The following is a 57,671-nucleotide window of genomic DNA, read 5'->3' on the forward strand; positions in this document are numbered from 1 at the left end:
ATTTTAAAAGCTTTTGGCATCAGCGCGCAGCAGAGCGGCGTCAGCACCGGCAAACACTGGCTGGAAGCCGGCGGAGCAGATATTGTGTCCGTATCGCCGGTAGACAACAAGACGATTGCCACCGTTAAAAGTGCAGACCGCAGCAACTATGACGCGGTGATCGCCGTAGCACAGGAAGCCTTCAAAGAGTGGCGCCAGTGGCCCGCCCCGAGAAGAGGGGAAATTGTGCGCCAGATCGGCGAAGCGCTGCGTGCACATAAAGAACAGCTGGGCCGCCTCGTTTCCTATGAAATGGGTAAAAGCCTACAGGAAGGTTATGGAGAAGTACAGGAGATGATCGATATCTGCGATTTCGCAGTAGGCCTCTCCCGCCAGCTCTACGGCCTGAGCATGCACTCCGAACGTCCCGGCCACCGCATGTATGAGCAATGGCATCCGCTGGGCATCACCGCTATTATCTCCGCCTTTAACTTCCCGGTGGCGGTATGGAGCTGGAACTCCATGCTGGCATGGGTTTGTGGTAACGTATGTGTTTGGAAGCCTTCCGAAAAAACCCCCGTGACCGCACTGGCCTGTCAACGTATAGTCGAAACCGTATTCGCCGCCAATAATGTACCGGAAGGCGTTTGCTGTCTGGTGACCGGCGGCCGCGAAACCGGCGAATGGATGTCCAACGACCATCGTGTTCCGCTGGTATCAGCTACCGGTTCCACCCGCATGGGCAAGAGCGTAGGTGCCGCCGTAGGAGCACGCCTGGGCCGCTCCCTGCTGGAACTGGGCGGTAACAACGCGATCATCGTATCTAAAGACGCAGACCTCGACATGACCCTCATCGGTGCTGTATTCGGCGCGGTAGGCACTGCCGGTCAGCGTTGCACCTCCACCCGCCGCCTGATCATCCATGAAAGCGTGTACGACGCCTTTACCGCTAAACTGGTAAAAGCATACGCACAGCTCCGCATCGGCAATCCGCTGGATGAAAAGAACCACGTAGGCCCGCTGATCGACAAGGATGCGGTCAACGCCTACCTGAGCACCATCTCCCAGGTAAAAGAACAAGGCGGTACCTTCCTCGTGGAAGGCGGCGTCCTCGAAGGAGCAGGATATGAATCCGGCTGCTACGTGAAACCCTGCATCGCTGCCGTAGAAAACACCTACGCCATCGTACAGCACGAAACCTTCGCGCCTATTCTTTACGTGATGAAATACCAAACCCTCACCGAAGCCATCGCCATGCAGAACGACGTGCCTCAAGGCCTCTCCTCTGCCATCATGACGCTGAACCTCCGCGAAGCAGAACAGTTCCTCTCTGCCGCCGGTTCCGACTGTGGCATCGCCAATGTCAACATCGGTACTTCCGGTGCAGAAATAGGCGGCGCCTTCGGCGGTGAAAAAGAAACAGGCGGCGGCAGGGAAAGCGGCTCCGACGCATGGAAAGCATACATGCGCCGCCAAACCAATACCATCAACTACTCCGACAAACTGCCGCTGGCACAGGGCATTAAATTCGACCTGTAATCACCTGCAACAAATAACGAAAGGGCGTATCTGAAAGGATATGCCCTTTTTTATGTCCGGATGTCCCAGGGCTGAAGCCCTGGGCTACGTTCTGTGTCAAATCCTTTTCCGGCTAAACCTGTTATGGAAGGCAAACATCTGGCGTTGAGTGACACGACGGATACGATCAAATCTATCCATGAAAGAAATTGAATCAGAACGTAGCCCAGGGCTTCAGCCCTGGGACAAAATAAAAGGCCGCTCCTTCCGGACCGGCCTCTATATAATAGAAATTTTAAGAAACAATTTGTGGTTAAACCCTGGCTCTTTGCAGCTCCGAGGCAGTGCCCCGGAGCTTTTAACATTCATGTCAGGATGTGCTCCTCCCTGATCAGATTTAAAAGCGGTTGATAAAATTCTGCCTGCCATGCAGGACCTTCCTCTACATACATCGACTTACACAGTCTCCTCAGATTTTAAAAATAGTAGCGAGGTTAGAGAACCCCGCTTTTCGTTAAACGGAAACCATGCTTATGAGAAAAATATCCGATAGCGGGAAGCCATCAAATATTCTTCTGACTATAAATATTAGACTTTTTTTTGAATATTCATATTCAACTTTTGTGCTACGGCGGTATTATTTCCGAGCACCCTAACGATCAAAAAACGGCCGGATCCTTTATCATAGAGCGTTTTGACCGTTTTAGCCCTTACACCAAGGCTTCTCGCCATGGCCGGAATATTTTCCGGATTTCCACAAATCACGATTGTCTTGCCCTTGTTTTGCTTTACAATGCAGTCCAACACACAATCCCGGGTCTCCTGGTCTTTCGTTACCCAGTAATAAACAGGCTGCAATTGCCGCAGTTCCGATAGCGGCTCTACGGTCTGCAGAGCCTTGTTCACGTAAATGGTGTAGATAGCGGCCACGTCAATATGCCGGCAGGCTTCGGTAAACAAACGGGTCTGGTCCCGCCCTTCGTCGCTAAGGCCGGCAGATGGTGAAGACTCTTCTTCTGCTGCGTTCACAAAAATAACGGTGGTCACTTTTTCGGGGCCGGTGGCAACAGCCGCATTACCGGCAGCCAGCAGGGTGGCTAAAATAGCAGTTTTCAGCATGACGGTAGTTTTTAATGATGAGGTAATACAAATCAAAAAAGCATAAGGGAGTAATCCCACGAAATGGGTGCCTGTTGGGGAAGAGAACGTTACAGAGGAAAAGAAAGGAACCGGCGTAAAGGTAGGTTTTCCCCGCGAAATTATCGCAGTATTGTGATGGATGGCCGACAAGGCTGTTCAGCTCCCGGAGCCTGATAAGAATGGCCGTTTATATAATTTTCTCCCTTTAACCAACAAATAGCACGCTTATCATTAAAATTCGCCTGTTCTAAGGCTTTTTCTATACCTTTATTCGCATCATGATATTTTAATTATTAATTATAGAACATGAAATTGTTTAGTCGAGAGGTTGCAGTCTTGGCATGTGTTGCATTGACGGCTGCTTTTACAACGAAATCCAGTGCCCAGAGTAAAACCCAGGTGCCTAAGAACTGGCAGTTGCTGAACTACGAGACCGACAGTGTTTACGGCACCAATACCGAAAAAGCCTACAAAGAGATACTGAAAGGGAAAAAGAGCACCCCGGTGGTCGTGGCTGTGATTGATTCCGGTATCGATACCCTTCATGAAGACCTGAAAGGCATCCTTTGGACCAACCCGGGCGAAATACCCGGCAACGGCAAAGACGACGATGGAAATGGTTACATAGACGATATTCATGGCTGGAACTTCCTCGGTGCCAAAGACGGCAGCAGCCTGAAAGAAGATTCCGATGAGGCCACCCGCGAGTATTACCGCTACAAAAACAAATATGGTAACCCAGACTCCACCCTGGATAAAAATGCCAAAGAATACGCCACCTGGCAGGCCTTAAAACAGAAAATAGAAAAGCCCGGCTCCCAGACCAAGCTGCAGTATAAATCGATGGCCAAACTTCAGGAAAACGTCAATAAATGCGAAAATATCCTGAAGACATACCTTAACAAGGAAGACTTTACCGTTGGCCAGCTGGACAGTATCCAGACAACTAACCAGGATGTGCTCCTGGCACGTAACTTCATGACCCGCCTGCTGAAAAGCACTGGTGATGAGCCAGCTTCTTTCAGTGAGTTTAAAATGGAATTCGACGCCTATATGGGCGATCTGAAAAGAAAAGCAGAGGCCACTGAAATACCGCCCAACCAAAACCGCGAAAAAATCGTGGGCGATAAATATGAAGACATCACCGACACCAAATATGGCAACAATGATGTGATGGGCAAATTCGGTTTCCATGGCACCCACGTTAGTGGTATCATTGCTGCTGCCCGTAACAACGGCGTAGGTATTGACGGCGTGGCCGACAATGTTCGCATCATGGCGGTGAAAGCAGTGCCTGATGGTGATGAAAGAGACAAAGACGTAGCGCTCGCTATCCGTTATGCGGTAGACAATGGCGCACAGATCATCAACATGAGCTTCGGTAAGCCCTACTCCCCTCACAAGGAATGGGTGGACGAAGCAGTGAAATATGCGCAAAAGAAGGGCGTATTGCTGGTACATGCAGCAGGCAACGACGGCGCCAACAATGATTCGGTGCCCAACTATCCTAATCCGGATTTCGCGGACGGCAGTCCCCGCGCTGACAACTTTATTACAGTAGGCGCCAGCGGCAACGGACAAGGCCCCGATAAAGTAGCTGGTTTCTCCAACTATGGCAAAAAGAACGTAGACCTCTTCGCCCCCGGCGTGCAGATCTACTCTACCATTCCCGGCGGCAATAAATACGGCAGCGCCAGCGGCACCAGCATGGCTGCTCCGGTAGTTGCCGGCGTAGCAGCGCTCGTGCTCTCCTACTACCCGGACCTGAGCGCCCGCCAGCTGAAATATATTCTCGAAAAAAGCGCTACACCACTTCCTGATGGTACCAAAGAGGTTAACAAACCAGGTACACAGGACGAGAAAATTAACTTCGCAGATCTTTCCGTCAGCGGTGGTGTCGTGAATACCTATGAAGCCTTAAAACTGGCTGCCACCATCAAAGGTGAGAACGTAAAGAAGAAACAACACAAAGCGAAAATGAAGCCGGTAAAGAAAAACTAACCGGTGTTCCAAATACTTTCAACGAAAAAGGCGCGGATGTCCGCGCCTTTTTCGTTGAAAGTATGTTGCTGTGCCAAAGACTATTTTACCAGTCTCAGCGAAAAAGGATACTTATAGGAAGTTCCTTCATTCGCTTTCACCGCAGCGATAATGCTGAAGATAAGGTTCACCACCCATAACAGGCCATGCAGCCCGCCCCAGCTCCAGCTCCAGCCATTGGAGAAAAAGAAACCACCGGTCATCCAGCTGCCTAATGACCACAAGCCATTGAAAATGCCGGCCAGCAGGGAGATCAGCACGCTGACCAGGCTGATGGTGATTTGAAAATTGATGGCTTCTTTGCCCTGGTCGTCCACAAAACGGGATTCATTGCGTTTGATAAGCCATAATACCAGCACAAGGATGACATTGCCGGCAGGCCTGAAAATCGCAGAGCCCACGATACCACCGAGGTGAATAAAAGTGCCCCAATTACGTTCGTCTCTTAACGTCATAAAAAACAGGATTAATAAGGGTGAGAAGATAGGAGGTTTTATCGTAATATCAAAGCAGGAGAAAAGAAAAAGAAAAAAACTACAAACCTGTAAGCCGGATTCTGTCCCCTGGCAAGCCAGGGTTGCTATCATTTATCTGCGGTGACGCTCGCGCGCCCCCTGTATCTGCCTACCCTCGGACATCGGACGAGCAGCCCTCAGGCGTCCGTATACATGGCATTTCAGCACACAAGGTTTACCCGCACAAACAGTTACCTGCCTGCACCGTGGGCCCTTACCCCACATTTTCACCCTTACCCCGCCGAAACAGGGCGGTAATTTTCTGTGGCACTCTCTGTCTCCGGCAAGCCGGAGCCCACCCGTTAGGTGGTGTGTTGCTCTACGCTGTCCGGACTTTCCTTCCCTTCAGACAAGCCAAAGGAACGATAGCACGGTTTGTAGTTGGAGCGCAAAGGTACCGCATTTGAGCATTCAGGTGCAAAATATTTTAAACTTAAAACTCTTTAGCACCAAAATATTCAGGTGCTAAAGAGTTTTGTAAGCAACTATTACAGTTCATTTATTTAAACGTGATCTCTGTAGCCCCGTAACCATACTTAGCATGGTACTGGTTTACAAAGTTCGCTACTTCCGGCGTCTGACGGAGGATCTGATGGATCTCGTCTTTCAGCTTGCCTTTGCCTACGCCGTGGATCACAATCAGGTTGTGCTGATGGTGGCTGATCGCTAAGTCCAGATACCGCTGAAAGGCATTGAGCTGCACCGCCAGTATAGCAATATTGCTCATCCCCTTCCAGTTTTTCTCCAGGGCTTCGATATGCAGGTCTACCTCATGTTTGGGCTCCAGCGTCGTTTCCGGCTGCAGTTGTATCTTGCTCAGCAGGCTGGCGAAATTACCAGAGCCTATCGTGGTGGCCGGTTTGGCCTTTTTTGCATTGGGTTGCTCTGCCGGCGCCGGCGGCTCTGGTTCCTTGTCCGGGAATTTCTCAAACAGGGTGTAAGTCAGCGTGGCTTCTGCTTTGGTACGCAGCTCTTCCAACTGGGTAAACATCTGTTTGGGCTTGATTTTCCAGGTCTTTTTCACGGAGGTGGCCAGCTTAGGCTGCGGCTCCTTCAGGAAAAACGTGAACTCAAACCGCGGATTATCATTCAGAGATTCAAAGATCAGGTCTGCCAGGTAAAAATGATTATACGGCTGTATCTCATTCTTTATTTCCAGGTCCATCTGGTTGTTGAGCCATATCTGAAAATAAAAGCGCATGGCATGCGGCGTATCGTTAAACAAGTGAAACTTCATCAGCTTCACAGTTTCATCGTATCCGTCAAATTGATATACCGGCAAAACAGACAGGAACATGCCCTTATCTGTTTTAAACACTTCGTATTTTTTCCGGTCTACTTTGATCTCGTCTCCGGGAATCTGCCGGGGCTTTTCTTTCACCAGCTTTTGCTGGGTAAAACGATGGAAATAGGGAAAGTCTATCTGATCAAGGTATACCGGGAAAGTAGTGCCTTTCACTTCTATCATCACCATATTGTCATTGACAATGTCTACTACTGTGCCTTCTTCTTTTGAGCTTAACAGCAATATCTTGTCTCCAGTTTGATATTTCATATTTGCATTCTTCTGGGCACAAAAATAGAATTTTGATGGGGAAAAAGTGAGGAAGAGACAGGAAGATTTGATTTTGGGCGTGGCCGTACTTCTCCTGCGCCATAAAAAATGGTGGTACTCACAGGTACGCCTATATTAAACAACGGCTCAGAAATCGATGTAGGTATGCTTACGCTTCCTTTCAGGATGCCTGCGCATAAACTCGTCGACCGAGATGCGCCCGCTGCCGGTCACCGCAAAAACGATCAGCAGCACCAGCACCACTGCAGACAGGCCCAACACAGGGTACACCTGGAACAGCCCTGTCCGTGAGTGTACGAACAACAAAGCTCCCAGCAATACCGGGATGTTCAACAGTGCGGCCAACCTGGTTTCCAGGCCCATGGCAATGAACAAGCCGCCTACGATATGCACAAAAACAATGTAGTGTGCAATAAAGAAGGCGAACGTAACCAGCGCAGGACTTTGGTTGATCATGGTGTCCAGTGCGTCCCTGTTCATGATAAACAGGACCCCTGCCCACATCAGAAAAAGTCCCAGCGCCATACGTACAACGCTCAACCATACCGGGTGATGTGTATCACCCCATCGTGCAACTCTTTGTAGCGTGTTCATAAAACAGAATTTTAAAGAACTTGCTATTAAGTTACGAAAAATAACCCGGATTTAGGCCTGGCGAAGCTTACTGTGGCGGTAGCTGTAAAGGAAATAGATGCTGAGGCCAATGACCAGCCAGATGCTGAACACGATCCAGTTTTTCAGCGCGATCTCGGTCATCAGGTAAAAACAGCTGAGCAGTCCCAATACGGGGATGAGCGACAGCTTGCGTACCGCCGAGAACCAGGTGATAAGCACGGTTACAATGGCAAAGAAAAAGAAGGGAATATTGTGTTTCCATACCTCCCAGCCTCCGTCGAAAGACAGCCTTCTCAAGATTTCTCCACGGAAAAGCACCAGCAGGCCTATCACCAGCACAGGCACAATGATCTGGCCGTTGATATAAGGCAAACGGAACCGTTTTTCTGCGGTTTTCTCCTGTGGAGGCAACATCAGCACACCGCCGCACACGAGGATGAAGGCGAACAATGTTCCGATACTGGTAAGGTCTGTTACGATGGTGAGGTTCAGGAAAAGCGCCGGCACCCCTACAATGATACCGGTGATAATGGTAGCAAAGGAAGGTGTTTTAAACCTGGGATGGATTTTAGCGAATTTTTTCGGCAGCAGGCCGTCACGGCTCATGCTCATCCAGATGCGGGGCTGGCCGATCTGGAATACCAGCAGTACGCTGGTAGTGGCCACCACGGCGCTTACAGAGATGATATAGCTGATACCCGGCAGGTTCACTTCATTAAATACAAACGCCAGCGGGTCATCTACTTTCAGTTTGTAATAAGGCACCATGCCCGTCAGCACAAATGAAATCAACACATACAGTACGGTACAGATAATGAGGGAGTATATCATGCCACGGGGCAGGTCACGCTGCGGATTGGCACATTCCTCCGCGGTGGTGCTCACGGCATCAAAACCGATATAGGCAAAAAACACGGCGGACACGCCCTTTAAAACACCGGAGAAACCATTCGGCATAAAAGGGCTCCAGTTGCCCGGGTTCACATAAAAGAAGCCCAGAGCGATCACAAACAGGATCACCAGGATCTTCAGTCCCACCATAAAATTGGCGCTGCGCTTACTTTCCCGGATACCCACATAAGCCAGGTAGGTGATCAGTATCACGATCAGAAAAGCCGGCAGGTTGACGATAAAAGGAATCCCGAATATATGCGGCGCAGCTTCTATGGTAGCCTGTGAAGCACTGTCGTAATTGCTCGACAGCCAGTCAGGCAAAGCTATTCCCAGTCCGCGTAACAGGTTGTTGCAATAGCCGCTCCAGGATATGGCCACTGCAATATTACCAATGGCGTACTCCAGGATCAGCGCCCAGCCGATGACCCAGGCTGCCAGTTCGCCAAAGGTCACATAGGAATAAGTATATGCACTGCCGGACACCGGCACGCGGGAAGCAAATTCTGCATAACAAAGGGCGGAGAACCCGCAGGTAATGGCGGTGATCACAAACAGCAGGGACACGCCCGGACCGCCATGAAAAGACGCTTCACCAATAGTAGAGAAGATACCGGCGCCAATTACCGCTGCAATCCCCATCGCTGTCAGGTCTTTCACCTTCAGCACTTTATGCATGCCTACTCCTGTTTCAAGGCTGTCAGTCATTCCTTCATTGGCATCTTTGATAATAGTGGTCAGGGACTTCTTTCTAAACAGCGAGTTAGACATTGGCGACGGAATTACGTTTTAGTGTAGTCTTTTAATAAAAAAATCTTGCCCAGGACCGGTGGCCGGGAAATTGAATATATGAAAAATAATCATTTGACAATTTAATTATTTAATCATTTTTCCCCCTCCGGTCCTGAGAAAGACGCGAATATAATGCGATTTTGGATATAAAAATTACTGCTGGCGGTTTAACAGGAAGTCTGCCAGTTCCATCAGAGGCTTTTTACGGGCCGACAGCACGGCGATATCTTCGAGACGGGCGAAGGCCTGCTGTTGAAAACGTTCTTTTTCTTTTTCCGCCCAGATGTCCACCTTGCAGCTGCGGAAAAGGTCCAGCACCCTGGCCACCTTATCATCCGGGTTGGTTTCCATCAGTTTTTTCAGCTCTGCTTTTTGCGCCGCATTGCACAGCTCCAGCGCTTTCAGCAACAGGAAGGTCTTTTTATTGACGAGGATGTCTCCACCCTGCTGTTTTCCGAATTTATCGGGGTCACCGAAAGCATCAAGGAAATCGTCCTGTATCTGGAAGGCGATGCCGATATTTTTCCCAAAAGCATATATGTGTTCCTGGTTACCTTCGCTGCCGCCGCCGATGATAGCGCCCAGCTGCAGGCTGGCAGCCAGCAGCACGGAGGTTTTCAGGCCAATCATGCGCACATAGTCATCATACTGTACCTGTTCAGGTTCCATCTGTTCAAAGTCCATGTCTATCTGCTGGCCTTCACATACTTCTTTCGCCGCCTTGTTGAACACAGTGATAATTTTCTGTTTGTACCTGGACTGTACCTTGTTGAGCATATCATACACATTGATCAGCATAACGTCGCCGGCGAGGATGGCGGCGGGTTCACCATAGATCATGTGTACGGTCTGATGTCCCCGGCGGATGGGTGCTTTGTCCATGATATCGTCATGGATCAGCGTAAAGTTATGGAACAGTTCCACCGCGTTGCCTACCTGAAAGGCATCCTGGTGCAGATCATCAAACAGTTCGTTGCCCATCAGGCACAGTACCGGACGGATACGTTTCCCACCGATCTGCAGGATATGGGACGCTGCATCGTACAAACGTGTAGGTTCTTTCGGAAAATGCCATTGATCAAACTGCTGGCTGAACTGCGCTATTAACTCTTTAAATGAATGCATGTCAAATAGACGGTGATTTTATTGTTTATTTCTTTGTTTTCTTTTTAGCGGCAGCTTTTTTCGGCGTCGCCTTTTTTGCAGATGCTTTAGCAGCCGCCTTTTTAGCAGGGGCCTTGGTCACCGTTGTTTTCACAGCGGCTTTTTTAGCGGGTGCCTTGGTGGCGGCTTTTTTGGCCGGTGCTTTAACAGCGGCTTTCTTTGCAGGAGCTTTAGCGACAGCTTTCTTTGCAGGAGCTTTAGCGACAGCTTTCTTTGCAGGAGCGGCGACCGCTTTTTTCGCAGCAGCTTTTTTAGCCGGTACAGCAGCTTTTTTGGCGGCTGCTTTTTTAGCAACCGGCGCTTTGGCCGCAGGTGCTTTTTTTGTAGCGGCTTTAGCTATTGTTGTTTTGGCAGCCGGTGCTTTTACGGCCGCTTTAGCGGTGGCTTTCCTGGCAGCAGCTTTTGGCGCAGCGGTTTTGACTGTTTTTTTCTTTTCAGCCGGAGCAGCTTTGGCCACAGGTTTTTCGGTCGCTTTTTTAGCGCCGGCCTTAGCGGTGGTTTTCTTCTCTGTTTTTTTAACGGCAGGAGATTCCATTACCGGTTGTACAGGCGTTTCCGCCGCTTTTTTGCTGGTGTTTGTTTTTATTTTTCCGGGAGATGCCGGAGCCGCCGCTGGTGTTGCTTCTGCTGATACCGGCGCTGGCACTGCATCTGCCTGGGCCGCTTTGTCGGCTGTCTGTTTTTTCGCTGTTTTCTTTTTCTTCACAGGCGCCGTTTCAGTTGCCGGTGAAGGTGCAGGAGCTGCTGGTGGCGGCGTGGTGACGTCTACCACGTGCGTTTCCGCGATCACCTGGTCAACAACCGGTTCAGGCGGTATTTCCAGGGAAACGGCAGGTGCAACAGGCGCTTCAGGCGTAAAGGGCCGTTTTTCCCTTGGCTGCCATGGCTGCTGCTGGCCGTGTTTTTGTTTTTTCTTTTTGTGGTCCCGGCGGCCTTCGCGGCGCTCATCGCGCTGACCGGGTTTAAATTCACGGCCGGCAGTAGCCAGTTCGCTGTCCAGCTCATAATCCAGCTGGCGTTTGGCGAGGTTGGCGGCCACCACGCGGATGGACACTTTCTCCCCTATACGGAAACGGCGGCCGCTGGCCTGTCCTACCAGCGCATATTCTGCTTCGTTGAAGGCAAACTCCTCCTTGCGGTTGAGATTATGGATGCTCACCAGCCCTTCACATTTGGTATCTACGGTTTCCACCCAGAAACCAAAGTGCGCCACACCGCTGATCACGCCTTCAAAGGTGTGACCAATAAACTGCTGCATATACTCTACCTGCTTGTATTTGTTGGCCGCCCTTTCGGCTTCCATGGCTTTACGTTCCATTTCAGAATCGTGCTTGCATTTGGTCTCCATCTGCTTGTCAGGATGGATATCGTCGGCCAGGCATTCGGCCACTACGCGATGTACCAGTACATCGGGGTAACGGCGTATCGGAGAGGTAAAGTGACAATAGTCTTCAAAGCCGAGGCCATAGTGGCCCACGTTGTTGACCGTATAAATGGCCTTGGCCATGGTACGGATGCCCAGGGTTTCCAGCACGTGTTGTTCAGGCTTGCCCTGTACCAGCTGCAACATCCTGTTAAATGAACGGGCAATGCTTTCAGGGGAGCTCACATCGAACTTATAGCCAAACTTACTGGCGAAAGCGGCGAACACCTTGAGTTTGTCAGGGTCCGGCGTATCGTGCACCCTATAAGGGAAGGGCACCGGTTGTTTGTTGACTTTGATTTTGGACACATAAGTGGCCACGGTCCTGTTGGCCAGCAACATAAACTCTTCGATCAGCTGATGCGCTTCTTTGCTCTCTTTCACCACAATGCCAACTGGCTTGCCTTTTTCATCCAGCTTGAAGCGGACTTCCTGTGAGGAGAAGTTGATGGCGCCATGCGCAAAGCGCTCCTGGCGGAGTGTCTGGGCTATTTTATTGAGCAGCAGGATTTCCTTTTCGTAAGGTCCTTCTTTGGTCTCGATCACTTCCTGTGCTTCTTCATAGGTGAAGCGGTGGTCAGAGTGGATCAGTGTCCGTCCTATCCAGTAATGTTTCACCTCTCCTTTCTCGTTCATCTGGAAGATGGCGGAGAAAGTGAGTTTATCTTCATGCGGGCGCAGGGAGCACAGTTCATTGGAAATTTTTTCCGGGAGCATGGGCAGTACACGGTCCGGCAGGTACACGGAGGTGGCGCGCCTGTCGGCTTCCTTGTCCAGTTCTGTGCCAGGCACCACATAGTGGCTCACATCAGCGATATGCACCCCTATCTCGTACAGGCCGTTTTTCAGCGGCCGGATGGAGATGGCGTCGTCAAAGTCTTTGGCGTCGACGGGGTCTATCGTGAAGGTGAGGATGTTTCTGCAGTCCTTGCGTTTCCGTACTTCCGTGTCCGTTATTTCTTCTTTGATACCAGCCAGTTCGTTCATTACTTCAGTGGGGAAGTTGAGCGGGAAACCGGCTTCGATGAGGATTTCCTTCATGGCGAGGTCGTTGGTGTCGCTGGCATCGAGGATTTCGATGACTTCACCCACGGGCTTGCGGGTTTTCTCGCCCCAGGCCACCACTTTCACCACGGCTTTATCACCGGACTTCCCGTTATTGAGGGAGTTGGCGGGGATATAGATGTCCGGCATGAACAGGCCCTTTTCCGTGATCAGGAAGCCGAAGCTTTTGCTCACCTGCAGGGTGCCGGTAAATTCAGTCTTGTTACGTTTAAGGATGTCCGTTATAACGCCTTCCTGACGGCCATCGCCTCCGCCATGTTTGATCACGTCTACCAGGACTTCATCTTTATCGAGGGCGGTATTCAGGTTTTTCTGCTTTACCATGATGTCCCTGGCGAGGCCCGGTACAATCACGAAGGCCATTCCTGACCTTGTCAGTTCCACAACACCTCTGAAGGTTTTTTTCTGACCGGGCTGTTTCTGACCGGGGTGTTTCTGACCGGGGTGTTTCTTATCTTTCTTTTTCTTACTCATGTTTGGTTGTAGTCTTATTGACCGAAGGCCGGCAACTGCCGGGCCACATAGTCAAAAATAAAGTTATTAAATGATTCCGCTTCTCCGAAGAGGAACGAAATTTCCACTGGCATAACAGCTATTTGCAGGTTTTGTTCTGCCAGCTCTTTTTGCAGGAGATGCAGCCTTACTGCGTCTTTTTCTGTGGTGATGACCATCTTTTGTGTTCCGGGCAGGTCATCTCTTTCCTTTTTAATTTTTGCAATATCTTTTTCTGAATAGTAATAGTGATCGGGAAACGCCAGCAGGTACACTTTCTGATACTGTTGTTGCAGTTTTTCCAGGAGCGGTTCCGGCCGGGCGATGCCGCAGGCGAGTAACACCGAGGCCGAAGCAGGAACATTCACGGGCTGCCGGGTTGTCATATCAAATAATGCGCCGTACTGCAAGGTAGTAAAAAACAGCCGCTGACCGGGTAACGGATTGATTTCTTTTTCCAGCGCCGCTTTTTCAGCCAGGCTCATGTCCGGCGGACACTTGGAAACGATAATGCAATTAGCGCGCTGGTAACCGCTTCTTCCTTCCCGCAAACGGCCGAAAGGCACCACATGGTCGCGGGTGAACAGCCGGCTGTATTCGGTAATCATGATGTTCATGCCGGGTTTCACAGACCGGTGCTGGAAAGCATCGTCCAGCAACACAACCTGGGTGTCCGGCTCGTCGCCCAGTAGCTGTGGGATGGCCAGCATTCTTTCTTCGCCCACGCACACTTTGATGTCCGGGTATTTAGCATGGAACTGCATCGGTTCATCACCGATGTCGGCGGCGGTGCTGTGTTCATCGGCCAGCAGGTAACCGCTGGTACGGCGGTTATAGCCGCGGCTGAGCGTGGCCGTCCTGAAGTGGTCTTTGAGCAGGCGGATCAGGTATTCCACATGCGGCGTCTTGCCGGTACCGCCTACTGACAGGTTGCCACAGGCAATCACCGGCAGGTCGAATTCCACGGCCGTCAACAGGCCTTTATCGTAGAAGCGGTTGCGGGCCCACATCACAAGGCCATAAAGCAGGGAGAAGGGATATAACAGTATTTTCAGGTAACTCAGTAGTTTCAGCACTGCTAAGGTTGTTTAAAATGATAAATAAAGTCGGGCGTCACCACCGTCTGCAGCGGCACGTCCCAGGGGTCGGCATCACTGATGCCCTCAATAGGGCCAAACAGCGAAAGGCCTACTGTACGCACATCGGGGCGGCACTGCTTCAGGAAACGGTCGTACATGCCTTTGCCATACCCTACCCGCTGGCCCTGCTGATCGAAAGCCAATAAGGGCACCATCACCAGGTCGACGGTTTCCGGCAGCACCGGATCCCCGTTTTCCGGCTCAGGGATACCGAAACGGTTTTTTACCAGCACCGTGTTGACATGCCACGCATAATGCAGCATATCGCCGGTTTTCATGTCGGCCTTTGGAAGCACCAGCTGTAGGTCCGGATGCTGTTGCCGCAGCCATTGGGCCAATGGCCAGGTATCGACTTCTTTTTTTTCCGAGATGGGAAGGAAAAGATGCAGATAACGCACTCCCTGGTAATCCAGCTGGCGGGCGTGGGCCAGCAGCCGTTCGTTCAGGTCTGCCGCCGTGGCGTCTGGGAGGTTCAGGCGCTGCTCCAGGAAGTGTTTTCGTATATCCTTTTTGGTGATCATGCCAGTAACGCCTTTAAGGGAGCTGACAAAAGTTGTGCCTGTTGCTGCACAAATGCCATATTGACTTCCGCGGCCTGTGGGATACGCCCTATACGGGGATATCCGCTGAGCCGCACGATATCATCTTCATTTGTATGGTAATCGCCGCCAAAAATCCAGCCTATAACGGGAACGCCTGCATGTTGCAGTACCCGGGCCGTCAGCAGGCTGTGATTAATGCTGCCGAGATAATTCTGTGCCGCGATAATAACGCCGGCACCGAGATCGCGGACCAGGTCCAGCGTCAGCACATCGTCTGTCAGCGGCACCAGCAGCCCACCGGCGCCTTCTATCACGAGCGGCCGGCCGGCCGGTTGCAGCAGGCCCGCCTGTCTTACAATTTCAGCGGTATCGATGGTGACTTGTTCCATGCGCGCGGCCAGGTGCGGCGAGGCCGGCTCTTTTAATACATATGCTTCCGGATGGCAAACGGTGATGCCTTCCGGCACCAGGGCCCTGACAGTCTGCGTGTCGGTGCCTTCTTCAGACCCTGATTGTACAGGTTTCCAGTAGTCGGCCTCCAGGGCGGTGGTCACACAGGCGGATATGATGGTTTTCCCTACACCGGTGCCAATACCGGTTACAAATATTCGATTCATCTACGGCAAATATAACAGAGGAATTACGATTTACGAATTACGAATTACGAATGAAGGCTTGTTTTCAGGTTAATGACCACAGAGAACGTCAGATTTTAACATTTTTTAAATCTTGGATGTTTTCCATCAAATTACAGCTATTATTAAAAATAATTCATCTACCTAAATCATTATCAGAAAAACAAAAAGAAATCAGGGGATTCTGCCGATGGCCCGTTAAGGCCGGTTACAGCAATTTAATGGCAGCGGCCTGTTTGTTTGGGCTTAATTCGTAATTTACAACTGTACACAACCTCATTGATTTTATGAAATACGCAGCAAACATTCTCGAAACGATAGGACATACCCCGCTGGTAAAACTGAACCGCGTAACCGCTTCCCTCCCCTGTCCCGTATTCGCCAAGGTAGAATTTTTTAATCCGGGCAATTCCATTAAAGACCGTATGGCCATTAAGATGGTGGAAGTGGCGGAACAGAAAGGCCTGCTCAAACCCGGCGGCACCATCATTGAAGGCACTTCCGGCAATACCGGCATGGGCCTCGCCCTGGCAGCGGTGATCAAAGGCTACAAATGTATCTTCACCACTACCGATAAACAGTCCAAGGAAAAGGTAGACATCCTCAAAGCCGTAGGCGCAGAAGTGATCGTGTGCCCGACCAACGTGGAACCGGAAGATCCCCGCTCCTACTATTCCGTATCTAAAAGACTGGCTACCGAAATACCTAACTCATTTTACGTTAATCAATATGACAACCTTGCCAACCGCGACGCCCACTACGAGCAGACCGGCCCGGAAATATGGGAACAGACAGACGGCAACGTAACACACCTCATCGTGGCCACCGGCACCGGCGGCACCATTACCGGCACCGGCAAATTCCTCAAGGAAAAAAATCCGAATATCAAAGTATGGGCCATCGACAGCTACGGTTCCCTGCTCAAAAAATATTTCGAAACCGGTGAAATAGATATGGGCGAAGTGTATCCCTATATCACCGAAGGCATCGGCGAAGACTTTGTGCCGCAGAACTACGACATGAGCGTGATCGACGCCTTCACCAAAGTGACGGACAAAGACGGCGCCGTAATGGCCCGCCGTATCACCAAAGAAGAAGGGATTTTCGTTGGCTACTCCGCCGGATCGGCCGTAGCAGGACTGATGCAACTCAAAGACACCCTCAAGCCGGACGATGTGGTAGTAGTAATTTTCCATGACCATGGCAGCCGTTATGTAGGAAAAGTATATAACGACCAGTGGATGATGGAACGCGGCTTCCTCGACGTAAAAACCGTAAAAGACATTGTAGGCGCCCGTCGCAATATGCCGCTGGTCACCATCAACGCCGAAGAAAAGGTAAGCGAAGCCATTGCCAAAATGCGCAAATTCGATATCGAACATATCCCTGTCACCAATGGCAGCGACATCATCGGCGCTGTATCAGAGAGTGGGCTGTTCAACAAGCTGATTGATAACCCGCACCTGAAAGACGCGTCCGTACAGGAAGTCATGCACGCTCCGTTCCCCATGGTCAACCCGGACACGCCGATAGAGAAACTGTCCGTTTACATCAATCGTGAAAACGGCGCCGTTATGACCAAAGACGAAAGCGGCGACCATCATATTGTAACCAAATACGACATCATTCAGGCCCTGGGCCGTTAACAACTATGTTCCGGGACCAACTGAACCGTACCATTCATCTGCCGGAGGCGCCAAAGCGGATTATCTCGCTGGTGCCTTCGCAGACAGAACTTTTATATACCCTCGGACTGGAAGAGGAAGTGGTGGGCATCACCAAATTTTGCGTGCATCCCGAATCGTGGTTCCGCAGCAAAACACGCGTGGGCGGCACCAAAAACGTACGCATGGAAGTGATCAGGGAACTGTCTCCTGATCTGATCATCGCCAATAAAGAAGAAAATACCGCCGAAGACGTGATGGCGCTGATGGAGCATTATCCCGTATGGGTGAGCAATATACAGTCGCTCGAAGATGCCTGTGACATGATCACCGGGATCGGCGCCATTACCCGGAAGACCGATGCCGCCATCCGACTGGCAGACACCATCCGGCAACGTTTTGCGGCGTTACAACCGCTCCCCCGCCCTGTTCCCACCGCCTACTTTATCTGGCGCGATCCGTGGATGGCCGCTGGCGGAGATACTTTCATCCACCAGATGCTGCAACGCTGCGGTCTGCAAAACGTATTCGCAGACATACCACGTTACCCAGCCATCGACGAAGAACAGCTGGCAGCCAGCGGTTGCAGGCTGGTACTGTTATCGTCCGAACCGTATCCTTTTAAAGAAAAACACATGCATGAAATACAGGCCATCCTTCCAAATGCAAAGGTGATGCTGGTAGACGGTGAACTGTTCTCGTGGTATGGCAGCCGGCTGCTGGAAGCGCCGGCGTATTTTCAGGAGTTGTTTCAGCAAATAGCCCAGGGCTGAAGCCCGGGGTCACACTGAGTGTCTTCTGCCGCATAGCTGTTCAGTGCCCGGGGATTGTTTTGATGTACAGGCCTTTGGTTATTTCTTTGAGGCTGCCAATTGGCAGCTTTCTTTTTTTAAATTACCTTATTTTTTTTCATGAGCAACCGTTTTGTTATCTCTTCCGTAACAAGAGTATCTCCATTTTATTCACAAAACGCTTTTTATGGAAAGAAGGGATTTTGTATCCAACATCGGAATGACGCTGGCACTGGCTTGTGTTGGCGGATTAGCGGCCTGCAGCAAGGGCGGGGACGGTTACGGGTCCTCACCACAACCTACGCCGGGCGGAGCTAATGCTAAGCTGTCGCTCAACCTGAGCACGGACCTTCCTAACCCCGGCGACTTTAAAATCTCCAACGGGGTGATCATCATCCGTACCGGCACGGGCAATACGGCGGCGGATTTCACTGCATTATCCAGCACGTGCACACATCAGGGATGTACCGTTGCCACATTCAACAACACTACGAAACTGATAGAATGCAATGCGCCTTGCGGCCATGGCAGCAGGTATACGACCAGCGGCGCAGTGAATACCGGTCCGGCTACAACAGCGCTGACCGCCTATACCATTACCATTAGCGGTAACACCTTGACTGTTGCCTGATGCAATGAAAGAGGACATTTACGGCTGATAACGGAACAGGTAAACCGTATCAAAAAACGGGAAGTGACGGGCCTTAGCAATTCAATTGCTGTTCCGGCCTGCTTTCCATGGTTGTAATCGTGAAAAGCAGGCCGCAAAAACATCTCCGGATTACGAGCAGCCAATCATCAGAAGAACCTGGATCAGAACGTAGCCCAGGGCTTCAGCCCTGGGATTAATGTTTTATCAGAAAATCCACCACCCATGCGGCGAAGTGGTTTGAGCGCATCACGCTGTTGTGATCGCCGGCCACGGTGCCATGCATGCCGCGGGGCATCATGGCAGCGAGTGGGCCGCCGGTGTCATTATCTTCATCTTTATCGCCTCCTATCACCAGTACCGGCTGTTGCACCTTCGCCAATTCGAATGGTGCGGTGGCGGGCTGGCCCCATTGCATCAGCGCCAGCGCCCGCTGGTCTAACCCTTTCGCCTGTACGTTTTTGACCATGGCTGCCAGTTCCGGTACATCTTTTCCGGAGAGGGCCTCATAAAATTTCAGCCGGCGTGGCCATGCAGGGTCGGTGAAGCCGGTGCCGATGCCGCCGAGCACGGCGCAGGTCACCCTGGGGTCCAGCACCAGCAAACGTGCCGCGATGATAGATCCGCGGGAATAGCCCACTACTTTGTACGCCGGCAGTTGCAGATGCCGGGCAAGACCAATAATATCGCGGGCTTCCGCGTCCTGTGCGTAGGCGAGGCTGTCATGCGGATGGCCGGAGGCGCCGTTGCCTCGCAGGTCCGGCGTGATCACGCGGAACCCGTGTTGCAGCAGGGAGTCGTATAATGGCGTGGCAGGCCATGAATCGCCGCTGCCCATGAAGCCGTGTACCAGTATGACCGGTTCTCCGTTTCCTTTGACAGTATAATGAATGCGGGTACCGTCAAAAGAAGAAAAGTAATTGATGGAATCGTTTGCATTCCGATCAAACCGGCCAGCGAAGAGTGTTTTAAAGGAAAGCAGCAGTAATGTGGCGCAGCAGATTTTACGCATAGCAGTAAGGAATAAGAGGTTAAAATACATTTTTCCGCCTGTATTTTTCAGCGGAGATAAAAATACATTTCGCTATAAATCTTATTTTTTACTGTGTATATTTGCTTTCCTAAAAAAACAAATACATTTTAAAGTATGGGAAAATACAGAGCTGGCGTATTATTCGGCGAAGAGCTGGATGCGCTGTATAACGATGCCAAAGACAACGGATTTGCTATGCCTGCCGTGAACGTAGTGGGGACCAATTCAGTTAATGCGGTACTGGAAACGGCTGCCAAAGTAAATTCACCGGTTATTATACAGTTTTCCAATGGCGGCGCTCAGTTTTACGCCGGTAAAGGTATGCCGAACGATAAGCTGCAGGCTAACATCGCTGGCGGTATCTCTGGTGCGAAACATGTACACGAAGTAGCGAAATATTATGGTGTTCCGGTTGTGCTCCATACTGACCATGCCGCTAAAAAATGGCTGCCATGGATCGACGGTCTGCTGGATGCCGGTGAAACTTTCTTCAAACAAACCGGTCAACCGCTGTACAGCTCTCACATGCTGGACCTCTCCGAAGAGCCTATCCAGGAAAACATCGAGATCTCCCACAAATACTTTGAGCGGATGAACAAGCTGGGCATGTCCATCGAAATCGAGCTGGGCGTGACCGGCGGCGAGGAAGATGGTGTAGACAACTCCGGCGTGGACAACTCCAAGCTCTATACGCAGCCTGAAGACGTGGCTTATGCTTACGAAGTGCTGTCTAAAGTAGGCAGCCGCTTCACGGTAGCTGCTGCATTCGGTAACGTACACGGCGTATACAGCCCGGGCAACGTGGAACTGCGCCCTGTGATCCTGCAGAACAGCCAGGAATACATCCAACAGAAATTCGGCACCAAAGCTAAACCGGTTTACTATGTATTCCACGGTGGCAGCGGTTCTCCAAAACACCAGATCGCTGAAGCACTGGGCTACGGCGTTATCAAAATGAACATTGACACTGACATGCAGTGGGCATTCTGGGAAGGCGTGCACGACTACTACGAAGCGAAGAAAGAATACCTGCAGGGCCAACTGGGCAACCCCGAAGGTGCTGACAAGCCTAACAAAAAATACTACGATCCGCGCGTATGGCTGCGCAAAGGTGAAGATACCTTTGTAAAACGTCTGGAAGAGGCGTTCCGCGACCTGAACTGCATCAACAGAAACTAATACCGGTACCTCCGGAAGGATGCGCCTGAAAAGCGCCCGCCGGACTGATATTTCAGTATAACCGCCCGAAGCGGAAACAAAGCGAACTTATATTAAAATAATCGCTTTTGTTTCCGCTTCATTATTAATAGTTAAAATAAAACAATTTCCCTCATTTTCGGGACGAGATTCTGACAACTGTTTGGTTTTATGCATTAATTCGTATCTTGCACCACTATTTTCTAATCTAATAGTAAAATATGTCAAGCTGGTTTAAGCGAATTAAACAAGGCATCTCCACTTCCACCAGTGAGAAGAAGGAAGCACCGGACGGGTTGTGGCACAAGTGTCCTAACTGTAAGAAAACCACCACTGTTAAGGATCTGAAGGAGCATTACTACGTGTGTGATAAATGTAACTATCACAACCGTATCAACTCCAAAGAGTATTTTGAGATTATTTTCGACGACAATCAGTTCGAGGAACTGTTTTCCAATATTTACCCGACCGATTTCCTAGGCTTTAAAGACCTGAAACCTTACGCTGACAGGCTGAAGGACGCACAAAAGAAATCCGGCCTGAAAGATGCCATGACAGTTGGCACCGGTAAGGTAAACGGATTGGACCTGGTAGTGGCCTGTATGGACTTCAACTTCATCGGCGGCTCTATGGGCTCCGTGGTAGGTGAAAAAATCGCCCGTTCCATTGACTACTGCATCGTGCACAAAATGCCATTGATGATCATCTCCAAATCCGGCGGTGCGCGTATGATGGAAAGTGCCTTCTCCCTGATGCAGATGGCCAAAACTTCCGCGAAACTGACGCAGCTCGCCACCGCCAGACTGCCCTTTATCTCTCTGATGACCGATCCTACTACCGGTGGTGTGACCGCCTCCTTCGCGATGCTGGGAGACGTGAACATTGCGGAACCAGGCGCCCTGATTGGCTTTGCCGGCCCCAGGATCATCAAAGAGACGATCAAAAAAGACCTCCCTGCTGGTTTCCAAAGCGCTGAGTTCCTGCTGGAACACGGCTTCCTGGACTTCATCATGGACCGGAAAGAATTAAAAACAAGACTGGCCAACCTGCTCAGTCTCTTCAAAAACTAGATAATCATTTTGGGATTTCCGAATTTTTTGATTTTGGAATTTTGGGAGACCATCAGGTCGATTAAATCACGAAATCAAAAAATCGAAAATCCCAAAATTTTCACCCCATGGCCGAATTAAGAAACAGATCAGCATATTTTGAGTACGCAATAGAAGAAAAATTTATTGCGGGAATGGTATTGACAGGAACAGAGATTAAGTCTATCCGCGCCAGCAGGGTCAGTTTTAATGATTCCTTTTGTTATTTTTCAAAAGGAGAATTGTTTGTTAAAAGCCTGCATATCGCCGAATATTCTCACGGCACCAGCGCCAATCACGATCCCCTGCGCGAAAGAAAATTGCTGTTGACAAAACGGGAATTGAAAAAAATCGAGAACAAGATCAAAGAACGAGGCTATACCATTGTTCCGCTTCGTATATTCATCACGGATAAAAGTCTTGCCAAAATGGAAATAGGTGTGGGCAAGGGTAAAAAACTGTACGACAAACGGGAATCTATCAAACAACGTGAGTCCGACAGGGAATTACGCCGCCAGATCAAATAGCCACTGCTGCAAGCAACGTCACTGCATAAATCCTGTCCCTTGAATACGATTAGTCTACCTTTCCGTTCTGCCGGCATACGGGGAATGTTATGCCTGTTGGCCTGCCTCCTCTTATGGGGCTGCCGCTCCGGCGAAAAACTCTACAACAAAGGCAAATACGACGACGCTGTAGCCGCTTTCATCAAAAAACTTCAGCGCAGGCCACAAGACGCCACCGCCCTGCAGCTGCTGCCCGAAGCCTACCGCCAGGCACAAAGACTGCACGACGACCGGGTCAACGGTTTTCTCCGCTCCAACAACCAGCTTAAATGGGAACCGGTACGCAATGAATACCGCGCCATGCAACGGCTGTACGATCTCATTCACAGTTCCCCCGCCGCCTTGCAGGTGGTGACCCCTAAAGATTATCGTGACGCCATTACCGGCGCGCAGGAAAACGCCGCAGAAAGCCGCTATGACCGCGGTGTGGCACTCATGGAGCGGGGCGACAAGGCCAGCGCCCGCAAAGCCTACGAGGAATTCGCCGCCTCCCTTAAACTGATCAGCAATTACCGCGACGCCAAAGAGCGCATGGAAGAAGCCTTTCAGGCCGGCGTGATACACGTGGTCGTGAGTGAGATAGATGTGCGCTCCCCCTTCTTCCAGTTCAGCGCCGACCAGTTCCGCGACTATCTCGTGCGCACACTGCAACAACGCAGCATCAACCGGTTCGTGGCCTTTTATGACGAACGTTTTGCCCGGAACGAAAACCTGCAGCCCGATCAGTACATCGCCCTGCGCTTCCAGGACTTCGTAGTGGGCCAGACCTTCGTGGACCGCCTTCAGCGCGATGTCTCCAAAGAGATCGTTACCGGTACCTCCAAAGACACCTCCGGCAAAATCATCAACATATACACTACCGTTAAAGCCACCCTCTTCATCACCAAAAAAACCGTGGTGTCCAAAGGGCTGCTGGACTATCAGATCACCGATACCAATAACGGCCGCTTACTGCGCACAGACCGCATTCCGGGCAGCTACACCTGGCTCAACCAGTTTGGCACCTATCGCGGCGACTACCGCGCACTGAGCGAGGAAGACAAAAAAATGATCGGGGGCCAGGACGTAGCGCCACCACCACCGCAGGACCTTTTTATCGAATTCACCAGACCCATATACGATCAGCTGGAAAGGGACTTAAGAAGTTACTACAGTAACATCAACTAAATAAAGAAGGCCATGATTACCTGCGTAATCATGGCCTTCTTCCTTATATCTTAAGTTACAACAGCGGTGTCAATACAGGTATCAGCTGATGTGCCGGCACCACCCCGCTCTGGCGCCATGCCAGCTTTCCGTTTTTAAACAACAGCATGGTGGGTACGCTGCTAATCTGCCATTGGGCCGCCAGCTGCTGGTTTTTATCGATATCAATTTTAATGATGCGAAGCTTGTCTCCAAATTTGTCTTTCACCTCTTTCAGAATGGGTGGCATCATCTTACAGGGGCCGCACCAGACGGCAAAACAGTCGATCAGCACCGGGGTGTCTGACTGAAGTATTGATTGCAGGTTTTCCATAGCGCACTGATTTAATCCACCTGCAAAATAATCTTTTTTAAAGACTTGATAATGGGCAAGTTGGAGACAACACCGCCTGCACCACTTGACTGCATTGAAAACATTTCATACATTAGGTATATCTGTAATTTCAAATCACGCCGCCAATGAACATATTATCCTCTGTCATCTACATGATCTGGTTTCTTTCCGAGATATTATTACACAGAATATTACGGGGAGGGGCGCCAGACGATCAAAAGAAAAAAGACAAAGGCAGCCTCGCCTATATCTGGATTATTATCCTGATCAGCATCAACACAGCCGTATACATTTCTTACAAGACAAAGTTCCCTATACTGCAGCAGGGCAGCCTGATGAACTATATCGGTCTGTCCGTTATCCTGGCCGGCATGGCGCTGCGCTTTTATGCCATTGCATCACTGGGCCGGTTGTTTACCGTGGTGGTAACCATCCGTAAGGACCATCATATCAAGAAAGACGGTATTTACAGCATTTTGCGGCACCCCTCCTATGCAGGCTCCCTGTTGTCTTTCCTCGGTTTTGGCCTGTCGCTCAACAACTGGCCGGGGCTGGCCATAGCGTTCGTCCCGGTGCTGGCGGCCTTTATCTACCGCATGAACATAGAAGAAAAAGTGTTGACAGAACAGTTCGGCAACGAATATGCAGAGTACATCCAACAGACCCGTCGCATTCTTCCTTTTATCTATTAAAAGCATAAAAAAAGCCTTTGGAAAAACTTCCAAAGGCTTTGATTTATGAAGGATAAAAACTAGTTGTTGATATTGGGATTGTTCTGTAACTCAGCGATGGGAACAGCGAACAGGTAGTAAGAGCTGTTTTTCACAAAAGCGCTGCCATCAGGCAGTTTCAGCGTACGGTGCCCTACCCCGCGCACCTGCACTACAGAACCATCCGGCTGCGGTACATTGATGATACTGTCAGCACCGGTGTAAGACTTAAATGGTTTCCTTACTACGGTACCGCCTGTACGAATAATATCCACCAGTGAGAAACCTTCGCCCCACAATTCCTTTCTTCTTTCCAGCAGGACCGTGTCGGTCACGGAACCGCCGCCGCCATAGAGATGGGAGTTGCGCGCTGTTCTGAGCACATTCAGCACTTCTGCCGCTTTAGTGGCATTGCTGGTGCGCGCATAGCCTTCTGCTTCGATCAGGTACATTTCCGCGGAACGCATCAACACCACATCAGACACCATTGCACCGGGATCGCGGAAACGGAATTTTTTGTACAGCAAAGCGCCGGGACCGCTGGTGCTCCACTGGAACAAACGGAAACGCACGTCTGTGCTGTCAAAATAACCCTGGAACCACGGATCGGCCTTAAAGCTTTTATAGTAAGCCACCGGTGTGGACACGTCCAGGAAATTAAACGTAGAGGCAGCCACGTTCTGGCTGGGTGTCTGCGGCTGGCCCCAGATCCATTCCGGATTGTTGACATCATTGAAGCCTTTGTTATAGTCATCACCGGACATCAGCGGATAACCGTTGCGTGCCGCCACAGCAGCAGCGATAGCTTTGTCAGGCTGGTTGCTGTAGAGATAAGCACGTGCCAGCAGACCATTGGTCACATTAGCATCAATTTTGAATTTCTGCGTAGCGCTGCGGCTGTAGTCGGTGAGCAACGGCACAGCAGCCTGTAAGTCGCTGATCGCCTGTTGATATACCTGTGTTACTGTAGACCGGGCTTTACCGGGAGTAGACGGATTGGCCGGATCAGTGTAAATGGGCACTGATTTAGCGTTCGGGTCGTTGGTAACGCCGAAGGAATAAAATTCCGCCAGTGTCAGGTAGCACCAGCCTCTTAAGGCTGACGCCTGTCCTTTCAGCAGCTTACGTTTAGCATCATCGCCAGGCACCTTATCTATTTTAGACAGGAAGTTGTTGCAGTTATCGATGGTTTTATACAGGATGGTCCAGTAAGCGCTCACCCTGTTTTTGGTCTTGTCTGCCATCTCGTTAAACGTGTACGAGTCCCTGAAACCATAAGCGGTAGTCAACGCCACGTCGCTACCCATGGCATCGCTGGTAAGGTCCAGCGATTTGATGCCCGGAACGGCGAAGGTGAAGTAGGTTTCAAACATATATGCCCAGATACCTGTCAGCGCAGTTTCTGCGTTATCAACGGTGTTAAACACCTGGTCATCGGGCACGGCATTGGTTGGCCGCGTGTTCAGGTAATCCTTGTTGCAGGCTGCGAGAACAGCTGCGGCGAATATAGCGATGAATAATAGTCTGTTCTTTTTCATGACACAGTTTTTAGAAGCTCAGATTAATACCGGCAGATACGGATTTCACGGCCGGGTAACGATAGTAGGTAGTACCGCCAACAGTCTGTTCAGGGTCCATGCCTTGATGGTTGTACAGCGTGAACAGGTTTTCTCCCTGTACGTACACCGTAATATTGTTCAGGTGGGCCCTTTCCATCAGTGTTTTCGGCAGTGAATAACTGAGGTTCAGGCTCTTCAGTCTGGCGTAGGTGGCATCGTACAGGAAACGTGTGGAAGCGCCAGTCCAGCTGGGCGCTACCGTGTTCACCTGTGGTACGTCCGTATTGCGGTTGGTGGGTGTCCAGGCGTTCAGCACTTCTGTAGACCATGCGCGGCCGGCGGAACCACCCAGTCCCATCAGGAAGGTATAGTCATTGTCCAGTACTTTACCTCCGATGCTGTACACGATCAGGAACGACAGGGAGAAGTTCTTGTAAGTGAACGTATTGGTCAGGCCACCATATAGGTCCGGCAGTGATGAACCGGAATAATAAAGGGACGCCTGGCTGTAATTGCTGGTATCCTTGATGCTGCCGTCCGGATTAGTGTATTTCCACTGTGGCGCACCGGTATTGGGGTTTACACCTGCCCACTGGCGAAGGTAAAAGTCATAGATGGATTTACCCACCATCAGTTTTTTGGTACCGGAAATAATTTCCTGCTGAGGCAGGCTGGTGACTTTGTTCCGGTAGTGTGTCATATTAAGATCGATGTTCCAGCTGAAGTTTTTTGTGCGTATAGGCGTACCATGCAGGTTGAGGTCTACACCGGTGTTTTTCAGGGCGCCTATGTTCTCATCTATTGAACTGTAACCAATAGAAGGTGCCTTAGGCCTGGAATACAGCAGGTCCTGTGATTTGCGAACGAAGAACTCCGCGCTGCCGCCGAAACGGTTGTCAAACATGGACCAGTCCACACCGATGTTGAGGTTGAGGTTTGTTTCCCATTTCAGCCTGTCGTTGAACAGGAATTCGCGGAACGTACCGCCCATTCCCAGGTTGCTGTTAACGGAGTACAGCGGCAGGTAGTTGTAGTAGCGGGAATCGCCCAGGTTATCATTACCCTGTCCGCCGTAGCTGGCGCGCAGTGTCAGCAGATTGAGCCAGGAGGAATTTTTCAGGAAAGATTCTTCCGTCAGTTTCCAGGAACCGCCTACAGACCAGAAAGTGCCCCAGCGGCGGTCCGGTGCGAAGCGGGAAGATCCATCGCGGCGCAGGGAAGCGGAGAAGAAGTATTTTCCGGAGTAATCGTATTCCGCTCTTCCCAGGAAGGAGCTTTGCCTGTAGTTGTCGGAATAGCCGGTGAAGCCGCCTATCAGCGCAGCATCTGCCGGTTCGTCGATACCCGGTACGGAGAACCCGGATTTGTTGCCTTCAACGTAAGTGTAGTTAAACTTATATGCTTCCTGACCGGCCAGCACATTCAGGTGATGTTTTTCATTGAAGGTAGTCTCGTAGGTCAGGATGTTATTGAAAGTCCAGCTGAAAGTACGGTAGTTGCCTTTTAATACAGTACCGCCTACTTCCTGGTCGAAACCGAGGGTCGGGTTCGTATAGTCATGGCCTATGCGGGAAGAGTAGTCGGCGTTATAGCTGGTTTTAAACTTCAGTCCTTTGTAGAGCGTAGCTTCCGCATAAAAACGGGCAGACACGTCATCACGGATCACGTCATGTTTATCGATGCCGGACGTCTGTACCAGATTGGTACGGGGATTGGCCGGATCGGGGCGGTAGTCGCCATAGTCGAAGATCTTATTACCGTTGGCATCCTGGAGATAGGCGCCGGTGTTCGGGTCCCGCTGATAAACCGGGTACATAGGGCCCATCAGACGGCCATAGTTGATATAGTTGTCACTGCGGCTGTCTTCAGATGGAGGCGCTTGCTGGTCAGAGTGTGCCGCACTGAGGTTGAGGCCTACTTTCAGCCATTTACGGGCGTCAATATCGAAGTTGGAGCGTACAGTATAACGTTTGAAGCCGGAGCCAAGATAGATACCCTGGTCATCGAGGTAACCGCCGGAGATGAGGTAACGGGTTTTATCCGTAGCGCCGCTGATGGCCACATTGGCTTCCGTGCGGTGACCGGTGCGTTGCATCGCTTTGTCCCAGTCATCGTTCCACAGTGGTTTAGCACCGGCTACCAGCTTACCGTCGGTGCCTACCGGCTGCGGGAATGCACTGCCGTAGGGGTTAATGCCCAACTCTCCCACCAGGTCGCGGCTGGCGTTTTTAGCAGCGGTGATGGAGTCCTGGCTGCCCAGGTTTTCGTTGAACAATGCGCGCCAGTACATCGGGAAGTATTGATCGGTAGACATCCTGTCATAATCTTTCACGGCTCTTTTAGAGAAACCCTGACTAACGCGAACGTCTATATTACTTCCTTTGGCTTTTCCTTTTTTAGTGGTGATGATGATAACGCCGTTGGCACCGCGTGAACCGTACAACGCAGCAGAGGCTGCGTCTTTCAGTACGCTGATGGACTCGATATCATACGGGTTGATGGCGCTGAGGCTACCGCCGTAAGGCACCCCGTCTACCACGTAGAGCGGATCTGCCGAAGCGTTGATAGAACCAACACCGCGGATACGGATAGTAGCATCAGAACCAGGCTGACCGCTCTGGGATGCGCTCTGCACGCCAGGCGCCAGGCCCTGTAAGGCTTTGGTGACACTGGATACCTGACGGTTCTCCAGTTCAGCGCCCTTTATCTGTGATACCGAACCGGTGTAAGAGCTCTTTTTAGCAGTACCGTAAGCGATAACTACTATCTCATCAATATTTTTACCGGCTGATTGCAGGGTGATGGTCAGTGGGGCGGTACTAACAGGTACTTCCTGTGGTGTCATGCCTACATAACTGATGACCAGTGTAGTGGCGGCCGGATCTGTAACTTCCAGCCGGAAAGAGCCGTCAGGGCCGGTCAGCACACCTTTCGTCGTACCTTTAATGACGATGGTGGCGCCGGGCAAAGGTTCTTTGTCTTTGGCCGACAGGACGGTACCCGTAACGGTACGTACCTGCGAAAAAGCTGCCAGTGGTCCCAGCAGCAGTAGAAGAATCAGCAATCGTTGTAACATAAGTTCTATGTTGATTGGTTTAGAGAACGAATAAAGGCAATAACAGTCCTGTATCTGCTATAAAGCAGATAACACCAGCTTAGCCTCCTTGTATTATTTGTACGGTGACAGTTATCTTCCTGAAGCAGCTAATGTTGCTGTAACCGGTTGTTTCGGAAGATCTGTTGTGCAGAAAGCGATTTTGATTTTTAACAACAGCAACAACAACTTTGGTTGATGCATTCAACGGACTGGTTCTTCATTTCCATAATCGGTTTCCTTTGTCGTTTTTTCTTTATCATATTACTCTATTAATCCTATAGACTAATGGAGCCGCAAAGCTAGGGTGTTTATACGTAAACAACAAAAGTTTTGTTAAAAAAGTTGAAACATGATGAACAGAATTACTACTGATTCGCCTGATTACTAGGATGAACGGTTGCCAATAACGGCGTTAGTGTTGTATTTGAGGTGGGCTGGCCCTGTCTTTATTTTTCGGGCGGCGTGATCACCCATGTGATGGCCTGATTATGTTTTTATCTAGCTACTTATTTAACGTCATTTATCTGCATATTACCCCCATCATACAAATATCTGATCACCGGAATAAAAATGTCTTAGCCTTTGTGCATCAGCAATACAATGATCACACCGGAAGTAGTAAGCGTGATGTTGGCCACGGCATACGCCACGGTATAACCCAGGGCAGGCACTTTACTGTTGAGCGCATCCTGTACCGCCAGCAACGGTGCAGATTCATCGTGGGCGCCGGCACACGCGCCCAAACCAATGGCAGGATGAAATTTGAAAACATATTTAGACAGGAACAACGCCACCACCATGGGCAGCAGGCTTAACACCAATCCTGCGAGGAAAAGTGTAAGGCCTTCTTGTTTAAGTCCCTGTAAAAAACCATCGCTGGCGGTAAGCCCTACGATAGCGATGAATACGTGCAGTCCCAGTTTTGTCAGCACCCATTGGGAAGAAGACGGAATATATCCGAAACGCGGATTCACGCTGCGCAGCCATCCGAAGAAAAGTCCTGCTATCAGGGCTCCTCCGCTGGTGCTCAGCTCTATGGGCACATTGCCAATGCGCACGCTCATAGCGCCTACCAGCGCACCTAACGCGATGCCGCCTGCCAGATACGGAATATCCGTTTCCACGCCTACCCGTTCTTTAAAACCTAATATGGGCACTGCGAGGTCTAATTCCTCCTGTATGCCCACCAGTTCGGCCACATCACCTTTTTGTACAATGGTGTTGGCTTCCAGCGGTATCTCGATACCAGAACGTGTGATTTTCCGGACACTGATGCCATGCAGTTGTGGCCGGCGCACCAACACCTTGATGGGTTTGTTGATTGCCGTGCTTTTATTGATCACCACATTGATGGCCTGCACGGGGAACGTCAGCAGATCAGCATCAGCCACTTCCCTGCCCAGCATGTCGCCGGAGGCAATGGCGGCTGAACGTTGCCCGCCAACAGCGATAATATCTCCCTGGCGCACCACAAAATCCTGCGGAGTGGCCATCATCTCTCCTTCCCGCCTAACACGCAGGAGATACAACACTCGTTTTTTCCGGCGAAAAAATGCTTCCAGTTCACCTACCGATTTTCCTTCTTCCCCTACCAGTTCACTGTTGACAAGGTAAGCCCTGAACGCTACATGGTCGTAGGCATTTTTGATATCTCCGTCTTCCTCCGCGCTCGTATCAGTAAGGGTGGCCTCCAGTTTGCGTGTTTCTTCTATCAGCTTCTCTCTGCTGCCAGACATGAACCAGGGACCTATAACGGACAGAAACCAGCTGGTACCGGCTGTCCCAAAGATGTAGGTCACAGCATATGCAACAGGGATCTGGTTGACCAGCCGCTCTTTGTCAGCTATACTAATGTTGAGCTCATTGATAGTATTGGAAGCGACACCGATAATAGCGGAACAGGTGTTGGCCCCGGACATCAGTCCGGCGGTGGTGCCCGTATCAAAATGCAGGATGGAAGCAATCACCCAGCAGAAAAAAAGACTGCTGCAGCAAACGATGAAAGAGAAGGCCGCTATCGGGAGGCCATCTTTTTTCAGTCCCTGGAAAAATTGCGGGCCAATGCTGTAACCGGTGCAAAACAGGAACAACAGGAAAAAGATGGATTTGGCTGCGCCGGGGATCTGGATGTGGATACCGCCAATGACAATGCCTACCAGTAGTACGCCGGTGACAGTGCCGAGCGTAAATCCTTTAATGCGTAGTTTGCCTAGGAGAAAACCTATGAGCAGGGTTAACATGACAGCGATTTCCGGGTATTTCTGAAGCGTTTCTATCAACCAGGTAAGCATAAACGAAGTTTTTCCGTTTATATTACAATCCGGGCCGTCAGTTGGTTCGGCGATGGTTAATTTCCGCTTTCGAAGCCCTGGTCTATCAGCCAGTTACCGCTATCGGCGGCCTGCGTGGCCAGTTCATCGCAACGGTTATTGAGCGGGTTGCTGGCATGGCCTTTCACCCATTGCATTTTGACTTTATGTCTTCTGTAGAGCGGAATGAAACGCATCCACAGGTCTTTGTTCTTTTTATCTTTAAAACCGGTTTTCACCCAGCCCCATATCCAGCCTTTTTCGATACTGTCCACCACATATTTACTGTCTGTAAAAATGGTCATTTCCAGTCCTTCTTTCTTTAACGCCTCGAGTGCGGTGATCACCGCCAGCAGCTCCATCCTGTTGTTCGTTGTTTTACGGTATCCCTGTGATAATTCCTTGCGCACACTTCCCCATAATAATACCACACCGTAGCCACCGGGCCCGGGATTGCCGCGGGAGGCGCCATCCGTATATATCTGCAATTCTGCCATAGCGCGCAAATATAACGCTCATTTATAAATTTTGACATTTAGTTATTTTGATATTTAGTTGGCCTCTTTAGCAGGAAGGCAGTCAACTAAATATCAAAATAACTACGTGTCAAAATAATCAGACCTGAAATACTCCTACGTTAAACGGCTGTTCCACGGGTGCGTTGTTGGCTGCTTTGATACATTCTGACACATGCCTGCGCGTATCAGCGGGATCGATGATATCATCCACCCAAAGGCGGGCGGCGGCGTAGTAAGGAGTGGTCTGGCTATTGTATTTGTCCGTGATTTCCTTGAGCAGGCGGGCTTCTTCCTCCGGGGTGATTTCCTGTCCTTTTGCTTTGAGGGAAGCCACCTGGATCTGCAATAATGTTTTAGCGGCCTGTTCACCGCCCATCACCGCAATTTTAGCAGAAGGCCATGCAAAGATAAAACGGGGATCATACGCTTTGCCACACATGGCGTAGTTGCCCGCGCCGTAGGAATTACCGATGATGATGGTGATTTTAGGCACCACGGAATTGGACACCGCGTTGACCAGTTTAGCGCCGTCTTTGATGATGCCGGCATGTTCGCTGCGGCTGCCTACCATGAAGCCGGTTACGTCCTGCAGGAACACCAGTGGTATTTTTTTCTGGTTGCAGTTCATGATGAAGCGGGCAGCCTTGTCGGCGCTGTCGTTGTAGATAACGCCGCCCATCTGTAATTCGCCTTTGCGGCTCTTCACTATTTTACGCTGGTTGGCCACGATGCCTACCGCCCAGCCATCGATGCGGGCGTAACCGCAAAGGATGCTTTTACCGTAATCCTGTTTATATTGATCAAAAGCCGAATCGTCCACGATGCGGTGGATGATGTCGAGCATGTCATATGGACGGGAACTGTCTGACGGCAGCACGGCATGCAGTTCTGCTTCCGGCTGTGCGGGCGCCACCGGCGCGATGCGGTCAAATCCGGCAGTAGGCCCCTGCCCTATTTTGCTGACGATCCGTTTTATCTGATCGAGGCATTCTTCGTCTGTTTTGAATTTGTAATCGGCGATACCGGAGATTTCGGTATGGGTAACAGCGCCACCTAACGTTTCCGCATCTACGTCTTCACCGATAGCCGCCTTTACAAGGTACGGGCCGGCGAGGAAGATAGAGCCGTTGCCTTCCACCATCAGCACTTCATCGCTCATAATGGGCAGATAGGCGCCGCCCGCCACACAGCTGCCCATTACGGCGGCTATCTGGGTAATGCCCATGGCGCTCATGCGGGCGTTGTTACGGAAGATGCGGCCAAAGTGTTCCTTGTCAGGGAATATTTCATCCTGCATGGGCAGGAACACGCCGGCGCTGTCTACCAGGTAGATGACCGGGAGATGGTTTTCCATGGCTATTTCCTGTAAGCGCAGGTTCTTTTTGCCCGTCATGGGAAACCAGGCGCCGGCTTTTACTGTCATGTCGTTGGCCACGATCATACACTGGCGGCCGCTTACGTAACCGATGCCGCCAACTGTGCCGGCAGCGGGGCAGCCGCCGTATTCGGGGTACATTTCATAGGCAGCAAAGGCGCCGATTTCAATAAAAGGAGTGTCTTTGTCTATCAGATATTGAATCCGTTCCCTGGCCGTCAGCTTGCCCCGTTGGCGGACCTTCTCCAGGCTTTTTTTCCCGCCGCCCTGTTCGATGGTGCCGAGGCGCTGTTTCATAGTGCTGATGGCCAGTCTCATGGCATCTTCGTTCTTGTTCGTTTCCAGATCCACTTGGTTCATAACGTTTGGGTTTTACTTTAAAAATACCGACAAATAAGTTAAATTACGAATTATGCAGCTTACAGAACACCTCGCTTCTTCCATAGAAGCGTTATACAATGGGAAACCCTGGCTGGATGTAACTTTCAGGGAACATCTTTCCCGGATAGACGCACGTCAGGCCGTAAAAAGCCTGAACGGCTCCAATAACATCTGGCAGATCGTGAACCATGTTATCTTCTGGCATCAGCGGGTAGAGCGGTATATGCATAACGAACCGCCGGAAAAAGGCGGAGACCTTCCGGACTTCTATATGCCGGAAAACCATGGGGAGGAAAACTGGCAGGCCACCATTCACCGGCTGGAGCACTCATTTGACCAGATAGCCGCCACTATCCGTAAGTTCCCGGAAGCAGCCCTGTTTGATACCTTTCCAGGCACCGATAAAAAAGCCGTTTATTATTTACAGGGCCTCGCAGAACACGATGCCTACCATTTGGGACAGATAGTTTTGCTACGTTTATATAATCCCTAAAAAAATTACGAATTACGAATTACGAATTACGAATTACGAATTACGAATTACGAATTACGAATTACGAATGGAGGACCTCCTTATCGGTAGGTTACTAACTAACCTTTCCATTAAAAGGTCCTCCATTCGTAATTCGTAATTCGTAATTCGTAATTATCTATTGGGTAAGGTCCATATCATACCGTTGTTCATACTGTTGCTGGCCCCACAGCTGCAGGAACTTCTCTCCCGTTTTCCGGAAGCCTGCCTTTTTATAGATGTCGATGGCAGTGTTTTGCAGGCTGGTGGTCATCAGATATACGTTCTGATAATTTTTCTCCCGGCAGAAGGCGATGGCTTCCGCAAAAAGGCGTTTTCCCAGTCCGCGTCCCCTGTAATCGGGATGTACAATGAACCAGCGCAGCTGGGCCAGGTAACGGGAAGAGCCGAGTATGGCCACCGCTCCCACGATCCGGTTGTCCGCAACGGCCAGAAACACCCTGTCTTTGTTGGTGTTGTAGGTGGTGAGAAAATCCTGGAACGTTTTGCACACATAGGATTCAAATTCAAAGTTATAGCCACACTCCTTCGCGTACAGTTCTCCATGCAGGTATATCAGGTATCCGATATCGCCTGGTTGCAGATCGTAACGGATACGGATATCCGAAGTTGGCGCCGGGGAGCTGGTGCCCGACAAGACAGTTTCGATGGTTTTCATGGCGCCGGTGACCTGTTGCCGTTGCGACATTTCCAGTGGTTCCAATATCTGACGGATCTGTTCCGATGACCTTTCATTGAGGCCGGTCATCATTTTCCTTCCCTTAGCGGTGAGTTGCAGGAAGAAAGTACGGCCGTCGGCGGGCGACTGCTGCCGGGTGATCAATCCGGCGGTTTCAAATTTCTTCAGGATACGACTGAGGTATCCCCCGTCTATCTTCATGACAGCGATCAATTGACCGGCGGTGCATTTTTCCTGCTCCCCGATCTCATATAACACCCGCACTTCCGAAAGTGAATATTTACTTTCCAGGATGTGCTGGTCCAACAGGCCCACTACACCTGTATAAAAGCGGTTAAAATGGCGAACATCCGCTATCAGTGTATCATTGGATGACATATAAATCTGTATTTCAACCAAAAATACGAAAATACTTGACATAGTCAACTATTTTGTTTGACAAAAGCAAATAATCACAACAAGGGTTAATAGTGTAAAAAACACCCCTGCAGCATACATACACTCAATAGGGTAAGATGTTATATTTGTGATTTAGCACTGTATATTGTGTGCGGTCTTGATTAAAACTCATTTATGTCACCAGGATTATTATTTTCGTTCGTCGTTGCTTACTTTGTTATTTTACTGATTGTCGCCTGGTACACCGGCCGTGGGTCTAACAATGACTCCTTTTTTATCGGAAACCGCAACAGTAACTGGATGCTGGTAGCGTTCGGGATGATTGGCACCTCTTTGAGCGGTGTTACGTTTGTCAGTGTTCCGGGGGCGGTTGGCAAAGACGCCTTTACCTATTTCCAGATCACGCTGGGTTACTTTATCGGGTACATCACCATTGCCTATGTGTTGATACCGCTTTATTACCGGCTGCAACTGACTTCCATTTACAACTACCTGAACACGCGCTTTGGGGTGATGTCGTACAAAACAGGGGCATCTTTCTTTATCCTGTCACGTACGTTGGGGGCAACCGCCCGGCTGTACCTGGTGGTGCGTATCCTGCAAGACGCCATCCTGTCCAGCTTTGGGGTTCCCTTCTGGCTTACTACCCTTATCATTCTCTTTATGATCCTGGTATATACCTATGAAGGCGGCGTGAAGACGATCGTGTATACCGACACCCTGCAGACCACCTGTATGCTGGCAGGCCTGATCATCTGCGTATTCTACATCCTGCATGCCATGCACATGGACATGGGCCAGAGTATCAGCGCTATGCAGGAAAAAGGGCTTACCCGTATTTTCGAATTTGATCCCAACAGCAAGCTGTTTTTTGTCAAACAGATATTGGCCGGAGCGTTTATCACCATTACCATGACCGGCCTTGACCAGGAGATGATGCAGAAAAACATTTCTGTTAAAACCCTGCACGACTCCCAGAAAAACATGGTGTCCCTGGCATTTATCATGTTAGTGGTGATTGGCCTGTTCCTGTTCCTGGGGGGGCTGTTGAACCTCTACGGCTCACAAGTACAGGTATCTGCCAGCGGCGATGCGCTGTTCCCTGAACTGGCCCTGCGCCACATGCCTCCGGTGATCTCCGTGATCTTCATCATTGCACTGATCTCTGCGCTGTTCCCCAGTGCTGATGGCGCCATGACGGCCCTCACCTCTTCTATCTGCATAGACATCCTGGACATACAACGTCGCAGCGACTGGGACGAAGCCAGGAAAAAGAAGGTACGTCAGCGTATCCACCTGATGATGGCATTTATCTTCCTGCTGTTTGTCATGGTGTTTGAATGGGTGAACAACCCCAGTATGATCGGCGTGATCCTGAAAGTGGCCACTTATACCTACGGGCCACTACTCGGCCTCTTCGCCTTTGGCATCCTGAGCAAACGGACCGTCAACGACCGCCTGGTGCCGATCGTTTGTGTGGTGGCGCCACTGCTCTGCTACGTGGTGGACACCAATCAGTCCGTGCTGTTCAAACAGTTCCAGATTGGACTGGAACTGCTGATCATTAACGGCGCCTTTACGTATATCGGCCTGCTGATGATTTCCCGGAGAAAAATTTAGGGATTTCCTGATTTACGATTTTTTGATTTCCCAAACTGATAAAAGCGAAGACCAAAGCAGGTAGCTGATACCGCTTTGGTCTTCGCTTTTATTCGCAAAATCAAAAAATCGTAAATCAGTTTGTTTCCCTGGATTTATTAAGCATGTGCAATTCCAGAATGGTGGTCCTGCCGTTTTCACTTTCCCGGTACATGGGAATAAACTTGCGGTTGAACTGTATCTCCTCATAGGTGTAGGAAGTGCGTTGCAATACCGTGTTGGCGTATACATCGTTAAAGCCTTTTACCAGCACATAAATCTCCACGTCCGCGTTCCGCATGTCTTCTGCGGTAAAGCCCAGCAGCGGGCTGTTTTCATCGATGGGATGCACGACGGTCCAGTTCATGGAAAGGCTCTCTATTTTTCCTCTTTCCAGTGGCAGGGAGTAGAATTTGTATACCGGTGTATCGTTCTCCACAACTTGCAGACCGATCGTTACTGTAACATCCACATTGGTGAGCGTATGGTTGTCTTTGTATGAGGCGAAGCGGAACATCAGGCCGGTCATGTCTTTATAGGGGCAGATCAGCGCATTGTCACTGAACACGAGGTGCGCCCTTGGCCTGGAGAAACGGCCATACATGAGACCAGTGGCCACCGCAAAGGAGAGAAAGCCCGACATGGCTTCGATGGCCGCCACCATATTAGCGCCGTCGCCAATGGGGTTTACCCGGCCATAACCTACTGTGGTAAAGGTTTCCGTGCTGAAGAAAAAAATCTCTTTCAATCGCATCCAGGGAGTTTGCCCGATAATGCCCTGGAACTGGTCTACCCCCAGCACCCAATAGATGCCGGTGTACAACAGGTTGATCGAGAAATAAAACAGGAGAATCACACAGGTGAATTTCCATGCCGGAAGGTTGAGCAGTGTGTGATAGACGCTAAACCGGTCCCAGAACGGACGGCCCTCGCGGCGGATATTAAAGGTGCCGTCGCGGTTAATGAACCGGCCTCCGTAACCATTGGGATTGGTACCGAAGCCGGTCTCGTCATTTTGTTTGGAGAAAGGGTTGATCCTTTTAAGGAGCGACATAAATCAGATAGTTTGAACAACAAAGCTAATAAGATAATGTCATCTCCGGTCTGATCTTAATCACAAGTCCCGTCCAGTGCGCAGGAAGGCCCTTCCGTTGTCTCAAACGTTGTCAGTGGCTGTGTTTTGCGCCATTCGCCAAACGCCTGTGTAAGCGCCTGTGTAAAGGCTTCTGACGGCTGTGCGCCTGATACGCCATATTTGCGGTCCAGTACAAAGAAAGGCACGCCACGGGCACCGAGCTGTTCCGCTTCCCGCACATCCAGGTTTACCTCGCCGGCAAACTCGCCGGACGCCAGCATATCCGTCACCGCTTTGCGGTCCAGCCCTATTGACGCACCGATGTCTGTCAGCACTTCATGGTCCGCGATATTTTTTCCCTCCGTGAAATAAGCGATAAAGAGTTTTTCTTCTGCCGCATCACCCAGTTTCTGAGCCTTTGCCATTTGTATCAACCGGTGAGCATCGAAGGAGTTGGCCACCACCGCCTTGTCGAAGTTATAGGTCAGTCCCACTTCACTGGCCGACTGGGTTACCTGCTGGTGCATTCTTACGGATTGGTCCCTGGAAATGCCTTTATGTTCTGCCAGGTAATCATAAACACTTTTTCCCGACACGGATTTCAGGTCGGGGTTGAGCTGAAAGCTCTTCCACTCTACTTCTATCTTGTCTTTTTCAGGGAACTTGTCCAATGCCGCCTCAAATTTGCGTTTGCCAATATAACAGAAGGGGCACATGATGTCTGACCATATTTCTACTTTCATCTTATTCATCTTTATTTAAAAAACTCCTGCAAAGTTAATATATTTGCTATCCAAAAGTAAGCAGTTACCTTTAGGATAGTGCTATACAAAAAGTTAGCGATTATTTGAGCATTTTGTCATTTAGATATTTATCTATTAAACAATTATGTATAATAAATATTTAAATAATAAAAATATATAATATAAAAATCGTATGGGAACAGATATAACAGCAGAACATCCCCTCGCCTTAACAGCGAAAGAAAAATGCATGGAAACAGGAGATCACAAAGATTGCCTGGGCGTGATCATGCCGGTACGGGACGCGCTGGACGTGATCAACGGCAAGTGGAAATTACCGATCATTATTGCCATTTCCCGGGGACATAAACGCTTCCGGGACATCGAAAGGAACATACCGAAAATCACCTCCAAAGTATTGTCCAAAGAACTGAAAGACCTGGAAGCACATAAGCTGGTCAAACGCAGCGTATTTGACAGTCAGCCAGTCAGTGTGGAATATACCTTAACGCCTTATGCCGATACGCTCAATCCGGTGATTGACGCCTTATATACGTGGGGCACAGCACACCGGAAAACGATATTCGGGTCGGCGGATGGGCAGGAGGTGAATGGCGCGCAGTGATTATTCCTCTATCTTCAACACGATCTTTCCTCTTCCCGGCCCGCCTAACTGGCTATAGTCCTGTGCTGCAGCGGCGCTGGACAACGGTACAAACACTTTCCGGACGTGGGGCCTGATGAGGTCTTTGTCCAGCAATTTAGCCACTTCCTGCATGGCATGCAGTGTTTTAGTTCCTGCCCATACCGCGCGGATACCGGCTGCTGCGGCCTTTTCCTGCGACGGTTGTTGCACAAGGCATAAGAGCATACCACCGGGTTTGACCAGCTGGTAGGAGCGGTCAAGTGTGTCTCCGCCGACAGTGTCCAGTACCACATCGACAGCAGCGATCTGTGTTTCAAAAGGCGCCGCTGTGTAGTCAATCACTTCAGAAGCACCGAGAGATTTCACGAATTCAGCATTTTCGGCTGAACTGGTGGCGATCACGTAAGCGCCGGCGTGATATGCCAATTGCACGGCGAAGTGCCCTACCCCTCCGGCGCCGGCATGAACAAGCACCCGTTGCCCTTTGGTAAGTTTGCCCACATCGAAAAGTGCGCCCCAGGCGGTTTTAGCACCACCGCAGGCAGCAGCTTCCTCGAAGGACAAATGCATGGGCTTGAGGAACAACTGTTCCGAAGGCACTACCGCGCAGGCGGCATAGGAACCGTCTACCGCGCCGTATACGGCCTGGCCCACTTTCTTGTCGGTCACCCCTTCGCCGAGGGCCACTACTACACCGGAAGCTTCCACTCCCGGGATATAGGGCAATGGCTTTTGCATCATGCCCTCCCTGATTTTCCAGTCGATGGGATTAACCCCGCTGGCCACTATGTTGATTAACACCTCCCCTGGTCCCGGCGCCGGTACCGGCACCTCTTCCAGGCGCAATTGATCTGATCCGCCGTAGGCGTGCACGCGTATTGCCTGTACATGTATATCCTTCATACCAATTATTATTTTGCTGGCTTAAATGTAACGAAAAGCTGTCAGGAATCATGCGGAATGGGCCTTTACAGCCACAGGCCAAAAATATTGTTTACCTTCGCCGTTCATATTTTGTAGAAACATGACATTTGGGGATTTAAATCTGAACACACCTTTACGCAATGCACTCGACGAGCTGGGCTTTGTAAAGCCTACTACCATACAGCAACGGGCCTTTTCCGTGATTATGTCCGGACAGGATGTTTGCGGTATTGCCCAGACCGGTACGGGTAAAACCTTTGCTTACCTGCTGCCTACGCTGCGGCAGTTTAAGTTTACCAAAGAGAAACATCCACAGGTGCTCATCATGGTGCCTACCCGTGAGCTGGTGGTACAGGTAGTGGAATCCATAAAAAAACTGACCACTTATATGAGTGTGGAGGTAATGGGCGTATATGGCGGGGTGAACATGAATCCGCAGATGGCAGCGGTGCAGGACAAAGTCGATATACTGGTGGCCACACCCGGACGCCTATACGATATTATTCTCAGTGGCGCGCTCAAGGTGAAGTCCATCAAAAAACTGATCATCGATGAAGTAGATGAAATGCTGAACCTGGGTTTCCGGATGCAGCTGACCAACATTATGGACCTGCTGCCGCAACGCCGGCAAAACCTGATGTTCTCCGCCACTATCACAGAAGAGGTGGAAGCGATGATACAAACGCATTTCAACAATCCTGTTATGATAGAAGCGGCACCTACAGGCACGCCGCTGGAAAACATTGACCAGGTGCTGTACCGGGTGCCGAATTTCAATACCAAGGTCAATCTGCTGGAGTTGCTCATCACCCGGGACGAGAGCATGGTCAAAACCCTCATTTTTGCGGGCACGAAAAAACTGGCAGACGACCTGTATGAGCAGTTACAGGCCAAGTTCCCGGACAAAGTGGGCGTTATTCATTCCAATAAGGAACAAAATCATCGTTTTAATACCGTTAACCAGTTCCAGGCAGGCACTTACCGTTTCCTGATTGCGACAGATATCATTGCCCGTGGACTGGACATTGCCGAGGTAAGCCATGTGATCAACTTTGACACGCCGGAGGTACCGGAAAATTATATTCATCGTATCGGGAGGACCGGCCGCGCAGATAAAAAGGGGATTGCCATTCTGCTGACCAAAGACCAGGAGACAGAAGAACTGGCCGCCATTGAGGGGTTGATGAATTATAGCATCCCCGAAAGGCCATTACCCGAAGACCTGGTGATTTCTGACGTACTGACTGAAGATGAGAAGCCTAAAGTATTTATGCGCAATACGCTGGTGAAGGCGCCCAAGCGCGAAGATGCCGGTCCGGCTTTCCACCAGAAGCTGGCTAAAAATATGAAGACGAACCGTAAGATCAGCCATAAGGATAAAATGCTGCTGAAATATGGTAAGCCTAAAAAACGCAAGCCTAAAAAATAATCTTCCCGTGATAAAAATCGCTGGTCCCTGTCTTTTTTAAGACAGGGATTTCTTTTTGTTCATTTGTGTATTTTTTTCCACCCTCCCATGGGCCATTTCCGTCTTCTAAATATTTATATCTATATGTAGATCAATCAAATATCGTTTTTGTTAACAGCTTGTTAGCGGTTTAGTAAATCCAATTACGATTAACAATTGATTAACAAATTCATTATCTTCCGGAAAATCCGTCGGACGGTTACAGATCGAATATACCTGAAAATTATGTTTGCCAGGAACAGATACCCAATCAATCATTACACTGTATGATGAAAACCAGCGCGGGACAGCTATTTCCGGGGCTTATACCCTCCCCCGGCAGCTTAACTGCATACAACGCATGAATGTCCATCATGACGATATTGAATTACTGGCGGCCTTACAGACCGGTAGCGTAGAAGCTTTTGACCATTTCTACCATCTTTACCGTGAGTGGTTATTGATCACCGCCATGACTATACTCCAGGACCAGGAAGAGGCCCAGGAGCTGGTGCAGGAATTCTTTATTGATTTCTGGCAGCAGGCCTTATATAAGCGAATAGACCTCAACACGATCCCCACGCTGAAGAATTTCCTTTTTGTGAGCATCAAAAACCGTTGCCTGAACAGGATTTCAAAAGACGAAACCCGAAAGAAGCGGCTCTCCTGGCTGCAGCATCCTTCCTACATATCTCCTGACAGCCGGTTGGAAAAGAACGAGCTGCGTGCGCAGCTGGAAGGTGCCATCAACCTGTTGCCCCAGAAACAGTCGCAGGTGTTCCGGCTGGCCTACCAGGAACATAAAACCCGCAAGGAAATCGCCGCTGTGATGGACATCAGCGAAGAAACCGTCAAAAAACACGTTGCCTCCGCCCTGAAGACGCTTCGGCAACTGCTTGAAAAAATCCGCTTCTGAACTACCCCGCCCCGATAATATTTCTGTTATATTGATTGATGAAAAATCTTACCACCATATTTCAGTTAATGACCGAAAAGAAAGCCGGCATCATTTCGGCTGCTGATGAGGCATTACTGGACACTTATCTGGAAGAAGTACCGGAAGCCCGTGAAATGTGGAAGACGATTGAAAGCGGCAAGCAGTTGCAAGACCATGCGCCCTGGCGCAATACCTACAGTATCACCGATGTTCCGGTGCGTCCGCCGCTGTTCAGGTGGGGCATCGCTGTCAGTATATTCCTTGTGGTATTTGCGGCTTACTGGTATGCTTATCGTCAATATGGCGTCAGTGTAGCCGCCAATACGGAATCATTGCCGGCGTCGCCGGTGGCCACACTGGCCCTGGCCGACGGGACTGTTCACCAGTTGCCCGCCACACCGGCCGTCCTCTCTATTCATCAGCAGCCACTGGCCGTACAGGCAGGCATGCTCTCCCTTCAGTCTGCCGTTGACCTGCCATCCGGCATCAATACCCTGACCGTTCCGGAGGCAAGCCACTATAAAGTAACGCTGGCAGACGGCACGGAAGTCTGGCTCAATGCCGGCACAGAACTGAAGTTTCCCTTCAGCTTCACCAGGGCCGTACGGGAAACATTCCTGAAGGGCGAAGCCTACTTCCGGATAGCGGCCAATCCCAACCAGCCATTTGTACTGCAACTTCCCAACAGCACAGTGCAGGTACTGGGCACCAGTTTTCACGTCAATACCAAAGATCCCCGTCATATTCGTATATCCCTTACCGAAGGCTCCCTCCGTATGACCGCCGGCAGACGGCAGATAGTGCTGCAGCCGGGCCAACAGGCCATTTACAATGACAGCGCCCGCACATTTGACGTACAGCGCTTTACAGAACAGGAGGCCGACGCCTGGCGCAAAAAGCAGTTCTATTTTTCCAGCGTGACCCTTGCCGGACTGAAGACAATTGCCTCCCGCCATTATGGTCCCCATGGTGTGATAGACACCTCCCCGGCCATTCACAAGATATTCATCGCAAGCCCCGGCGGAGAACCATTTCCGGCCGGCATACTGCTGCCCGCCCCGGCACACCCGGCGGAAGACAGTATGAAGCTGCTGCAATAGGTCCTGATCAAAACCATTTCCAAATGAAATCAACTACCAAAATCCTGTACATCGAAAGGGATGACACGACGTTTACGCCGCACCAGGACATTCCCGCTGCATTCCAGGGGCAACTCATCCCCTATGCGCGGTTTTATTACCATGAAGACAAAGACGGCTCTATCCTTGATCAGAACATCAGGGCCGGTGAATTCTCTATCTGGGTGCACAGCATTCAGATGCGGCCGGGCGTGCAGCTCCGCCACTACTCGCAGTACCAGGTGATCACCCTTCACGCGTACGACGATGTAGAGAGTATGCGGGGCACCATCAACAACCGCCAGCAGCTGGAAAAAGAAGTCAGCCTCTTTAACGTTATGGCAGCTGAAGAACCGCCACTGCCCGGCTCTTCACAACCACTCAGCTTTCATATCAATATAGAACCTTACGCCCTGAAAGAGCTGGCACGGGAATTTCCCCTGCTGAGCGCACTGGCTGCCATTCCTGTTTCTAATGTGACGGAACCGCTGCATAAGGCGCCATTCCTCTTAAACCCTGTGAGCCGCCTGATACGCGACCGTATCCTGCGGGCCAAATACATCGGCAACAGCGCCTATAGTTTCTTTCGCCGCAATGCTGCCGACTTCTACGGCAACTACACCCGGCGGCTGATAGCGCCGGCGCCCATTATGATGAACGAAGCCAAAAGGCAGCAGCTGTACGAGATTTTCCGCTACATCCTGGACCATCTTGATGAACCACTGACCTACAAAATGCTGCAACAGAAATTTGGCGTGGAAGAAGCGCTGCTACGCCGCCCGTTTGAGCAGGAGTTCCACCTGACCATACCGGAGCTGGTATTACAGGAAAAAATGGCCGTAGCTTTTGAAATGCTGAGCACCCGCAACACACCGGTGACCACCATTATGGACCGGCTGGGATTTACCAGTCTCAATACTTTCCTGACCACTTTTGATAAATATTTTAAGTACGGGGCACTACAGGTGATGGACGCACAGTAAGGACTACTGCTTTTGTTTTTCTATGCTTTTTAACAGCTCCTTCACAAAGAGGTCTGCCGCCTTTTTGCGGTAGGTCCCTTTCTGCCAGAGCACATAAGCCTTGCGCAGCAAGGCTTTGCCAGCGATAGGCACCGCCACCAGGTTTTTCCAGCCGTTGAGCGCCCGTTCATTCAGCAACGTTACCCAATGCCCGCCTTCCAGCATAGACAGCAATGCATGCACATCATTGAGCTCAATTCTAACAGCAGGGTACACTTTGTGTTTCTCCAGCACCTCACTGAGGAAATCGCGGGAGCTAAAGCCTTTCGAGGCCAGGATCATCTCCATCCCGTCCAGGCTTTTCAGGTTGATTTCTTTCAGCTGCGCCATAGGATGCTTTTTAGAGACAGCCATCACTACTTTGGAGATAAACAGCTCCTGGCTTTCAAACTCTTTGCCCGGCGTCAGCTGATGAAACGCCAGGACAAAATCCAGCTCAGACGACCGCAGCTTCCTTTCCAGTTCTTCCGTGTTGCCATAATGCACAAAGATGCGCAGGCCAGGATATTTCTCCGGAAAGGACGTCAATGCCGGCAGCAGCAGCGAGGTAAAAGCGTAGGTGGCGCCGATGCGCAGCTCGCCGGTGAGCAGATTTTGCAGTCCTTCTATCGCCTGTTTGCCTTTCTCCACATCGAGGAGTATTTGCCGGGCGTGCAGCAGGAACATACTGCCTGCTTCCGTGAGCTGCACGTGTTTGCCCACACGGTCAAACAGCGGCATGCCCAGTTCTGTTTCCAGCGCCTTGATCTGCTGCGACAGGGTGGACTGTGTAATATACATGGCCGCTGCGGCCTCCGTAAAGTGAGCTGTTTCCGCGGCTTTCACAAAATAAGCCAGTTGCCGGAGTTCCATAAATCAATCGTTTGTACCAATGGATATCATTAAAACAATCTATTTTACAAATATATCGATCTGACCGAAATTTGCACCATCAGATTATTAAAAGGAATGCCTGGCATTCCCGCTTTCATAAATAAATTTTTGATGGATGTATTTCGCTCTTTAAAATCCCGGAACTACCGGCTCTTTTTTTACGGACAATCTATTTCCCTGATAGGTACCTGGATGCAGAAAACAGCTGCGTGCTGGCTGGTGTACCGGTTAACCAATTCCGCGGTACTACTGGGTGTGGTCAGTTTTGTCAGCCTTATTCCTTCCCTTTTCCTGTCACCTTATGCCGGCAGTTACATTGACCGCCATAACCGTTACCGCCTGATGATCATCACACAGGTGATTTCGATGGCGCAGGCAGGCGCGCTGGCGCTGATGATCCTGTTGCGGTTTTACAATATTCCCGGCATTATTTTCCTGTCGCTCGTACAGGGCATCATCAACGCATTTGATGTTACCTGCCGGCAGTCTCTGATGATGGAAATGGTAGAAAACAAGGAGGACCTTCCCAATGCCATTGCGCTCAACTCCACTATGGCCAACTTCGCCCGTATTGCCGGTCCGGCGCTGGCAGGAATTGTGCTGAGCACCTTCGGGGAAGATATCTGTTTTGCCGGTAACTTTCTCAGCTATGTCCCGGTATTGATTTCGTTGTTTATGATGAAGATGGACCTGCCCGTGATCGTGAAGTCAGAACGCAGTATCTGGGCAGAACTGAAAGAGGGATGGCAATATATTTCCCATGACAGGGACCTTTCCTCCCTATTGCTGATGCTTACCGCCAGCAGTCTGCTGGTGATGCCCTTCAACACCCTGATGCCTATTTTCGCCAAGGATATTTTTAACGGCGGCGCGAGGACTTTCAGTTGGTTTGAAAGCGCTGCCGGACTGGGTTCCATTGCGGCGGCCATTTATATGGCGCAATTAAAAGCCGGTAAAGACCTGGTCAAAATACTGATCACCTCCAGCCTGATATTTGGTTTGAGCCTGGTGTTGCTCTCCTATGCCGGCTGGCTGCCACTGGCGCTGTTATTCATGACTTTGTCCGGTGTAGGCATGATGGCGCAGACCTCGGCCATCAATACTTATATCCAGACACACGCCATTCCGGCCATGCGTGCCAGGGCGATCAGTTACTACATCATGGCCTACCAGGGCATGATTCCTATCGGCAGTCTGCTGACAGGCTTGATGGCCCAGTGGATAGGCCCGCGGGCGACCGTATGCATTGCCGGGCTGACAGGTATTGCCGCCACTATTGTATTTGTGCAGCATCGCCGAAAAAACCAGCCTGCCGCCCCCGGCATCTTTCCATCGTCCGGCAAGATGCTGACCAATGACCGCAACAGCGCCCGCGCCTGACCACTCAGAGTTTCAGCGCGGCAACGCCTTCTTTGGTCATCACTACCGGGCGGATGGTACCATCTGCATTAAATTCCATTTTATCGATGCAGGTTTCCCTTTCGTTGGCTCCTTTTTTGTCCAGCGGTCGGCGGTGGTACACGACAAACCACTGGTCGTGCCTGGCATTGTGAATCACTGAGTGATGCCCTGCGCCCCTGGCGATGGTTTCGTCCTGCTCCAGGATTTTACCGATGCGTTTAAAAGGCCCGACAGGACTGTCGGCGATGGCATAGGCCACACAATAGTCCGGGCCGGTCCAGCCACCTTCCGACCACATAAAGTAATACTTTCCGTTCTTCATAAACATCGTAGGTCCTTCCACGTATTTTTCGGGTGTTATCTCCCGGAAAACAGTACCATCAGCAAACGGTATGAAGCCCGTAAAATCGTCTTTCAGCCGGGCGATATTACAGTGCCCCCATCCGCCATAGATCAGGTAATAAGCTCCGTCTTTGTCCCGGAACACGTACTGGTCTATCGGTTGAGCGCCATGGAAGATACTGTCCACCAGCGGTTTGCCGAGATAATCACGGTAAGGGCCTTCCGGTTTGTCGGCTACGGCCACGCCTATACCGCCACGTTCACCATTATGCTGAATATCGTTGGCACCGAAGAAGAAAAAATACTGTTTCCCTTTTTGGACCACAGCGGGCGCCCACATTGCGCGTTTAGCCCATTTGACGGCGGCAGAGTCCAGGATATGCGGATGTTTTTTCCAGTGGACAAGGTCATCGGAAGAAAAAGCATCGAAAAACACCTGTTGTTCATACGGCGCGGAAAAAGTGGGGAATATCCAGTATTTTTTACCGAGCACCATGCCTTCGGGGTCGGCATACCATCCAGGTATGACCGGGTTGCCGGCGTGGCCCGGTAACTTCGTTTCCTGTGCGTGCAGCGTCAAAGCCAGTGTGGTGGCTGCCAACAGAGCAGCATATTTTTTCATCATACGATCAGATTTTCATCACCGCTAAAAATAATAAAGCAACTTTACTTATCCTGCAAAACTTTAACACATCCCCAACATCCGTCCATATACACCCCGCGCATATTTTAAATATTTTTACGCCTCAGAGTGGCCTTTAACATGAAAGCAGGAAAAAAAATCATCCGTGTGGTGCTGATATCGCTGGCTGCCTTGTTGCTGTTGACCGGCATCGCAGGTGGTATTCTGTACAGTCAGCAACAGCGCCTGACCCAACTGGCAGTTGACGAGCTGAATAAACAATTTGCAGGTGAACTGGTGCTGGAGAAAAGCAGCATCTCTCCTTTCAGCAATTTCCCCTATGTGTCCATTGCCTTACACCATGTTCGTTTTTATGCCAACAAACGCATGGACGGGAAACCTTTGTACGAAGTGGAAAGGCTGTATGCCGGTTTCAGTCTCCCAGACCTTCTGCGGGGGCGCTACCAGGTGCGTATCGTTGTAGTGGCTAACGGTAACGTACATATTGCCCGTGCCGCCAATGGCGAAGTAGACCTGATCAAGGCACATGCCTTTAAGTCCGACAGCGTGGCTACTGCCGTCGCCGACAGCGCAGAAGCACTGAGCCTCGACCTGAAAAGGGTCATCCTGAAAAATATCGATGTGACTTACCTGGACGCCGTGTCCGGCTGGAAAATGGTGTCCCATATTGATAAAATGAAAACCTCTTTTAAGATGGAGGGCGACAGTATGGCGCTGGAACTGGACAGTAAAATGCTGTTCGATTTCACAAGCCGCACCGACAGCACGTTGTTCCGCAACCGCAAAGTGTCGCTGGACCTGAAAGGCAACTACGACCTCCGTAAAAACCAGCTGTTCCTCTCGCCCAGTACCGTCAAACTGGAAAATGCCAGTCTCTCGCTGGCCGGCAACGCCGTGCTGGGCAAAGAAACATGGCTGGACCTACAGGTTAAAGGCGACCGGCCAGACCTTAACCTCCTCTTTGCGCTGGTGCCGAACGACATCGCCACGATGATGGAAAAATACCGCCGCGACGGCCGCATCTTTTTCGACGGCACCGTCAAAGGGAAACTCTCAAAAAACGAGCTTCCCGCTATCAGGGTCAATTTCGGCTGCGAAAATGTATGGTTCCAGAACAAAAACATCGACCGTAAGGTAGATTCACTGGGCTTCAAAGGGTACTATACCAACGGCGACGCCCATACGCTGAAAACTTCCGAGCTGCACCTTCTTGGCATCAATGCCAGGCCGGGACAGGGTGTTTTCAGAGGTAATTTCGTCATGAAAGACTTCACTGACCCGCAAATCGTGATGCAGGTATATTCCGAGCTGGACCTGAAGTTTGTGGGCGAGTTCCTGGGCATCAAAGACCTGGAACAGCTGCAGGGACAGATCGCATTGAACATGAACTTCAAGGAACTGGTAGACATCCATCTTCCTGAACAACAGCTGGCCAAACTGAAAGAAGGCGTCCAAAGCGAGCTGACCGTCAGCAACCTGGAATTCCGTATACCCAACTATCCCCTGCCCGTTCGCAAAATGAACCTGCACGCGCAACTGCGCAACGGCAGACTGGAACTCGATTCCATCGCTTTTCGTATAGGCAGCTCCGATATAAAGGCCAGTGGGTCTGTCAGCGACTTGCCTGCCATCTTCCACGCGCAACAGAAGCCCATCGCCATCACCTTCAGGGCGTCCGGGGATGCCATTCATCCCGGGGAACTGATGCTGGCAGATAGTACCCATAAAGTACTAAGGCAGGAAGTGATTTCCGGTTTCCATATCGGCCTGGCGCTGGAGACGTCAGTCAAAGAACTGCTGCATCCCAACCCCTTGCCCAGAGGAACTTTCCGGCTGACCAACCTCGGCGCGGCCTTCAAACAATATCCGCATGCGCTGCATGATTTCGGCGCAGACATCACCATCAACGATACCAGCCTGCTGATACGCAACTTCAGCGGTCATATCGACAGCAGCGGCTTTGCCTTTAAAGCCAGGCTCAATAACTACCCGCTTTGGTTCAACAAAATCAAAAAAGGCCGTACCGAACTGGCGTTCGACCTGAAGTCGGACCGTATCGCCGTCAACGATCTGATCGGCCCGCGCGGGCGCAAGTTCATCCCACAGGGCTATTGGTATGAAGAAGCAGGAAAACTCTGGTTAAGGGCCAGGCTCAACATGCGTTATGACACCGTCTTCAAACGGGTAGACGCCCATATCGCCAATATTTCCGGTACGCTCAAACAACATCCGATACAACTGGAAAATATCAAGGGGAGAATTCGTTATGGCGCCAACCGTTATCTCGTTATAGATACGCTCACCGGTAAAATAGGCACCACTGATTTTGATATGAACCTCAAGCTGTATGCCGGGCCTGACAGGCAGGGCAAAGAACGCAACAATTTCTTCAGCTTCAAATCACAATACCTGAATGTGGACGAGTTGATGAACTATGACTTCGCAGATCATACCGCACAGGCCAAAGCACCGCTCAAACCCTCTACCGTCCGGGAAAACGACAGTCTGCATGCCGCAGGCTTCAATATCTTCAAAATCCCCTTCAGTAATTTTGACGCGCAGGTCAGCATCGGAAAAATACGCTATCAACGGCTGTGGATGAAGGAAGTACTGGCCAATGTGCATATGCAGAAAGACCAGCGCGTGAAGGTAGACACCATTTCCGTACGGATGGCCGGCGGCCATATCGGGATGCGTGGCGTCCTTAATGCCTCCGACCCCGCCAAACTCTATTTCCGCAGTGGTATCCGGCTCGACAGTGTGGACATGACCAGGATGCTGCTGAAGTTTGACAACTTCGGGCAGGACATGGTGCTCAACAATAACCTGAAAGGCAGGCTCTCCGGACATATCAAAAGTCATGTGCGGCTGCATCCGGACATGACGCCCGTGTTAAGCGAAACTGCCGCCCAGATGGACGTAGAGATCCACAACGGCGTACTGATGGATTTCGGGCCAATGCAGGCCATGTCCTCCTATTTCAAGGACAAAAACCTGCGCATGGTGCGATTTGACACCCTGCGGAATAAACTGACCTTTAAAAACGGGACCCTGGAAATACCCAACATGAACATCAACTCTTCATTGGGATATATAGAAGTGGCGGGCAAACAATCGCTGGACCTGCAAATGAACTATTACCTCCGCGTGCCCATGCGGATGGTGACACAGGTGGGTTTTCAGGCCTTATTTGGCCGTAAGCGGGAGGAAGTGGACGCTGACCAGGTAGACGCCATCGAAAGCGTGGACAAAGGCAAAAAGGGCCGTTTTATGCATATCCATATTTCCGGCACACCGGACAAGTACCGTGTGGGTCTTGGCAAAGCCAGGAACATTTGATCATTTAGTCATTTAAATATTTAGGGGGCCGTTTATGATAAACAGCCCCCTAAATATTTAAATGACTAAATGATTAAATGGCCTAATATCCCGGGTTACGGGTCAGTTTAGGGTTCAGTGCCAGTTCAATTTCCGGGATCGGGAATATGCGGCGGAACACGTCATTGTCTTTCTGTTTAAAGCCCCATTGGCCTTCAAATTTACCGAAGCGGACCAGGTCATTTCTTCTCCATCCTTCCCAGGCAAATTCGCGGGCGCGTTCCACGAGCATGTCGTCGAGCGTAATACCGGCCACCGGTATGGTGCCGGCACGGCTGCGGATTTTATTTACCAGCACATCGGCCGTTTGCAGTTCCCCGTTCACCGTTGTAGGCGCAGCACCGCGAAGGATCGCTTCTGCCTTCATCATCAGCACATCAGAAAGGCGGAACACGGGCATATCGTTGTTCTGGAAGCGGGTGGACGTATTGATGTTTTTGTCGGGATAGAATTTGATAGAGCGAACTCCTTTGAGTTGTCCCAGCAGGTCGTTGCCCACGTCCAGTTTTCCCTCGCCGCCGGGTTTGAGTTTCATTTCCGGTGTGATGGTCACCCACCAGTCGATAGGCTGGTCAGGTCCCTGGGAGGAGGCATCGAGTGTTTTGGTGCTGGTACGGACGATATTTTTTGAACCGTCTTTATTGTATTGCCCACCGGCCAGCCAGGTGTTGTTGCGCACGTCGTTGGGCAGGTTGAAGAAAGCGTAGAAATCGGCGATGGTGCTGAGTGCCACGCTGGGGCCGAAAGCGTCCGGCAGGTCGAACTTCGCTTTCAGGAAAGGATGCAGGCCGAAACGGGTAAAGTGGCAACCGGGGATGAGATTGGCGTCATAGGGAATGGCGAAGATGGTTTCCCGGACCTGCGGACCGTTGTCCGGTTTGAAGATCGAGCTGTAATCGCCGTCCAGCGTGTAGGGCGCGTTGACGAGGATACTATCTGCCATGGCCACTGCGTCTGTGTAACGAGGCGTACCGGTATAGTATTCCGCGTTGAGGTACATTTTCTGCAGCAGGGCAAATGCCATCCATTTGGTAGCGCGGCCATAGGTAGAGCCGTCCACTTTGGTGGGCAGATCAGGCAGCGCGGATTTCAGCGAACTTTCGATGAAGGCGAAGACTTCCTTGCGTGGTTTGGTTTCCGGCAGGGAGGCTACCGGGTACGTATCTACGATGGGGACGTTGCCGAAGGAGTCCATCATAAAAAAGTAGAACAAAGAGCGCATGGCTTTCAGTTCAGCGGTAGCAGTATTTTTCTGCGGACCATCCGGCAGGCTTTTGACGAGGTTCATCGCGTTGTTGGCGATGTTGATGCCGCCGAAGCCCCATTGCCACGAGCTAATCACAAAAGGCAGGTTGCCGGTCCAGGTATGCAGGTGCAGGAAGCGGTATTTACCACCGTCGTCGTAGTTACCGTCACGGGCGGGGATGATGGCTTCGTCGGTGCTCAGTTCCTGCAGCATCCAGTAGTCCACGCCGTAGCTGAAACCGGTACCGTTCATGAAATAGGTGGCGTCGCCGGATTTGGAGTTGGCCAGCTGGGCATATACCGCGCCTACGGCCGCTGCGTAGGAAGCGTTGTTGGTGGGAAAGTTACCGGGTGTGTAACGGGATTCCACGTCCACATCCAGCTTGCGGCATCCGGACAGGGCCACGGCCGCTGCCAGGGTTATATTCAGTAATTTATGCAGTTTCATATTCATCAGTAGCTTAACGTTCATGATTAAAAAGTAGCGTTCACACCAAAAATGAAGGAACGGGTTTTCGGATAGTAGTTACGTACATCGATACCCGGTGTAAGGCCGCCGAGGTCAATTTCCGGATCAATACCCCTGTAGTTGGTAATGGTAAATACGTTGTTAACGTTACCGTATACACGAATGGACTGGATGTATTGGCTTTTCGTTTTGAAAGTATAACCCAGGGTGAGGTTGTCCATGCGGAGATAAGAACCATTTTCCAGGAACCGGTCAGAGATCAGGAAGGAATTTTTATCGTTGTAAGACTCTCCCAGCGTGAATTTGGAGATGTTGGTCATTTTAGCGTCGGTCGGTGTATTGATGGCTGCCAGCGTAGCGTTCAGGATTTTGTTGCCGGACACGCCACGGATGAAAATGGTCAGATCGAAACCTTTATAGAGGAAGGTATTGCTCCATCCGTAGGTTACTTTCGGTTGCGCGGAACCGGCCACCATCAGGTCAGCGGTGCTGGGCGAAGTGGTAACGGTGCCATCAGCTTTCTGATAGGTGGAGATACCATCTTTGTCTTTCCCGAGGTAGTGGAACAGCGTGAAAGTGCCGATAGGCTGACCTTCCAGCACTTTCTGGCTCCAGTTGCCTGACTGCCCTTTACCACCGAGGATAGCAGTGGGGATATCTTTCAGGGTAAACTGATCGTTGGCCAGCGAGCTGATTTTATTGGTATTATGTGAAGCGTTGACAGTTGTTCTCCAGGTGAAATTCTTTCCTCTGATCACATCTGCGTTCAGCACGATCTCCACGCCTTTGTTGCTCACTTTGCCTACGTTGGCCAGCAAGGTAGTGGCGATGTACTGCGTAGTGGACACCGGGTAGTTCCAGATGAGGTCGGAGGTTTGTTTATCGTAATAGTCGATAGCGCCGCTCAGTCTACCTTTCAGCAGAGTGAAGTCCACGCCCACGTTGAACATGGCGGTACGTTCCCATTTCAGGTCAGGGTTGGCGTTTTGTACCGGCGCGATGGCGTTGATCAGCTGACCGTTATCATAGTAACGGCCTACGGTGCTGTATTGCAGTTGCGCCGTGAGCGGATCGAAGCCGAGGGAGTTACCGGAGATGCCGTAGCTCACGCGGAGTTTCAGGTCATCCAGCGCGCGTACGGTTTTCAGGAACGATTCCTGGCTGATACGCCATCCCACTGATGCAGCGGGAAAATAGCCCCAGCGGTTGTTTTTACCGAAAGCGGAAGAGCCGTCATTACGCAGGGAGGCCTGTACGTAGTATTTATCTGCGTACTGGTAGTTGATCCTGCCGTAGTAGGAAATGAGGCGCAGCGTGGTGAGGGTGGTCTGTGCGGAGTTATCGAATACGACTGTGCCGGCAGGCGGATTGCTGAGGGCGAGGTTGTTCCAGGAGAGCGCATCGCTGCCGAAGCCCTGGGTGGTTACGCCGAAACCATCGCCGCTGCGGTCTTCCTGCCAGGAGTATCCTGCCAGTACTTTGAAGTTGTGTTTTCCGACGGTCTTATCGTAGTTGAAATAAGACTCGATGATATTACGGGTATTCGCCCAGGCGATACGATTGGCCTTACCGCCGTTGCCTTTGGCGAGTACGGAGAGGCTGTTGTAATATACGTTGCGGTTAAATTGTTCGCGCTGTGTGGTGAGGCTGGCGGTATAGGTAAGACCGGGCAGGATCTTCACTTCTGCCAGGCCGGTGGCCAGGAAGCGGGAAGATTTGGTCTGGTCTTTATTATTGGCGATGAGTGCCACCGGGTTGTTGCTGCCTCTGATGTTGCCGGCAAAATCTTCCGTGAAGCTGCCGTCAGGACGTGTAACCGCCACCGTAGGCAGGTAGTTGAGCATATTGTACAATACCGCGTCTGGCACATTGTCCTGTTTGGTGGAAGAATTGAACACAGAGAAATCGAGGCGCAAACGGTCGTTGAAGGCACGTTGACCAACATTGGCACGTATACTCATACGGTTTAGGGCAGAGCCTTTGATGATGCCCGGGTTGTCGAGGTAGTTCACGCTGAAACCATAGGTAGTGGCTTTAGAGCCACCCATAACAGACAGGTTATGGTTCTGTGAAACGCCGGTACGTTGTACTTCGTTCTGCCAGTCGGTATTGACCAGTTTCTGTGTGCCCGGAACAGTGTCGTTGTTGGCTGGTGCCAGCACCTGTCCGTTGTCCGCGAGGTATTTACGGAGTTCGTCGCCGGTAAGCACTTCGAGGCGTTTGGCTACTTTTTCGATGCCTACATATGCGTTGTAAGCGATGCGAAGCTGGTCTGTTTTAGGGCGGCGGGTGGTGACCATGATCACGCCGTTGGCCGCTCTGGCGCCATAGATGGCGGTAGAGGCACCATCTTTCAGTACGTCGATAGTGGCAATATCATCGGGCGCCACCAGGTCGATGGGGGCGCCAGGCACGCCATCGATCACATAAAAAGGCTCCTGCGCACCGGAGCGTAAGGTAGAGGGACCTCTCAGTATAACCGTTGGCGATTGGTTAGGATTCCCGCTTTTTGTGACGGTAAGACCGGGCACCTTTCCCTGCAGCAGCATCGAGGGGCTGCTGATCACGCCTTGTGTGAATTCACCGGCGCTGACAGAGGAGATGGAGCCTACCACATTTTTCTTGCTGGTTTTACCGTAACCGGTGATGACCACATCATTGAGTTGGCGAAGTTGCGGTGCTAATGAAATATGGATAGTGTGTTGTCCGCCGACTACCACATCTTTGCTGTCGTAGCCGAGAAAAGCGATGTGCAGCGTGGCATTGGAGCTGCTCACCTCCAGTTTGTACAGACCGTCAACGTCTGTTACAACACCTGTCTTGGTGCCGGCTTCAGATACGCTGACACCGGGAAGCGGTTGTTTTTTTTCATCTGTAATTTTACCCTGGACACTGAATTTTCCCTGGGCGTGCGCATCGTGTGACAAGAGGCAGATGCATATGACCATGCACGTAAAAGCACAGAAAACCTTTACGTAAAAATTCAGCAGCTGGCTACTGAAATAAAATTTGTTCATAAAAGTGCGCTTTAATTTAGCTAGTGTGAAAATGATGATTGATTACCGGGCGTATATGTATGCCCGTGAAGAAATTCAAATGACGTGCGTTTCAGTTGTCAATTCGTGGAATCGTACATCTGTAAGGCTTTTCGGTTGATAAAGATGTTGTGACAAATATGTTTTTTAATCGATTGCCCGAAGGATGATGTACATAAAGATCCACCATGCGAGTGCAAACTGACCGCAGTGACTTTCCTCATTGATAAGCAGGTTTGTAATAAAATTGATTTTGTAAAACTAGAACGTGGAAACAGGATTTAATAATGAAGCGTGTTACCAGATTATTAATAATTAAGAAAGAAAAACAAGGTCAACCTGGGTGATCATCTAACTGAAAAAGAAATAAAAAAAAGGTGTGCCCGATATGGACACACCTTTACAATTATTTTTTTGATTCCGCGCTTATGCTTTCTGCATCTGCATTCTGGCTTTGATTATCTCGCTCACGCGATACACCGTCCATATACTGACAAGGGTGAGTGCCGTCATCAGATAACCAACAATGTTATAATTTTCCAACGGACTGTATTTATCTTTCTGTACGACAATCATGCCTGCAATCGCAGCTGCAACTCCGCCTGCAATTTGTTGCAAGGAGGAATTGATACTCATGAAAGCGCCTCTGTCCTCCATTTGCGGCACAGCGCTGATGAGTGCATTACTTGGAATGCTACGTCCCAGGATACCGATCATCAGCAGGACGTTCCATGCCATAACGATCACAAAGGGCGTCTGACCAAGCCTTGTGTAGATGAGTGCTATGATGATCATCCAACCGGCACTCATGGCAAACAGTTTAAATTTATCAATACGGTCTGCCATTTTACCTACCAAAGGCAGTACCACCAGTGCCACTACGCCAGACACCATAAAGAGGACCGGCAGCTGTTCGTTGGTAAGGCCGAGGTTATTGACAGCGAAGGCACTACCGAAGGGCATCATCATGAAGCCACCCACAGACACCAGCGCGGTACCGGTATAACCGATCCTGTATTGTCTGTTGGCAAAAGTTTTCCATAAGTGCGCCAATGGAGATCTGTCTCTCTGTACCTTCAGGTGCTGATTCACTGGTTTTAGTTTCACCTGTATCAGCACCAT

General features: G+C 50.6%; 45 protein-coding genes and 1 other RNA gene (2 of these 46 running past the window's edge). 19 read left to right on the top strand and 27 right to left on the bottom strand.

Annotated features, from left to right (window positions below):
• Positions 1 to 1,518, top strand: partial view of an L-piperidine-6-carboxylate dehydrogenase gene (amaB, locus tag ACTJJS_RS31230; protein ID WP_168875028.1) — the 3' portion only. The gene continues 12 nt to the left of window position 1, outside the view; only the last 1,518 of its 1,530 coding nucleotides appear in the window; its start codon lies beyond the left edge, outside the window; its stop codon occupies positions 1,516 to 1,518.
• 567 nt (positions 1,519 to 2,085) lie between these two features.
• Here amaB and ACTJJS_RS31235 read toward each other — a convergent pair.
• Entirely contained in the window at positions 2,086 to 2,616 is a 531-nt protein-coding gene (locus ACTJJS_RS31235; protein WP_168875027.1) for a hypothetical protein, read from the bottom strand.
• 420 nt (positions 2,617 to 3,036) lie between these two features.
• On the opposite strand from ACTJJS_RS31235, the gene ACTJJS_RS31240 reads away from it, so the two are divergent.
• Positions 3,037 to 4,638: a S8 family peptidase gene (locus tag ACTJJS_RS31240; RefSeq protein ID WP_440667744.1), complete on the top strand. Its 1,602-nt coding sequence runs from the start codon at positions 3,037 to 3,039 to the stop codon at positions 4,636 to 4,638.
• A gap of 80 nt (positions 4,639 to 4,718) precedes the next feature.
• On the opposite strand, the gene ACTJJS_RS31245 is transcribed toward ACTJJS_RS31240, so the two are convergent.
• The 10 genes from ACTJJS_RS31245 to bioD form a co-directional block, all read right to left on the bottom strand.
• Positions 4,719 to 5,132 carry a DUF4870 domain-containing protein gene (locus ACTJJS_RS31245; protein WP_168875025.1) on the bottom strand — a complete coding sequence of 138 codons (414 nt, stop codon included), beginning with the start codon at positions 5,130 to 5,132 and terminating at the stop codon, positions 4,719 to 4,721.
• Between the two features lie 74 nt (positions 5,133 to 5,206).
• An RNA gene (gene rnpB / locus ACTJJS_RS31250) (RNase P RNA component class A) lies at positions 5,207 to 5,574 on the bottom strand.
• Positions 5,575 to 5,691: 117 nt separating this feature from the next.
• On the bottom strand, positions 5,692 to 6,747 hold the full coding sequence (locus tag ACTJJS_RS31255) for a Smr/MutS family protein (RefSeq protein WP_168875024.1): 1,056 nt from the start codon (positions 6,745 to 6,747) through the stop codon (positions 5,692 to 5,694).
• A 147-nt stretch (positions 6,748 to 6,894) separates the two neighbouring features.
• Entirely contained in the window at positions 6,895 to 7,362 is a 468-nt protein-coding gene (locus tag ACTJJS_RS31260) for a DoxX family protein (RefSeq protein ID WP_440667747.1), read from the bottom strand.
• 51 nt (positions 7,363 to 7,413) lie between these two features.
• On the bottom strand, positions 7,414 to 9,045 hold the full coding sequence (locus ACTJJS_RS31265) for an amino acid permease (protein WP_440667748.1): 1,632 nt from the start codon (positions 9,043 to 9,045) through the stop codon (positions 7,414 to 7,416).
• A 174-nt stretch (positions 9,046 to 9,219) separates the two neighbouring features.
• On the bottom strand, positions 9,220 to 10,191 hold the full coding sequence (locus ACTJJS_RS31270) for a polyprenyl synthetase family protein (RefSeq protein ID WP_440667750.1): 972 nt from the start codon (positions 10,189 to 10,191) through the stop codon (positions 9,220 to 9,222).
• A 25-nt stretch (positions 10,192 to 10,216) separates the two neighbouring features.
• Positions 10,217 to 13,192 carry a ribonuclease R gene (gene rnr / locus ACTJJS_RS31275; protein ID WP_440667752.1) on the bottom strand — a complete coding sequence of 992 codons (2,976 nt, stop codon included), beginning with the start codon at positions 13,190 to 13,192 and terminating at the stop codon, positions 10,217 to 10,219.
• A 14-nt stretch (positions 13,193 to 13,206) separates the two neighbouring features.
• Positions 13,207 to 14,286 (bottom strand): tetraacyldisaccharide 4'-kinase, encoded by a 1,080-nt coding sequence (gene lpxK / locus ACTJJS_RS31280; RefSeq protein WP_317166469.1) that lies wholly within the window; start codon positions 14,284 to 14,286, stop codon positions 13,207 to 13,209.
• Positions 14,287 to 14,288: 2 nt separating this feature from the next.
• Positions 14,289 to 14,870, bottom strand: a complete 582-nt coding sequence (locus ACTJJS_RS31285; RefSeq protein WP_440667754.1) for a 5-formyltetrahydrofolate cyclo-ligase — start codon at positions 14,868 to 14,870, stop codon at positions 14,289 to 14,291.
• Complete coding sequence (bioD, locus tag ACTJJS_RS31290; RefSeq protein ID WP_440667756.1) at positions 14,867 to 15,508, bottom strand: dethiobiotin synthase; 642 nt, start codon at positions 15,506 to 15,508, stop codon at positions 14,867 to 14,869. Before bioD ends, ACTJJS_RS31285 begins: the two co-directional genes overlap by 4 nt.
• Before the next feature lie 305 nt (positions 15,509 to 15,813).
• Here bioD and ACTJJS_RS31295 point away from each other — a divergent pair, with 305 nt between their 5' ends.
• The 3 genes from ACTJJS_RS31295 (at position 15,814) to ACTJJS_RS31305 (ending at position 18,612) form a co-directional block, all read left to right on the top strand.
• The gene (locus ACTJJS_RS31295; protein ID WP_440667757.1) at positions 15,814 to 17,172 is read left to right on the top strand and encodes a pyridoxal-phosphate dependent enzyme; all 1,359 of its coding nucleotides are present in this window, start codon (positions 15,814 to 15,816) and stop codon (positions 17,170 to 17,172) included.
• A 5-nt stretch (positions 17,173 to 17,177) separates the two neighbouring features.
• The gene (locus ACTJJS_RS31300; protein ID WP_440667758.1) at positions 17,178 to 17,963 is read left to right on the top strand and encodes a helical backbone metal receptor; all 786 of its coding nucleotides are present in this window, start codon (positions 17,178 to 17,180) and stop codon (positions 17,961 to 17,963) included.
• Between the two features lie 205 nt (positions 17,964 to 18,168).
• Positions 18,169 to 18,612 carry a ubiquinol-cytochrome c reductase iron-sulfur subunit gene (locus tag ACTJJS_RS31305; protein ID WP_440667760.1) on the top strand — a complete coding sequence of 148 codons (444 nt, stop codon included), beginning with the start codon at positions 18,169 to 18,171 and terminating at the stop codon, positions 18,610 to 18,612.
• Between the two features lie 214 nt (positions 18,613 to 18,826).
• Here the strand turns inward: ACTJJS_RS31305 and ACTJJS_RS31310 are convergent, their stop codons facing one another.
• Entirely contained in the window at positions 18,827 to 19,642 is an 816-nt protein-coding gene (locus ACTJJS_RS31310) for an alpha/beta fold hydrolase (protein WP_440667761.1), read from the bottom strand.
• A 135-nt stretch (positions 19,643 to 19,777) separates the two neighbouring features.
• On the opposite strand from ACTJJS_RS31310, the gene fbaA reads away from it, so the two are divergent.
• From fbaA to ACTJJS_RS31330, 4 genes are all read left to right on the top strand, one after another.
• A complete protein-coding gene (gene fbaA / locus ACTJJS_RS31315; RefSeq protein ID WP_188106140.1) occupies positions 19,778 to 20,842 on the top strand; it encodes a class II fructose-bisphosphate aldolase in 1,065 nt (354 codons plus the stop codon).
• Between the two features lie 239 nt (positions 20,843 to 21,081).
• Positions 21,082 to 21,930 carry an acetyl-CoA carboxylase, carboxyltransferase subunit beta gene (accD, locus tag ACTJJS_RS31320; RefSeq protein WP_168875013.1) on the top strand — a complete coding sequence of 283 codons (849 nt, stop codon included), beginning with the start codon at positions 21,082 to 21,084 and terminating at the stop codon, positions 21,928 to 21,930.
• Positions 21,931 to 21,995: 65 nt separating this feature from the next.
• The gene (gene smpB / locus ACTJJS_RS31325) at positions 21,996 to 22,475 is read left to right on the top strand and encodes an SsrA-binding protein SmpB (RefSeq protein WP_440667879.1); all 480 of its coding nucleotides are present in this window, start codon (positions 21,996 to 21,998) and stop codon (positions 22,473 to 22,475) included.
• 39 nt (positions 22,476 to 22,514) lie between these two features.
• The gene (locus ACTJJS_RS31330) at positions 22,515 to 23,681 is read left to right on the top strand and encodes a tetratricopeptide repeat protein (RefSeq protein WP_440667764.1); all 1,167 of its coding nucleotides are present in this window, start codon (positions 22,515 to 22,517) and stop codon (positions 23,679 to 23,681) included.
• A gap of 55 nt (positions 23,682 to 23,736) precedes the next feature.
• On the opposite strand, the gene trxA is transcribed toward ACTJJS_RS31330, so the two are convergent.
• Complete coding sequence (gene trxA, locus ACTJJS_RS31335; RefSeq protein ID WP_168875010.1) at positions 23,737 to 24,033, bottom strand: thioredoxin; 297 nt, start codon at positions 24,031 to 24,033, stop codon at positions 23,737 to 23,739.
• 146 nt (positions 24,034 to 24,179) lie between these two features.
• On the opposite strand from trxA, the gene ACTJJS_RS31340 reads away from it, so the two are divergent.
• Positions 24,180 to 24,746, top strand: coding sequence for a methyltransferase family protein (locus ACTJJS_RS31340; protein ID WP_440667766.1), 567 nt, complete (start codon positions 24,180 to 24,182; stop codon positions 24,744 to 24,746).
• Between the two features lie 59 nt (positions 24,747 to 24,805).
• On the opposite strand, the gene ACTJJS_RS31345 is transcribed toward ACTJJS_RS31340, so the two are convergent.
• The 5 genes from ACTJJS_RS31345 to ACTJJS_RS31365 all read right to left on the bottom strand — a co-directional run bounded on the left by ACTJJS_RS31345 (position 24,806) and on the right by ACTJJS_RS31365 (position 33,982).
• Positions 24,806 to 26,302 (bottom strand): RagB/SusD family nutrient uptake outer membrane protein, encoded by a 1,497-nt coding sequence (locus ACTJJS_RS31345; protein ID WP_440667768.1) that lies wholly within the window; start codon positions 26,300 to 26,302, stop codon positions 24,806 to 24,808.
• Positions 26,303 to 26,312: 10 nt separating this feature from the next.
• Positions 26,313 to 29,399 carry a SusC/RagA family TonB-linked outer membrane protein gene (locus tag ACTJJS_RS31350; RefSeq protein ID WP_440667770.1) on the bottom strand — a complete coding sequence of 1,029 codons (3,087 nt, stop codon included), beginning with the start codon at positions 29,397 to 29,399 and terminating at the stop codon, positions 26,313 to 26,315.
• A gap of 596 nt (positions 29,400 to 29,995) precedes the next feature.
• Positions 29,996 to 31,711 carry an aspartate-alanine antiporter gene (aspT, locus tag ACTJJS_RS31355; RefSeq protein ID WP_440667771.1) on the bottom strand — a complete coding sequence of 572 codons (1,716 nt, stop codon included), beginning with the start codon at positions 31,709 to 31,711 and terminating at the stop codon, positions 29,996 to 29,998.
• A 56-nt stretch (positions 31,712 to 31,767) separates the two neighbouring features.
• A complete protein-coding gene (gene rnhA, locus ACTJJS_RS31360) occupies positions 31,768 to 32,226 on the bottom strand; it encodes a ribonuclease HI (protein WP_168875006.1) in 459 nt (152 codons plus the stop codon).
• A 118-nt stretch (positions 32,227 to 32,344) separates the two neighbouring features.
• The gene (locus ACTJJS_RS31365; protein WP_440667774.1) at positions 32,345 to 33,982 is read right to left on the bottom strand and encodes an acyl-CoA carboxylase subunit beta; all 1,638 of its coding nucleotides are present in this window, start codon (positions 33,980 to 33,982) and stop codon (positions 32,345 to 32,347) included.
• A 52-nt stretch (positions 33,983 to 34,034) separates the two neighbouring features.
• Between ACTJJS_RS31365 and ACTJJS_RS31370 the strand changes: the two genes are divergently transcribed.
• Positions 34,035 to 34,496: a DinB family protein gene (locus ACTJJS_RS31370; RefSeq protein ID WP_440667775.1), complete on the top strand. Its 462-nt coding sequence runs from the start codon at positions 34,035 to 34,037 to the stop codon at positions 34,494 to 34,496.
• A gap of 157 nt (positions 34,497 to 34,653) precedes the next feature.
• On the opposite strand, the gene ACTJJS_RS31375 is transcribed toward ACTJJS_RS31370, so the two are convergent.
• Complete coding sequence (locus tag ACTJJS_RS31375) at positions 34,654 to 35,592, bottom strand: bifunctional helix-turn-helix transcriptional regulator/GNAT family N-acetyltransferase (RefSeq protein WP_440667777.1); 939 nt, start codon at positions 35,590 to 35,592, stop codon at positions 34,654 to 34,656.
• Positions 35,593 to 35,787: 195 nt separating this feature from the next.
• On the opposite strand from ACTJJS_RS31375, the gene ACTJJS_RS31380 reads away from it, so the two are divergent.
• Positions 35,788 to 37,233: a sodium:solute symporter gene (locus ACTJJS_RS31380; RefSeq protein WP_440667779.1), complete on the top strand. Its 1,446-nt coding sequence runs from the start codon at positions 35,788 to 35,790 to the stop codon at positions 37,231 to 37,233.
• A gap of 115 nt (positions 37,234 to 37,348) precedes the next feature.
• Here the strand turns inward: ACTJJS_RS31380 and ACTJJS_RS31385 are convergent, their stop codons facing one another.
• Complete coding sequence (locus tag ACTJJS_RS31385) at positions 37,349 to 38,305, bottom strand: ion channel (RefSeq protein ID WP_440667780.1); 957 nt, start codon at positions 38,303 to 38,305, stop codon at positions 37,349 to 37,351.
• A 56-nt stretch (positions 38,306 to 38,361) separates the two neighbouring features.
• Positions 38,362 to 39,069 (bottom strand): DsbA family oxidoreductase, encoded by a 708-nt coding sequence (locus ACTJJS_RS31390; protein ID WP_440667781.1) that lies wholly within the window; start codon positions 39,067 to 39,069, stop codon positions 38,362 to 38,364.
• Positions 39,070 to 39,262: 193 nt separating this feature from the next.
• Between ACTJJS_RS31390 and ACTJJS_RS31395 the strand changes: the two genes are divergently transcribed.
• Entirely contained in the window at positions 39,263 to 39,694 is a 432-nt protein-coding gene (locus tag ACTJJS_RS31395; protein ID WP_440667783.1) for a winged helix-turn-helix transcriptional regulator, read from the top strand.
• On the opposite strand, the gene ACTJJS_RS31400 is transcribed toward ACTJJS_RS31395, so the two are convergent.
• Positions 39,695 to 40,618 carry an NADP-dependent oxidoreductase gene (locus tag ACTJJS_RS31400; protein ID WP_440667785.1) on the bottom strand — a complete coding sequence of 308 codons (924 nt, stop codon included), beginning with the start codon at positions 40,616 to 40,618 and terminating at the stop codon, positions 39,695 to 39,697.
• 121 nt (positions 40,619 to 40,739) lie between these two features.
• Here ACTJJS_RS31400 and ACTJJS_RS31405 point away from each other — a divergent pair, with 121 nt between their 5' ends.
• The 4 genes from ACTJJS_RS31405 (at position 40,740) to ACTJJS_RS31420 (ending at position 45,124) form a co-directional block, all read left to right on the top strand.
• A complete protein-coding gene (locus ACTJJS_RS31405) occupies positions 40,740 to 42,068 on the top strand; it encodes a DEAD/DEAH box helicase (RefSeq protein WP_440667787.1) in 1,329 nt (442 codons plus the stop codon).
• Between the two features lie 379 nt (positions 42,069 to 42,447).
• Positions 42,448 to 43,002, top strand: coding sequence for an RNA polymerase sigma factor (locus ACTJJS_RS31410; protein WP_440667789.1), 555 nt, complete (start codon positions 42,448 to 42,450; stop codon positions 43,000 to 43,002).
• 68 nt (positions 43,003 to 43,070) lie between these two features.
• Positions 43,071 to 44,123: a FecR family protein gene (locus ACTJJS_RS31415; protein WP_440667791.1), complete on the top strand. Its 1,053-nt coding sequence runs from the start codon at positions 43,071 to 43,073 to the stop codon at positions 44,121 to 44,123.
• Between the two features lie 23 nt (positions 44,124 to 44,146).
• On the top strand, positions 44,147 to 45,124 hold the full coding sequence (locus ACTJJS_RS31420; RefSeq protein WP_168874996.1) for a helix-turn-helix domain-containing protein: 978 nt from the start codon (positions 44,147 to 44,149) through the stop codon (positions 45,122 to 45,124).
• 3 nt (positions 45,125 to 45,127) lie between these two features.
• Here the strand turns inward: ACTJJS_RS31420 and ACTJJS_RS31425 are convergent, their stop codons facing one another.
• The gene (locus ACTJJS_RS31425) at positions 45,128 to 46,015 is read right to left on the bottom strand and encodes a LysR substrate-binding domain-containing protein (protein WP_440667793.1); all 888 of its coding nucleotides are present in this window, start codon (positions 46,013 to 46,015) and stop codon (positions 45,128 to 45,130) included.
• A 132-nt stretch (positions 46,016 to 46,147) separates the two neighbouring features.
• On the opposite strand from ACTJJS_RS31425, the gene ACTJJS_RS31430 reads away from it, so the two are divergent.
• Entirely contained in the window at positions 46,148 to 47,416 is a 1,269-nt protein-coding gene (locus ACTJJS_RS31430; protein WP_440667795.1) for an MFS transporter, read from the top strand.
• 4 nt (positions 47,417 to 47,420) lie between these two features.
• Here ACTJJS_RS31430 and ACTJJS_RS31435 read toward each other — a convergent pair whose 3' ends face one another.
• On the bottom strand, positions 47,421 to 48,404 hold the full coding sequence (locus tag ACTJJS_RS31435; RefSeq protein WP_440667796.1) for a glycoside hydrolase family 43 protein: 984 nt from the start codon (positions 48,402 to 48,404) through the stop codon (positions 47,421 to 47,423).
• Between the two features lie 138 nt (positions 48,405 to 48,542).
• Here ACTJJS_RS31435 and ACTJJS_RS31440 point away from each other — a divergent pair, with 138 nt between their 5' ends.
• Positions 48,543 to 51,761 (top strand): AsmA family protein, encoded by a 3,219-nt coding sequence (locus tag ACTJJS_RS31440; protein ID WP_440667797.1) that lies wholly within the window; start codon positions 48,543 to 48,545, stop codon positions 51,759 to 51,761.
• A gap of 82 nt (positions 51,762 to 51,843) precedes the next feature.
• Here ACTJJS_RS31440 and ACTJJS_RS31445 read toward each other — a convergent pair whose 3' ends face one another.
• The 3 genes from ACTJJS_RS31445 to ACTJJS_RS31455 form a co-directional block, all read right to left on the bottom strand.
• A complete protein-coding gene (locus tag ACTJJS_RS31445; RefSeq protein ID WP_440667799.1) occupies positions 51,844 to 53,517 on the bottom strand; it encodes a RagB/SusD family nutrient uptake outer membrane protein in 1,674 nt (557 codons plus the stop codon).
• Positions 53,518 to 53,519: 2 nt separating this feature from the next.
• Positions 53,520 to 56,531 (bottom strand): SusC/RagA family TonB-linked outer membrane protein, encoded by a 3,012-nt coding sequence (locus ACTJJS_RS31450; RefSeq protein ID WP_168874991.1) that lies wholly within the window; start codon positions 56,529 to 56,531, stop codon positions 53,520 to 53,522.
• A gap of 444 nt (positions 56,532 to 56,975) precedes the next feature.
• A protein-coding gene (locus ACTJJS_RS31455; protein ID WP_168874990.1) for an MFS transporter crosses the window boundary here: on the bottom strand, positions 56,976 to 57,671 show its 3' portion. 549 nt of this gene lie beyond the right edge of the window; only the last 696 of its 1,245 coding nucleotides appear in the window; the start codon falls outside the window, past its right edge — the gene reads right to left on this strand; its stop codon occupies positions 56,976 to 56,978.

It is taken from the genome of Chitinophaga sp. 22308 (assembly GCF_052045305.1).
GTDB classification, from domain to species: domain Bacteria; phylum Bacteroidota; class Bacteroidia; order Chitinophagales; family Chitinophagaceae; genus Chitinophaga; species Chitinophaga varians_A.

Coding starts and splice junctions, on each gene's coding strand:
- ACTJJS_RS31235 (WP_168875027.1), bottom strand. CDS start 2,616: ATGCTGAAAACTGCTATTTTAGCCACCCTGCTGGCTGCCGGTAATGCG.
- ACTJJS_RS31245 (WP_168875025.1), bottom strand. CDS start 5,132: ATGACGTTAAGAGACGAACGTAATTGGGGCACTTTTATTCACCTCGGT.
- ACTJJS_RS31255 (WP_168875024.1), bottom strand. CDS start 6,747: ATGAAATATCAAACTGGAGACAAGATATTGCTGTTAAGCTCAAAAGAA.
- ACTJJS_RS31260 (WP_440667747.1), bottom strand. CDS start 7,362: ATGAACACGCTACAAAGAGTTGCACGATGGGGTGATACACATCACCCG.
- ACTJJS_RS31265 (WP_440667748.1), bottom strand. CDS start 9,045: ATGTCTAACTCGCTGTTTAGAAAGAAGTCCCTGACCACTATTATCAAA.
- ACTJJS_RS31270 (WP_440667750.1), bottom strand. CDS start 10,191: ATGCATTCATTTAAAGAGTTAATAGCGCAGTTCAGCCAGCAGTTTGAT.
- rnr (WP_440667752.1), bottom strand. CDS start 13,192: ATGAGTAAGAAAAAGAAAGATAAGAAACACCCCGGTCAGAAACACCCC.
- ACTJJS_RS31285 (WP_440667754.1), bottom strand. CDS start 14,870: ATGATCACCAAAAAGGATATACGAAAACACTTCCTGGAGCAGCGCCTG.
- bioD (WP_440667756.1), bottom strand. CDS start 15,508: ATGAATCGAATATTTGTAACCGGTATTGGCACCGGTGTAGGGAAAACC.
- ACTJJS_RS31295 (WP_440667757.1), top strand. CDS start 15,814: ATGAAATACGCAGCAAACATTCTCGAAACGATAGGACATACCCCGCTG.
- ACTJJS_RS31300 (WP_440667758.1), top strand. CDS start 17,178: ATGTTCCGGGACCAACTGAACCGTACCATTCATCTGCCGGAGGCGCCA.
- ACTJJS_RS31305 (WP_440667760.1), top strand. CDS start 18,169: ATGGAAAGAAGGGATTTTGTATCCAACATCGGAATGACGCTGGCACTG.
- ACTJJS_RS31310 (WP_440667761.1), bottom strand. CDS start 19,642: ATGCGTAAAATCTGCTGCGCCACATTACTGCTGCTTTCCTTTAAAACA.
- fbaA (WP_188106140.1), top strand. CDS start 19,778: ATGGGAAAATACAGAGCTGGCGTATTATTCGGCGAAGAGCTGGATGCG.
- accD (WP_168875013.1), top strand. CDS start 21,082: ATGTCAAGCTGGTTTAAGCGAATTAAACAAGGCATCTCCACTTCCACC.
- trxA (WP_168875010.1), bottom strand. CDS start 24,033: ATGGAAAACCTGCAATCAATACTTCAGTCAGACACCCCGGTGCTGATC.
- ACTJJS_RS31340 (WP_440667766.1), top strand. CDS start 24,180: ATGAACATATTATCCTCTGTCATCTACATGATCTGGTTTCTTTCCGAG.
- ACTJJS_RS31345 (WP_440667768.1), bottom strand. CDS start 26,302: ATGAAAAAGAACAGACTATTATTCATCGCTATATTCGCCGCAGCTGTT.
- ACTJJS_RS31350 (WP_440667770.1), bottom strand. CDS start 29,399: ATGTTACAACGATTGCTGATTCTTCTACTGCTGCTGGGACCACTGGCA.
- aspT (WP_440667771.1), bottom strand. CDS start 31,711: ATGCTTACCTGGTTGATAGAAACGCTTCAGAAATACCCGGAAATCGCT.
- rnhA (WP_168875006.1), bottom strand. CDS start 32,226: ATGGCAGAATTGCAGATATATACGGATGGCGCCTCCCGCGGCAATCCC.
- ACTJJS_RS31365 (WP_440667774.1), bottom strand. CDS start 33,982: ATGAACCAAGTGGATCTGGAAACGAACAAGAACGAAGATGCCATGAGA.
- ACTJJS_RS31370 (WP_440667775.1), top strand. CDS start 34,035: ATGCAGCTTACAGAACACCTCGCTTCTTCCATAGAAGCGTTATACAAT.
- ACTJJS_RS31375 (WP_440667777.1), bottom strand. CDS start 35,592: ATGTCATCCAATGATACACTGATAGCGGATGTTCGCCATTTTAACCGC.
- ACTJJS_RS31380 (WP_440667779.1), top strand. CDS start 35,788: ATGTCACCAGGATTATTATTTTCGTTCGTCGTTGCTTACTTTGTTATT.
- ACTJJS_RS31385 (WP_440667780.1), bottom strand. CDS start 38,305: ATGTCGCTCCTTAAAAGGATCAACCCTTTCTCCAAACAAAATGACGAG.
- ACTJJS_RS31390 (WP_440667781.1), bottom strand. CDS start 39,069: ATGAAAGTAGAAATATGGTCAGACATCATGTGCCCCTTCTGTTATATT.
- ACTJJS_RS31395 (WP_440667783.1), top strand. CDS start 39,263: ATGGGAACAGATATAACAGCAGAACATCCCCTCGCCTTAACAGCGAAA.
- ACTJJS_RS31400 (WP_440667785.1), bottom strand. CDS start 40,618: ATGAAGGATATACATGTACAGGCAATACGCGTGCACGCCTACGGCGGA.
- ACTJJS_RS31405 (WP_440667787.1), top strand. CDS start 40,740: ATGACATTTGGGGATTTAAATCTGAACACACCTTTACGCAATGCACTC.
- ACTJJS_RS31410 (WP_440667789.1), top strand. CDS start 42,448: ATGAATGTCCATCATGACGATATTGAATTACTGGCGGCCTTACAGACC.
- ACTJJS_RS31415 (WP_440667791.1), top strand. CDS start 43,071: ATGACCGAAAAGAAAGCCGGCATCATTTCGGCTGCTGATGAGGCATTA.
- ACTJJS_RS31420 (WP_168874996.1), top strand. CDS start 44,147: ATGAAATCAACTACCAAAATCCTGTACATCGAAAGGGATGACACGACG.
- ACTJJS_RS31425 (WP_440667793.1), bottom strand. CDS start 46,015: ATGGAACTCCGGCAACTGGCTTATTTTGTGAAAGCCGCGGAAACAGCT.
- ACTJJS_RS31430 (WP_440667795.1), top strand. CDS start 46,148: ATGGATGTATTTCGCTCTTTAAAATCCCGGAACTACCGGCTCTTTTTT.
- ACTJJS_RS31435 (WP_440667796.1), bottom strand. CDS start 48,404: ATGATGAAAAAATATGCTGCTCTGTTGGCAGCCACCACACTGGCTTTG.
- ACTJJS_RS31440 (WP_440667797.1), top strand. CDS start 48,543: ATGAAAGCAGGAAAAAAAATCATCCGTGTGGTGCTGATATCGCTGGCT.
- ACTJJS_RS31445 (WP_440667799.1), bottom strand. CDS start 53,517: ATGAACGTTAAGCTACTGATGAATATGAAACTGCATAAATTACTGAAT.
- ACTJJS_RS31450 (WP_168874991.1), bottom strand. CDS start 56,531: ATGAACAAATTTTATTTCAGTAGCCAGCTGCTGAATTTTTACGTAAAG.